Source organism: Azospirillum halopraeferens DSM 3675 (assembly GCF_000429625.1).
GTDB lineage: Bacteria > Pseudomonadota > Alphaproteobacteria > Azospirillales > Azospirillaceae > Azospirillum > Azospirillum halopraeferens.
Genome location: NZ_KE386927.1, coordinates 446,161 through 501,059, shown reverse-complemented (window position 1 = coordinate 501,059; position 54,899 = coordinate 446,161). Strand labels below are relative to the sequence as shown.

Genomic DNA, 54,899 nt, shown 5'->3' with positions numbered 1-54,899 from the left:
CGACGGCGCTGCTGATGGAGCGGCTGGCCGGGGCCGAGGGGGTGGTGACCGCCGTCCTGCCGGTGGAATACGACACCTGCGCCGCCGCCTTCGACGCGCTGCTGGAGCAGCACGACCCCATCGCCGCCCTGTCCTTCGGCCTGTCCTTCCGCACCGAGTCGGTGCTGGTGGAGCGGCTGGCCTGGAACCGCGACGAGAGCCCCAAGGCCGACAACGCCGGCGTGGTGCGCGAGGATGCGGAGATCGTGCCCGGCGGCCCCACCGCCTATGGCTGCGGCATTCCCGTGCCGCTGCTGGTGCGCACGCTGGCCCGGGCCGGACTGCCGGTGGCGATCAGCGACCACGCCGGCGGCTTCGTGTGCAACCAACTCTATTACCGCGCCCGCCACCGCATCGCGACGGTGGGTCCCGACGTGCCCATGGCGTTCCTGCACGTGCCGCCCCTGCCGGATCAGGTGGCCGGGCAGGCGGGCCGCAGCGGGCTGGCGCCCCATCGGCTGGAAGAGGGGGTGCGGGCCCTGCTGGGCGCGCTGCGCCGGGCGCTGGGGGAGGAGATCGCCGGGGCGTAACGGCCGCCACCCGGCAGCCACCCGGCCGGCGAAGCGTCAGGCGCTGCGGGCGCGGCGGATCTCGGCCTTCTTTTCCGGCGCCGGTGTGCTGACGATGCCGCGCAGATCGGCCACGAAGGCCTGCCCGCGGTCGGTCAGGGTGACGATCTTGCGGCGGCGTTCGCGCGGATCCTCCTGCGCCTGCACCAGGTCAAGGCCGGCCTTGCCGAAGGAATGCCAGCGGCTGAGCGCGGCGACGTTGCGCGAGGCGGAGGACTGGGCGATGCCCAGGCGTTCCGCAAGCTCCCCGATGGAAATGCCCTCGTTCTGCGCGATGGTGAGGAAGGACAGCGCGTACTGGATCGGCAGGTCGGGGTCGAGCGTGCGGAACGCCTCGAGCACGCGGACGACGGTCGCCACCTCGTCAGGGCGGGTGCGGGCCGGCATCAGGCAGCCCTCCGGCGCGGCGGCCGCACCCCGGCGACGGGGCCGGCGGCGCCCAGCGGGCGGGCGTGTAGATGATGTTCAGGCGTCCGAGCCATACGACGATTTCCCCGTTTTCCCGCCGGAGGTCGAAGCGACCGCCCGGTGTTGCCCAACGGGCATGTTCAACGAAGACCCGGTGACCGCACAAACCCAGAAAGACACTCATAGGATCCCCTCGATATCCGGAAGTCGCAGGACGGGCCGAAACAGCGCCAATGGCGATCGTTCATGCGGACGGCCGAAGCTCGGCCGCGTCGGCCGGTCGGAATCCGGTTGGCGGGGACGACGAGTTTCATGACGGTCTCCTTGGTCCTGTGCGGTGAGATCGAGGGTTTCAGGTATCGCCGCTCAGCGGGATTCGTGCAAGAGGAGAAGCATCCTGTCACCCGAAAGGATGCGCGGACGGATGGGTTCCGCGGGGCGTCGCACACCCGCGGCCGGGTCCGCGGGATCGACGTGGTCCAGGCCGATATCGCGCCGCAGGTGGTCGCACAGATCATCGACGCCGGGCCGGCCGCGGTCGCCGAGCCAGCGGTGCAGCGCGCTGCGCCAGAGGCTTTGCATGATGCTCTCCATGGATGCGTATGCGGGAAGCATCCGTGATCGGATGATTTGTGTCAACCGGCCGCGGCGCCGGCGCCGGATCTGTGTTGCAACGCGGCAACTGCTGCCGGGAGTCGGGGCGGGGCCCCTGGACTCCGCCCCCGACTCGCGCGACACAGGATCCACATTCCCCGGCCCGCGACCCGCCCGTGCAGCGCTCCGCCCCTTCCACTCCATCCCGGCCCGCCCCGCCCCGTCCTGCCGGCACCCTGCCCGGCGCGGCTCTGTTCGCCCTGCTCGCCCTCGGCGCGGCGGGCGACGCCCCGGCGGCGCCGCGGCTGACGCCGGCGCCCTGCCGCTTCACCGTGCCGGACGGCGAGCGGGCGGACTGCGCCGTCCTGGAGGTGCCGGAGCACCGGGCCCGGCCCGGCGGCCGCACCCTGGCGCTGCCCGTCGCCGTGCTGCGCAGCCGCGCCGCCCGCCCCGCCCGCGATCCCGTGGTGTTCGTGGAAGGCGGCCCCGGTGCCGCCGTGTTCGGCACCGGGGCCGGCATGGAGGAGCGGATGGAAGGCTGGTGGGACACCACCCTTCCCTTCCGCCGCCGCCGCGACGTGGTGCTGTTCGACGCGCGCGGCAGCGGCCTGGCCGAGCCCGACACCGACTGCCCGGAGCTGGACGGGCTGGCCGCCGCCGCCGGATCCGAGTCGCCGCCGACCGCCGAGCGGCGGGTGGCCATGGAGGCCGATGCGCTCGACCGCTGCGCCGCCCGGCTGCGCGACGCCGGGGTCGACCTCACCGCCTTCTCCACCGCCGCCCTGGCCGACGACCTCGCCGATCTCGCCGCCGCCCTGGGGGGCGAGCCGGTCAACCTGCTGGCCGTGTCCTACGGCACCCGGGTGGCGCTGGAGGCGTTGCGGCGCCACGGCGGCCGCTTCCGCGCGGTGGTGCTGGACGGGGTCTATCCGCCGGACGTGACGGTGCCGGAGGAACAGCCGGCCGCCGCCGCCGCGGCCTTCCGCCGCCTGTTCGACGACTGCACCGCCAGCCGGCGCTGCCGCGCCGCCTTCCCCGACCTGGAGCGGCGCGTCGCCGCCCTCGTCGCCCGTCTGGACGGGGCGCCGGTGACGGTGCGGCCGGAGGAGGGGATGCCGCCGGTGCGGCTGGACGGCGCCACCCTGCTGGCAGCGGCGCTGGAGGCCATGGCGGGGACCGAGGCGCTGGCGCGCCTGCCCGCCTTGCTGGATCGCGCCGCGCGCGGCCGGCCGGAGGAGCTGGCCTATTACGCCCCGGCCCCCTGGCTGGGCGATGTGGAAACCGCCGACGGCATGGCCTTCGCCATCGAATGCCGGGAAACCGTCAATCCCGCCGACCCCGCGCGGGTCGAGGCGGCCCGCCGGCGCGCCCTGCCCTTCGGCGCAGCGGCGGATACGGCGACGCCGATGCGGGTCTGCGCCCGCTGGCCGGCCGGAACGCAGGAGCCGGGGGAGCGCCTGCCCGTCGCCGGGACGGTGCCGGTGCTGCTGCTGTCAGGTGCCTACGACCCGTTCACCCCGCCGTCCTGGGGCGAGCGGGCCGCCGCCACCCTGCCCCGCAGCCGCCACCTGCTGTTCCGCAGCGCCGGCCACGTGGTCACCGCGGTGGATCGTTGCGCGCTCGATACGGTCGTGGCGTTCATCGACACAGCGGATCCGGTCGGGCTGCGTCCCTGCGCCTCGGCCGGGACGCCGCCCCGCTTCACCGCACCATAATCATTGCGGTCCCGGATCGTTCATCCCGGGCTTACAGGATGAACTTCGACAGGTCGGCGTTCTTCGCCAGGCTGCCGACCCGCTCGGTCACGCTGGCGGCGTCGATGGTGACGGTCTGGCCGGAACGGTCGCTGGCGGTGAAGCTGATCTCCTCCAGCAGGCGCTCCATCACCGTGTGCAGGCGCCGGGCGCCGATGTTCTCGACGCTGGTGTTGATCTCCGCGGCCAGGCGGGCCAGCTCGTCGATGGCGTCGTCGGTGAAGTCCAGGGTCAGCCCCTCGGTCGCCATCAGGGCCTTGTACTGCTTGATCAGGCTGGCTTCCGGCTCGGTCAGGATGCGCTTGAAGTCGTCGCGGGTCAGCGGCTTCAGCTCCACCCGGATGGGCAGGCGCCCCTGCAGCTCCGGCAGCAGGTCCGACGGTTTGGCGATGTGGAAGGCGCCGGACGCGATGAACAGGATGTGGTCGGTCTTCACCGGCCCGTGCTTGGTGTTGACCGTGGTGCCCTCGATGAGGGGCAGCAGGTCGCGCTGCACGCCCTCACGGCTGACGTCGGCGCCGCCCTTGTGGTCGGAGCGGGCGGAGATCTTGTCGATCTCGTCCAGGAAGACGATGCCGTTCTGCTGCACGGAGTCGATGGCCTCGCGCACCACCGTCTCCTGGTCCAGCAGCTTGTCCGCCTCCTCGGCGACCAGCACGTCGTAGCTTTCGGACACCGACATGCGCCGTGCCTTGGTGCGGCCGCCGAACGCCTTGCCGAAGATGTCGTTGAGGTTGAGCATGCCCATCTGGGCGCCGGGCATGCCCGGCACGTCGAAGGTGGGGAGCATGCCGCCCATGGTGGCGTCGGCCACCTGGATCTCGATCTCGCGGTCGTTGAGGGAGCCCTCGCGCAGCATCTTGCGGAACTTCTGCCGCGTCTCGGGGCTGGCCTGCTCGCCGCACAGCGCGTCGATGACCCGCTCCTCGGCGCGCACCTCGGCCTTGGCGGTGACCGCTTTGCGCAGCCGCTCCCTGGTCATGGAGATGGCGATCTCCACCAGGTCGCGCACGATCTGCTCCACGTCGCGGCCGACGTAGCCGACCTCGGTGAACTTGGTCGCCTCGATCTTCAGGAAGGGCGCCTGGGCCAGCTTGGCCAGGCGGCGGGCGATCTCCGTCTTGCCGACGCCGGTCGGACCGATCATCAGGATGTTCTTGGGCAGAACCTCCTCGCGCAGCCCTTCGGGAAGCTGCTGGCGGCGCCAGCGGTTGCGCAGAGCGATGGCGACGGCCCGCTTGGCGTCGTGCTGGCCGACGATGAAGCGGTCGAGTTCGGAGACGATCTCGCGGGGGCTGAAGGCGCTCATCACAGGGATTCCACGACGACGTTTTCGTTGGTGTAGACGCAAATGCCGGCGGCGATGCGCATGGCCTTGCGGGCGATCGCCTCGGCGTCCAGCCCGTCCACGTCGATCAGGGCGCGGGCCGCCGACAGGGCGAAGGCGCCGCCCGAGCCGATGCCGATCAGCCCGTCCTCGGGCTCCAGCACGTCGCCGTTGCCGGTCAGCACCAGGCTGACGTCGCGGTCGGCCACCGCCATCATCGCCTCCAGCCGGCGCAGGTAGCGGTCGGTGCGCCAGTCCTTGGCCATCTCCACACAGGCGCGGGTGAGCTGGCCGGGGTGCTGCTCCAACTTGGCTTCCAGGCGCTCGAACAGGGTGAAGGCGTCGGCGGTGGCCCCGGCGAAGCCGGCCATCACCGCGCCGCCGGCCAGCCGGCGCACCTTGCGGGCGTTGTGCTTGATGACCGTCTGGCCGAGCGAGACCTGGCCGTCGCCGGCCACCACCACCCGGCCGCCCTTGCGGACCGACAGGATGGTGGTGCCGTGCCACTGGATGGGATCGTGGGTCGTCATGGAATCCGGGCGCCGGAGAGAGGGAACGGTCCTCCGCACACCGTCGCGGCGCGGCGGAAGGTCGGGGCTGCATGTGGGGGAGTAACCCGGGCCGGTCAACCCCGTCTAGTCCGCGCGCATCGGGCTTACCCCCAGGAGGCGCAGCACCTCGCCGGCGGGAACGAAGGCGGCCAGCGGGTCGGCGCCCGGCAGCGCCGGCCCGCCCGGCAGGGCCAGCCCGGCCAGATTGCCGGCGTCGTCGAGCAGCGCGTCCCCGGCCCGCGGCGGCGGCCCGTCCAGGTCGGCCAGCAGCACGTCGCAGCCGCGCTCCGGATCCGGACGCAGGCCGCCGACGATCCCCGGCGCCGTCCGGCGCCGGCCGCCGGTGGCGAGGTGCACCGCCTCGCTGACCGCCGGCGGGGCACGGCGCACCGGCAGCGCCGTGAGGCGGGCCGGCACCCGCACCAGCGCCAGGCCGAGGCGGGCGTCCCGCCGCTCCACCGTGCCGTCCAGGGCGACGCCCGCGGCGGGACGGACCGTGACGGCGCTGCGCCCGTCCAGCGCCGCGTCCGGCACCAGCAGGACGGAGCCGCCGCCGTCATGGCGGTGGGCGCCGACCACGATGCCGTGTCCGCTGCCCACCGGCACCAGGGCCGCGGCCAGCCGGCCGGCCGCATCCTCGACGAAGCCGTCGAAAAGCGGCGGGCCATCCACCTCCAGCGGCGCCAAGCCGGCCGGAATCAGGGCGACCGGAGGCGCCGGCAAGCCGTCCATCGGGGGATCCATCGGACCGGCGACGGCCGGAACGTCGATGGGCGGCGCGTCGGGCAGCGGCGGCACGAAGCCCTTCGCCACCGCGGCGCGGAATCCGTCGTCGGCCGCCAGCCCCTCGGCGGCGGTGGAGAACGCCTCCTCGATCAGGAAGATGTCGCCCTCGGGCAGGCCGGTGTCGGTGGTGGCGCTGCCGGTGGTGGTGACGCGGTGGAGCAGGCGCTGCGCCTCGGGATCGTAGAGCGCCCAGTCCACCGTGACGGTGCCGTAGCCGCTGATCCCCCGGTCGGCGCCGGTGATCCAGTCCTCGCGCCGGCACAGCTCCAGCCGGATCGCCTTCAGTTCGGCCGAGACGGTGTAGCGGGCACGCCGGCCCTGCGCCTTGGCCTCGTAGAACCGGCCGGCCCCGCCGGTCACGGCGAAGCCGGCGTCGGCCATCACCGTGTAGAAGCGGTCCTCCCAGGTGGCGCCCTCGCGCAGGCGGCGGCCGCTGGTCCAGAACTCCCGCCCCACCGGCCCGGCGCAGTCGAGGCCCCAGAGATAGCGTCCGATCTCCGTCCCCCGCCGCATGGAGGCGAGGCCGAGCCCGCCGAAGCGCAGCGGTTCCGTCGATCCCGCCGCCACCGCCGGCGCCATCGCCGTGCGCGGCGGCGGATCCCACGTGGACAGCGCGCAGGCGGGCAGCAGCAGGACGAGGGCGAGCGCCGGTGTACGCATATGGAGATATGCACGCGGTGGGTGTGCATGGACCATAGCGCGGCACACGCAGGTGTGCAAACCCTTCCCACATCGCCGATGCCGCCGGCGTGAGGATCGAAGATCCGCTCCCCGCGGGGAGAGGCGGGACCTCCGCCGGCTACGCATATCGAGCGCCTCCGGCTTACGCATATCGAGCGCCTCCGGCTATGGATCATCGAGCGCCTCCGGCTATGGCATATGCGGTGCGTTGATGCTAAACCATCGGCCATGGACACGCCCCAGACCAGCGGCGCCCGGCGCGCCACCATCGAACGCAACACCACCGAGACGCGCATCCGCGTGGCGGTGAACCTGGACGGCACCGGCGTCTACGACGTGCGCACCGGCATCGGCTTCCTCGACCATATGCTGGAGCAGCTCTCGCGCCACAGCCTGATGGACCTGACGGTGGTGGCCGAGGGCGACCTGCACATCGATTTCCACCACACCACCGAGGACACCGGCATCGCCATCGGCCAGGCGGTGACCCGCGCGCTGGGCGAGCGCAAGGGCATCGCCCGCTACGGCCACGCCTATGTGCCGATGGACGAGACGCTGACCCGCGTCGCCCTGGACTTCTCCAACCGTCCCTACCTCGTGTGGAAGGTGGCCTTCAGCCGCGACAAGATCGGCGACATGGACACCGAGCTGTTCCGCGAATGGTTCCAGGCGTTCGCCGGCGCCGCCGGGCTGACGCTGCACGTGGAAACCCTGTACGGCGAGAACAACCACCACATCGTCGAGAGCTGTTACAAGGCGCTGGCGCGCGCCCTGCGCAGCGCGGTGGAGATCGACCGCCGCAAGGCCGACGCCGTGCCGTCCACCAAGGGCACGCTGGGCGGCTCCCTGTAAACCGATCGGGTTCCTGCATCCATGGCCACGGTTGCCCTCATCGACTACGGCTCCGGCAATCTGCGCTCCGCCGCCAAGGCGGTGGAGCGTGCGGCGGCCGAGGCCGGCCTCGCCTGCGAGGTCCTCGTCACCGCCGACGCCGACGCGGTGCGCCGCGCCGACCGCGTCGTGCTGCCCGGCGTGGGCGCCTTCGCCGACTGCAAGCGGGGCCTGGACGCCGTCCCCGGCATGCGCGACGCGCTGGAGGAGACGGTGATCCGCGGCGGCCGCCCCTTCCTGGGCATCTGCGTGGGCATGCAGCTCATGGCGACGCGCGGGCTGGAGCACGGCGTGCACGACGGGCTGGGCTGGATCGGCGGCGATGTGGTGCCGCTGGAGCCCGCCGATGCCGCCCTGAAGATCCCCCACATGGGGTGGAACGACCTGGTGCTGCTGCGCCCGGAGCATCCGGTGCTGCACCACCTGCCGGCCGACGCCCACGGCTATTTCGTCCATTCCTACCATTTCCGCTGCGCCGACCCGGCGCACGAGCTGGCGCGGGTCGACTACGGCGGGCCGGTGACCGCGGTCATCGGCCGCGACAACCTGGTGGGCACCCAGTTCCACCCGGAAAAGAGCCAGGCCGCCGGCCTGCGCCTGATCGCCGACTTCCTGACCTGGACGCCCTGAGCGATGCCGGGCCTGACGCCGACCGTCACCGTCGAACCGGTCCGCGACCGCCTGAGGGCCGCCGACCTCCACGATCTGTGCGACGCCGCTGACGAGGCGATCCGCGCCGGCGGCGGCTTCGGCTGGGTCGAACCGCCGCCGCGCGACGTCATGGAGCGCTATTGGAAGGGCGTTCTGGTGGTGCCGGAGCGCATGCTGTTCGTCGGCCGCCTGGACGGGGTGATTGCCGGATCCGCGCAGCTCCAGCGGCCGCCGCGCAACAACGAGGCGCAGGCCCACGCGGGGACGCTGACCACGTCCTTCGTCGCCCCGTGGGCGCGCGGCCACGGGCTGGCCCGCCGGCTGACCCTGGCGGTGGAGCGGGCGGCCCGCGAGGCGGGCTTGCGCATCCTGAACCTGGACGTGCGCGAGACTCAGGAAGCCGCCATCGTCCTGTACGAGCACCTGGGCTTCACCCGCTGGGGCACCCACCCCTATTATGCGCAGGTGGATGGCAAGCCGGTGGCCGGCCATTTCTACTTCAAAGACCTGACCTCCAACCCCCAACCGGACGACACGCCGCCATGATCCTCTACCCCGCCATCGATCTGAAGGACGGCGCCTGCGTGCGTCTGGTGCGCGGCGAGATGAACCACGCGACCGTCTTCAACACGGACCCGGCCGAACAGGCCGGCACCTTCAAGGCGCAGGGGTTCGAGTGGCTGCACCTGGTCGACCTGAACGGCGCCTTCGCCGGCCGGCCGGTCAACGCCGAGGCGGTGGAGCGCATCCTCGCCGCCGTGGGCGGCATGCCGGTCCAGCTCGGCGGCGGCATCCGCGACCTGAACACCATCGAGGCCTGGCTGACCAAGGGGGTGAGCCGCGTCATCCTGGGCACCGTCGCCCTGCGCAACCCGGACCTGGTGAAGGAGGCGTGCCGCCACTTCCCCGGCCGCGTCGCCGTCGGCATCGACGCGCGCGAGGGCTATGTGGCGGTCGCCGGCTGGGCCGAGACGTCGGAGATCAAGGCGCTGGACCTGGCGCTGAAGTTCGAGGACTCCGGCGTCTGCGCCATCATCTACACCGACATCAACCGCGACGGCGCCATGGCCGGCGTCAACGTAGAGGCCACCGCCGACCTGGCGTTCCACCTGACCACCCCGGTCATCGCCTCGGGCGGCGTGTCGTCCATCGAGGACCTGGCCGCCCTGAAGCGCGAGGAGCAGGCGGGAATCGAGGGCGTCATCTGCGGCCGCGCCCTGTACGACGGCCGCATCGACCCGCAGGCGGCGCTGGCGCTGCTGGCGGCCCCCGTCCGCGAGGACGCCGGCGAGGACCTGACGCGATGATGAAGATGCGCGTCATCCCCTGTCTGGACGTCAAGGACGGGCGGGTGGTCAAGGGGGTGAACTTCGTCGACCTGATCGACGCCGGCGATCCCGTGGAGCAGGCGCGCGTCTACGACCGCGAAGGGGCGGACGAGCTGACCTTCCTGGACATCACCGCCAGCCACGAGAACCGCGACACCATTTTCGACGTGGTGCGCCGCACGGCCGAGCAGGTGTTCATGCCCCTGACCGTCGGCGGCGGCGTGCGCACGGTGGACGACATCCGCAAGCTGCTGCTGGCCGGGGCGGACAAGGTGTCGATCAACACCGCCGCCGTCCACCGGCCGGAGTTCGTGCGCGAGGGGGCGGAGAAATTCGGCAGCCAGTGCATCGTCGTCGCCATCGACGCCAAGCGCACGGGCGAGAACACCTGGCAGGTCTTCACCCACGGCGGGCGCAAGGAAACCGGCCTGGACGCCGTCGACTGGGCCCGGCGCATGGCGGAGTACGGGGCGGGCGAGATCCTGCTGACCTCCATGGACCGCGACGGCACCAAGAGCGGCTTCGACCTGGCCCTCACCCGGGCGGTAGCCGACGCGGTGCGCGTCCCGGTCATCGCCTCGGGCGGGGTCGGCACCCTGGACCATCTGGTGGAAGGCATCCGCGACGGCCACGCCACCGCGGTGCTGGCCGCCTCCATCTTCCATTTCGGCACCTACACGGTGGGCCAGGCCAAGGCGGCGCTGGCCGCCGCCGGCATCCCGGTGCGCCCCCATGGCTGAGACCCCCGCGACGGCCGAGATCCTGGACCGGCTCTACCGCACCGTGGCGGCGCGCAAGGGGGCGGATCCGGCCACGTCCTACACCGCGAAGCTTTATTCCCGCGGCACCGCCAAGATCGCCCAGAAAGTGGGTGAGGAGGCGGTGGAGACGGTGATCGAGGCCATGCGCGGTGACCCCGCCAAGATCGCGGCGGAGTCCGCCGACCTGCTCTACCACCTGCTGGTGCTGTGGGCCGACGCCGGGCTGGAGCCCGCCACGGTGTGGGCGCAGCTCGCGGCCCGCGAGGGCATCGGCGGCATCGACGAGAAGAACGCCAGACCGAAGACCGGGTGAGGAACAGACGACGATGTACGATCCCAACAACGTGTTCGCCCGCATCCTGCGCGGCGAGATCCCGTGCAAGAAGGTCTATGAGAGCGACACCGCGCTGGCCTTCCACGACATCAACCCGCAGGCGCCGACCCACATCCTGGTGATCCCCAAGGGGGCGTACGTCAGCCTGGACGATTTCACCGCCACGGCGTCGGAGGCGGAGATCGCGGGGTTCTTTCGCGCCGTCGGCGAGGTCGCCCGCCAGGCCGGCGTGGTGGAGCCGGGCTATCGCATCCTCGCCAACATCGGCCGCGACGCCCACCAGGAGGTGCCGCACCTGCACGTCCACATCTTCGCCGGCCGCGACCTCGGTCGCATGCTCGCCAAAGCGCCGGAGTGATACGGCCGGACAATGATCACGTCCATCAGGGTCCGGCCGCCAAACCCGGCCGCCAAACCCGGCTGATCGATGCCGTGGCATCGGTCGATAAGGGAATACTGACGGAGCGGCGGCCATGGCGACCGTAGCCGAGGCCCTGGCCGTAGCCCTCGACCATCACCTCGCCGGCCGCCACGGCGAGGCGGGTATCCTCTACGGGCGCATCCTCGACGCCGATCCGCAGAACCCGGACGCCCTGCATCTGCTGGGCGTCCTCACCGCCCAGACCGGCCGGCCGGCCGACGCCGTCGGGCTGATCGCCCGGGCGGTGGCCGCCCGGCCCGGGGTGGCCGACTTCCGCATCAACCTCGCCGGCGCCCTCACCGCCGCCGGCCGGCCGGCCGAGGCCGAGGCCGCCATGGCCGGCGTGCTGTTGGCGGATCCGGCCCATGGCACGGCGCTGACGGAACGCGGACTGGCCGCCATGCGGCGGGGCGACGCCGCGGCCGCGGCGGTCTGGCTGGACCGCGCCGTTGCCGTGCGGCCGGACGATGCGGCCGCCCGCATCAACGGCGGCGTGGCACACCGGCAGGCGGGACGCCTGCGCACCGCGGTCGCCCGGGGGCACGCCGCCGCCGCCCTCGTCCCCGATGCCGGCCCCGCCCTGTACGTCAACCTCTCCGGCGCCCTGAAGGCGCTGGGCCGCCCGACGGACGCCGCGGACGCCGCGCGGCGCGCGGTCCGCCTCGCCCCGGCGGAGAGCGCCGGCTGGGTCAACCTGGCGCTGGCGCTGGAAGCGCTGGACCGGATGGACGCCGCCGATGCGGCCGGCCGGCGGGCGCTGGCGCTGGAGCCGGCAGCCCCCGACGCCTGGACCAACCACGCCCCGGTGCTGCGCCGGCGCGGGCGGATCGCCGCCGCCGTCACCGCCGCCGACCGGGCCCTGGCCATCGCACCCGGCACCGCGGACGCTCTGCTGAACCGGGCCGTGGCGTTGCAGGACGCCGGGCGCATCGCCGCGGCGGTCGCCGACTACCGGCACGCCCTGGCGCTGGCGCCGGGCCGGGCCGACATCCATTCCAACCTGCTGCTGGCCCTGCAGTACGACCCGGCGACCGACGGGGCGGCGCTGGTGGCGGAGCACCGCGCCTGGGACGCCCGCCATGGCCGGCGGATCCCGCCGCCGGCCCCCCACCCCAACCCCCCGGATGCGGACCGGCGGCTGCGCATCGGCTACGTCTCCGCCGATTTCGGCTTCCACCCCGTGGGTTATTTCCTGGCCCCGGTCCTGCCCGCCCACGACCGCGCGGCGGTGGAGGTGGTGTGCTACAGCGCCCGCGTGCGCGAAGACGCCATGACCGCCCGGCTGCGCGCCGCCGCCGATCTCTGGCGCCCGATCGCCGGGATGGACGACGGCGAGGCCGAGGCCCTGATCCGCAGCGACGGCATCGACATTCTGGTGGACTTGGCCGGGCACACCGCAGGCAACCGGCTGCCCCTGTTCGCGCGCCGGCCGGCGCCGGTGCAGGCGACCTGGGCCGGCTATGTCGGCACCACCGGCCTGGCCGCCATGGACTGGCTGATCGCCGACGCCCGCCACCTTCCGCCGGGGCGCGAGGCGGAGGTGGTGGAGCGGGTGGCCCGCCTGCCCGACGGCTATGTCTGCGTCCTGCCGCGCCCCGATGCCCCGCCGGTGGGGCCGCTGCCCCTGCGGGCCAACGGGTTCGTCACCTTCGGCTGCTTCAACAACCGGGCCAAGCTGTCGGAGCCCACCCTCGCCCTGTGGGCGCGGCTGCTGGAGCGGGTGCCCGGCGCACGGCTGCTGCTGAAGACGCACCAGTTCGACGATCCCGCCGTGGGCGATGCCCTGCGCGCCATCTTCGCCCGCCACGGCGGCGACGCCGGGCGGCTGGATCTGTCGGGCAGCGCCCCCCACGCGGCGATGCCCGGCTGGTACAATCGTGTGGACGTGGCGCTGGACCCCTTTCCCTATTCCGGCGGCCTGACCACGCTGGAAGCGCTGTGGATGGGTGTTCCCGTAGTGACCGCGGGCGGGGGTGAGCGCTTCTGCTCCCGCCATTCGGCCGGCCACCTGCACGCCGCCGGATTGCCGGAGCTGGTGGCCCGCGACGCCGAGGCCTATCTGGCGATCGCCGCCGGCCTGGCCGCCGACCCCGAGGGGCTGGCCGTCCTGCGCGCGAACCTGCGGCCGCGCCTCGCCGCCTCGCCTGTTTGCGACGGCGTGCGCTTCACCCGCAACCTGGAAGCGGCGTTGCGCATGATGTGGCGGGAATGGTGTGCGGACCGGGACGCGACGACGGCGGTGTGATACCGACGGGATCAGTCCGATGCCGCCGGTATGACGCCCCGCGGCAGCAGCAGGTAATAGGATCCGCGGCTTTTCATCCGGCCGGCCCGCAGCTCGGCGTCGGCGCCGTGGCCCCAGAACACGTCGCCGCGGACCGGGCCGCGGATGGCACCGCCGGTGTCCTGGGCCACCATCAGGCGTTGCACCCGGAGCGTGCCATCCACGGGATCCTCCGCGTCCAGCCACACCGGCGCCCCGTAGGGCAGATAGCGGCGGTCCACCGCCAGGCTGCGGCCGGGCGTGAGCACCACACCCTGGGCGCCCACCGGTCCCTCCTCCTCCAGCTCCCGGAAGAAGACGTAGGAGGGGTTGAGGTTCATCACCGCCCCCGCCTCGGAGGGGCGGGCAAGCAGCCAGTCGCGGATGGTCTGGAGCGACACCTCCTCCCGCGTCAATTCGCCGCGGTCGATGAGGGCCTTGCCGATCGCGAAGTAGCGGTGCCCGTTCTGGCCGGCGTAGCCGACGCGGACCTCCCCGCCATCGGCCAGGGTGATCCGTCCGGACCCCTGGATGTGCAGGAAGAAGGCGCCGATGGGGTCGTCCACCCACAGGAGTTCCAGCCCGCGGTCCTTCAGGGCGCCCGATTCGATGGCGGCGCGGTCCTCGTAGGGGCGCAGGCGCCCGTCCACCACGCGCCCGGCGATGCGGTCGCCCTTCCACCTGTCGCCGAAATCGGCCAGCTCGACGCTGACCAGATCGGCCGGGCGGCGGTAGAGGGGAACGGGGAAGTCCGGATGGGGCGTGCGGGATCCCCGCAGCTCGGCCTCGTAATAGCCGGTGAACAGGCCGTCGCGGTCGGTGCCGTTGGCGGCGGCGTAGGGGGTGAACCACTCCTCGAAGAAGGCGCGGGCGGTGGCATGGTCGTCGGGCGGCAGGGCGGCGAGACGGCTGCACGGGGCCTGCCAGTCCGCCACGGTGCCGGCGATCCCGTCGGGGCCGACCGGGCGGTCGGCGGCCCGGCCCCCCAGCGTCGCGCACGAGCGGATGAGCGCCGGCACGGCCTCCGCCACCCGGTCGGCGGACCAGCCGGGCAAAGCGTCGTAGGATACGGCGGTGAGGGTCAGCCGTTCCCCGGCCGGAGGCTCCGTCGTCGCCTGATCGCCGTCGCGCTCGCACGCGCCAAGCGCCAGAAGGGCCAGGACGGACACCGCCCCGGCCAGCCGGAAGGGCCGGCGGCCGGGGCGCCCGCGCCATGCGCGGGACGCAACGCGGGCGATCACGACGGGGTACGGGTCTCGACCAGCAGCCAGTTCGGATCCCGCGAACGCGTGTCGCGGGCGAAGGTCCAGATGTCCACCACCTCGATCGCCTCGTTCGGGTCCCCGTCGACCACGGCACCGGCGGCGTTGCGGGTGACATTCACCTGATGGGAAACGAACTTGATGGTCACCAGGGCGGTGCGGCCATCCATGCGCGCCTCGGCCAGGTCGGCGTCCTGGATCGTCTCGATGCGGGTTTCCAGCGTCTCGCCGGCGGCCTCGCGCTCCCGGATGGCGCGGGCGAAGTTCTCGTAGACCTCGTCCGACAGCAGGGGCCGCAGGGCGGCGGTGTCGCCGCGGGCGAAGGCATCGACGATCATCTCGAAGGCGGCGCGCGCACCCTGGAGGAAGTGCTTTTCCTCGAACGTGGGATCGGCGGCGCCGATCCGGGCGATGGCGGCGGCCAGCGACAGGGGTTCGTCCGGGGCGGCGCTCTCCGCCGGCTGCGGGCGAACGCGGCCCGGCATGGTCACCACGTTGTCGGGGCGCGCCTGGTCCGGACGCGACGCATAGGGGTTCGGCCGCTGGCGCTCCTCGCCGTTGCGGCGGCCGAGCACGCTGCGCAGCCTGTATACCAGGAACGCCGCGATCATCGCGAAGATGACAATCTCGATGAACACGAATCCATCACCCATCGGCGCGGTCCTTGTGGGTTTGCCCTGGACCCCCCGGCAGGCTGTGATTAAGTGTACCCAAGAGGGTGCCCACCAGTCGAGGTGCCCGGTTGCGATACGGGCGGTGTTACCTCCGGACTACATAGGGGCTAAAGCCTCAAAGAGCAAGGTTGGGCATGAATCCGCTTCTGCTGCTGCTGCTACTCCCGCTGGTGGAGATCGCCCTGTTCATCCAGGTCGGCTCGTGGATCGGCGTGCTGGCGACCATCGGGCTGATCGCCCTGTCCGCCGTGGCCGGGACGGTCCTGCTGCGCCTGCAGGGGCTGTCGGTGCTGCGCCGGGCGCAGGCCAGCGCCGACCGCGGCGAACTGCCGGTGGGGGCGGTGCTCCACGGCTTCTGCATGGTGGTGGCCGCCATCCTGCTGATCATCCCCGGCTTCCTCAGCGACGCGGTGGGGCTGCTGCTGTTCATCGCCCCGGTGCGCGCGGGCATGGGACGCTGGCTGCTGGAGCGCATGGGCGCACGCACCCGGGTGTGGACGTCCGGCCGACCGGGGGATGCGGGCTCCGCCCGACCGGGGGATGCGGGCGCACCGCCGCCGGGCGGCCGCGTCATCGACGTGGATTACGAGGAAGTGCAGCCCCGCACCACCGACGGCGCACCGCGCCGGGATGACGGAGACGCTCCGCGCCTCGAGGAGTCCCGCTGGCGCCCCGAGGGGCGGGAACCCGGCGGGCGCCCGTAACGGCCTTCGTTCAGGTTGTCCGTGACGGGGATCCGTGCTAGCCAGCCCGAAGGCTTCACCCCCAAAGACGGCCGGTTGCCGGCCGGGAGTTTCCAGCATGTCCGATCAGCCGACGACCGCCGGTGGCAACGGCCAGGCCGCCCCGCAGCAGAGCGGTCCCGCCGCCCTTCCCGTGCACATCCTCGCCCAGTACGTGAAGGATTTCTCGTTCGAGAACCCGAACGCGCCGCAGAGCCTGCTGCCGGGACAGCCGCAGCCGCAGGTGAACATCGGCGTCGACGTCCAGGCCCGCGCCGCGGCCGAGGACGTGTACGAGGTGGTCCTGCACCTGCGCTGCGAGGCCAAGCAGAACGAGAACACCGCCTTCCTGGTGGAGCTGGCCTACGGCGGCCTGTTCCAGCTTCCCGGCCTGGCGCAGGAGCATCACCGCCCGGTGCTGATGATCGAGGGGCCGCGCCTGCTGTTCCCCTTCGCCCGCGCCATCGTCGCCGAGGCGACCCGCGACGGCGGCTACCCGCCGCTGATGATCAACCCCATCGACTTCGCCGACCTTTACCGCCGCCAGCTCGCCGCCGGCCAGCCCGCCGGCAACCCGGCGCCCCAGCAGCCGCCGTTCTGATATCGAGCGGATACCCCTCCCCCGTCATCGGACGGGGGAGAGTCGAAAGGGGGCGCTTTGCGCCCCCTGTTGATTCCCGCTATTGATTCATCGACTCGAAGAAGTCGGCGTTGCTCTTGGTGTACTTGAGCTTGTCGACAAGGAAGTCGACCGCGTCGGTGACGCCCATGGGCATCAGGATGCGGCGCAGAATCCACATCTTGGACATGGTGGCGCGGTCGACCAGCAGCTCTTCCTTGCGGGTGCCCGACTTCGACACGTCGATGGCGGGGAAGGTGCGCTTGTCGGAGAGCTTGCGGTCCAGGACGATTTCCGAGTTGCCGGTGCCCTTGAACTCTTCGAAGATCACTTCGTCCATGCGGCTGCCGGTGTCGATCAGCGCCGTGGCGATGATGGTCAGCGATCCGCCCTCCTCGATGTTGCGGGCCGCGCCGAAGAAGCGCTTGGGCCGCTGCAGCGCGTTGGCGTCGACGCCGCCCGTCAGCACCTTGCCGGAGCTGGGCACCACCGTGTTGTAGGCGCGCGCCAGACGGGTGATGGAATCCAGCAGGATCACCACGTCGCGCTTGTGCTCCACCAGGCGCTTGGCCTTTTCGATCACCATCTCGGCCACCTGGACGTGGCGGGCCGCCGGCTCGTCAAAGGTGGAGGAGATGACCTCGCCGTGCACCGACCGGGCCATGTCGGTCACCTCTTCCGGCCGCTCGTCGATGAGCAGCACGATCAGGTAGGCCTCGGGGTGGTTGGTGGCGATGGAATGAGCGATGTTCTGCAGCATCACCGTCTTGCCGGTGCGCGGCGGCGCCACGATCAGGCCGCGCTGGCCCTTGCCCAGAGGGGCCACCAGGTCGATGATGCGGCCGGTGAAGTTCTTCTTGGTGGGATCCTCGACCTCCATGCGCAGACGCTCGTCAGGGTAGAGCGGCGTCAGGTTGTCGAAGTTGATGCGATGGCGCACCTTCTCCGGCGCGTCGAAGTTGATCGAGTTGACCTTCAGCAGCGCGAAGTACCGTTCGCCATCCTTGGGCGCGCGGATCTGCCCCTCCACCGTGTCGCCGGTGCGCAGCCCGAAGCGCCGCACCTGACTCGGACTGACATAGATGTCGTCGGGGCCGGGCAGGTAATTGGCCTCCGGCGAGCGCAGGAACCCGAACCCGTCCTGTAGAACCTCCAGCACACCGTCTCCGAAGATCGGGACGTCATTTTCCGCCAACTGCTTGAGGATGGCGAACATCATGTCCTGCTTGCGCAGGGTGCTGGCGTTCTCGATCTGAAGTTCTTCCGCGAACGCCAGTAGCTCCGCGGGGCTCTTGCACTTCAACTCTTGGAGATGCATCGGTGGCCTATGGACATGATCGGTCGGATTGATGCGGGAGGAGAGCCCCGGCCGGCGGCAATGCGCCGTGCGGGGACGCGGCGGCGGTCGACCGGACAGGGGTCGGTTGCCGTTGCCCGGCGAAAACGGAGGTGGGAGCCGGAACGCCGGTGGATCGGATGACGCCGGAGGTGTCGCCGGAGGTGCTTGTCGCCGGATATGCTGGTATGACCCGCGGGTCGCCGAGCCCCGCGGTACACATTGGGTAGCGGATCACGCACCGCAAGTCAAACGAAAGCGAAGGCGCCGGCGTTCCACATCGGGAAAATTGTCGCGGGTTCTGGAGAAACCGGACCGGGATCCCGACGTTTGGGAGGTAGCCCTCCCGCCTTTCGTCAAGGATCCCCCTTATGAGCCCGCTCGACACCGGTTCGCCCGACGCGCCGTGGCATGCCCGCTCCGCTGCGGAGACGATGCAAGGGCTGGACAGCCCCGACGGCGGCCTATCCCCCGCCGAGGCTCGCGCCCGCCTGGACCGTTACGGTCCCAACCGGTTGACCCCGCCCAAGCGCCGCTCCGCCCTGATGCGCTTTCTGGTGCAGTTCGACAACATCCTGATCTACGTCCTGATCGCCGCCGGCATCGTCAGCCTGCTGCTGGGCGAAGTGATCGACGCCGGTGTGATCGCCGGCGTGGTGCTGATCAACGCGGTGATCGGCTACATCCAGGAAGGCAAGGCCGAACAGGCGCTGGACGCCATCCGCTCCATGCTGTCGCCCAACGCCGTCGTGCTGCGCGGCGGTCACCAGGTCACCCTGCCCGCCGAGGAGCTGGTGCCCGGTGACCACGTCCTGCTGGCGTCCGGCGACCGCGTGCCGGCCGACCTGCGCCTGGTGCGGGTCAAGGGTCTTCATGTGCAGGAAGCGGCGCTGACCGGCGAGTCCCTGCCGGTGGCCAAGACCACCGACGGGGTGGCCGAGGACGCGGCGCTGGGCGACCGCACGGGCATGGCCTATTCGGGCACCCTGGTCGCCCAGGGCCAGGCGCTGGGCGTGGTGATCGCCACCGGCGACCGCACGGAACTGGGCCGCATCGGCGCCATGCTGGCGGAGGTGCAGACCCTGACCACGCCGCTGCTGGCGCAGATGGCGGTGTTCGGTCGCTGGCTGACCGCCGTGATCCTGGCCCTGGCGGCGGTGACCTTCTTCTACGGCACCTTCGTCGGCGGCCAGCCCTGGCCGGAGATGGTGATGGCCGCGGTCGGCCTGGCGGTAGCCGCCATCCCCGAAGGGTTGCCCGCCGTCATGACCATCACCCTGGCCATAGGCGTCACCCGCATGGCCCGGCGCAACGCCATCATCCGCCGCCTGCCGGCGGTCGAGACGCTGGGCTCGGTCGGCGTGGTCTGTTCGGACAAGACCGGCACGCTGACGCGCAACGAACTGACGGTGCAGTCCCTGGCCACGTTGGATGCCGGGTTCTCGGTCGGTGGCATCGGCTACGCCCCCGAAGGTGCCTTCACGCGCGACGGCCGTGAGATCACCGCCGACGGTGACCCCATCCTGGAATCCATCGCCCGCGCCTGCCTGCTGTGCAACGACGCCGAGCTGCACCGCGATGAGACCGGGGAATGGCAGCTTGCCGGCGACCCCACCGACGGTGCCCTGCTCGCGCTCGCCATGAAGGCCGGTCTCGATCCCGAGACGGAACGCCGGCACCACCCGCGCACCGACGTCATCCCCTTCGAATCCGAACACAAATTCATGGCGACCCTGCACCATGACCACGAGGGGCACGGCACCATCTATGTGAAGGGCGCGCCCGAGCGCATCGTCGCCATGTGCAGCCACGCCGCCGGCACAGACGGGCCGATGCCCATTGAGCCCGACGCCTGGCACGCCCGCATCGAGGCTCTGGCCGACCGGGGGCAGCGGGTCATCGCCGTGGCCCGCCGCACCACCATCCCCGGCTCCTCCGAACTGGAGATGGCCGACGTGCAGGAGGGGCTGACCCTGCTCGGCCTGTGCGGCCTGATCGATCCGCCGCGCGAGGAGGCGATCACCGCGGTGACGGTGTGCCGCGACGCGGGCATCCGCGTGAAGATGATCACCGGCGACCACGCCATCACCGCTCGCGCCATTGGCCGCAGTTTCGGCCTGGCCGCCGACGGCCGCGCCATGACCGGGCCCGAGCTGGACCGGGTCAGCGACGAGGATCTGGTCAAAGTTGCCCACGAGGTCGACGTCTTCGCCCGCACCACGCCGGAACACAAGCTGCGCCTGGTCAAGGCCCTGCAAAGCACCGGGCACACCGTGGCGATGACCGGCGACGGCGTCAACGACGCGCCGGCTCTCAAGCGGGCCGACGTGGGCGTCGCCATGGGCCACAAGGGTACCGAGGCAGCAAAGGAAGCTGCCGCTATGGTGCTGGCCGACGACAACTTCGCCTCCATCGCCCACGCGGTGGAGGAGGGCCGCACCGTCTACGACAACCTGCGCAAGACCATCCTGTTCATGCTGCCGACCAATGGCGGGCAGGCCCTGGTGATCCTGGTCGCGGTGCTGATCGGCTACACCCTGCCCATCACCCCGGTGCAGATCCTGTGGGTCAACATGGTCACCGCGGTCACCCTGGGCCTGGCCCTGGCTTTCGAGAAGCCGGAGCCGGATGTCATGCGCCGGCCGCCGCGGCCGCCGGCGGAAGGCATCCTGCCCCGCTTCCTGGTGATCCGCATGCTGATGGTGGCGGTGCTGCTGCTGATCGCCAGCTTCGGCTTCTTCCTCTACGAAGAGGCCAACGGATCATCGCTGGAGCGGGCCCGCACCATGGCGGTCAACGCCCTGGTGATCGGCGAGGTGTTCTTCCTGCTCAACGCCCGGGCCGTGCGCAACTCGGTGATGAACGCCGAAGGGCTGTTCGGCAGCCGGCCGGTGTGGATCTCCATCGGCCTGATCGTCGCCTTCCAGCTCGCCTTCACCTACGCCCCGCCCATGCAGACCCTGTTCGGCACCGCCCCGATCGGCCTGACGGACTGGCTGATGATGATCGCCGGCGGCGCCGTCATCTTCCTGATCGTGGAGGCCGAGAAGGCGGTCGGCCGGCGTCGCGTCAGAACGGCTTGACGATGACGAAGATGACGATGCCGATCATCAGCAGTGTCGGCCCCTCGTTCATGACACGGTAGAACCGCTGGGAGCGGGAGTTGCGGTCCTCCGCGAACTCCCGCCGCCAGCGGGCCATCAGACCGTGCATGACCGACAGCAGCACCACGAAGGTCAGCTTGGCGTGCAGCCAGCCCTGGCTGAACCATTCGGGGATCAGCACCAGCATCCAGATCCCGAACACCCACGAGGCGATCATCGCCGGGGTCATGATGGCGCGCAGCAGCCGGCGCTCCATCACCTTGAAGGTTTCCGACGCCTCCGATCCCGGCGCCACCGCGCAGTGGTAGACGAACAGCCGCGGCAAGTAGAGCATCGCCGCCATCCAGGCGATGATGCTGATCACGTGCAGTGCCTTGACCCACTCGTATGCCACGGCCGTTCCCCTTCCCTGTCCTGACGTCACCCGACGGAGCGGTAAACTGGAGCGCGGGCGTGGCCGCGTCCAGCCCCCGATTTACCGTTGCGGCCAGGCGCGCAGCCGACGGGCCAGCTCCGCCACATGTTCGGGCGGGGTCTTCTGGGTGATGCCGTGGCCGAGGTTGAAGATGAAGGGACCACCGGCCAACGCCTCCAGGATCTCCGTCACGGCCCCGCCAAGGGCCTCTCCGCCCGCCACCAGCATGATGGGGTCCAGGTTGCCCTGCACCGCCAGACGCGACTGCAGCGCCCGTGCGGCCCACTGCGGCGGCACCGTGGTGTCCAGACCGACGGCGTCGACGCCCGTGGCCGAGGCGTACTCCTCGTACAGCAGGCCGGCACCGCGCGGGAAGCCGATGATCGGCACTGCGGGATGGCGCTCCTTGACCCGTGCGACAATGCGCCGCGTCGGCTCGATGACCCAGCGGCGAAATTCCGCCACCGGCAGCACGCCGGCCCAACTGTCGAAGAGCTGCACCACCTCCGCCCCGGCATCGATCTGGGCGCAGAGATAGTCGGCGGTGACGTCGACCAGCAGATCCATCAGGGCCGCGAATCCCTGCGGATCCCGGTAGGCCCAGCCCTTGATGGCCGCGAACTCCTTGGTGCCGCCGCCTTCCACCATATAGCTGGCGACGGTCCAGGGGGCGCCGGCGAAGCCGATCAGGGTCACCTCCGGCGGCAGGGAGCGGGACAGCCGCCGTACCGTCTCGTAGACCGGTTCCAGCACGGTGTGGAAGCGGTCGCGCGACAACCGGCCGAGGTCGGCGGCGCTGCGCACCGGATCCAGCTTGGGCCCCTCGCCTTCCAGATAGTCCAGCGGCTGGCCCAGCGCGTGCGGCACCACCAGGATGTCGGAGAACAGGATGGCCGCGTCCATGCCGTACCGGCGGATCGGCTGAAGGGTCACCTCCTCCGCCAGTTCGGGATTGTAGCAGAGATCGAGGAAGCTGCCGGCGCGGGTGCGCACCTCCCGATACTCCGGCAGGTAGCGGCCGGCCTGGCGCATCAGCCAGAACGGGGGGCTTTGGCAGGTCTCGCCGGCCAGGGCGGCGAGGATCGGCTTGCGGGTTTCCGTCACCGGCGGATCCTTCGGCAAAGGGTCGGGTGTTTCTCTCCCCTTCTCACTATTCTTTTTAAGAGAGGATTGAAAGAGGATGAGGATCCCTGTGGATAACGGTGATCCCGGCTTGCCCCGGATCCGTCCACAGGCGGCACCGCGGATCCGGAGATGGCGGCCTGCCTGTGGACGGATCCCCGGCAAACCGTTGCCGGGTCAGGAATCACGGGGGCTGGAACGGCGGGAGTCGTGGGGATAAACTGATCCGCGGATCCGATCGTTCCCGGGTTCCGGACCGGGCGGGGGATCCGTCCCGGTGGGTGCCGGATGGGGGACGGTGAGTCCCGCGGTTGGGGACGCAAGCGTCCGGTCTCCGGTTGTCCACAGGTTGGCGCCGGTTTCTCCACAGCATGTTGGGGACGATGAAAGATTTTCACCTACATCTTGTATCGGATGCCACCGGCGAGACGATCAACAGCGTGGCGCGTGCGTGCGTCATCCAGTTCGATCAGGTCCGCCCGATCGAGCATTTCTGGAACCTGGTGCGCACCGACCGGCAGCTCGACATGGTGATCGACGGGATCAAGACGCATCCCGGCCTCGTCATGTTCACTTTGGTTGACGAGCCGTTGCGCCGCCGGCTGCAGGACGTGTGCCGCGAGATCCAGGTCCCCTGCATTCCCGTGCTGGACCCGCTGATCAACGCGCTGGCCGCGCACCTGGGGCTGGAATCCCAGCGCCAGCCCGGCCGCCAGCACGCGCTGGACGCGGAGTATTTCGGGCGCATGGACGCCATGGAGTTCGCGCTGTCCCACGACGACGGTCAGTCCACCTGGGATCTGCACGAGGCGGACGTGCTGCTGATGGGGGTGTCGCGCACCTCCAAGACGCCGACATGCATCTATCTGGCCAACCGCGGGATCAAGGCGGCAAACATTCCCATCGTCCCCGGCTGCCCGTTGCCGCCGGAGCTGGAGAAGCTGACCCGGCCGCTGATCGTCGGTCTGACCAAGGACCCCGACCGGCTGATCCAGATCCGGCGCAACCGGCTGAAGCTGCTGAACCAGGGGGAGACGTCCAGTTACGTGGATCCCGAGGTGGTGCGCCGCGAGGTGCAGGAGGCGCGGCGCATGTTCAGCCGGCACGGCTGGCCGGTGATCGACGTCACGCGCCGCTCCATCGAAGAGACGGCGGCGGAGATCATGATGCTGCTGACCCGCCGGCAAACGGGCCGGGCGGTACCGCCGCCGGGGTTGTGAGCCATGGCGGAACTGGTGCTGGCGTCGGGATCGCGGGCCCGGGCGGCGATGCTGGCGCAGGCCGGTGTCGACGTGGAGTGCGATCCGGCCGACGTGGACGAATCGGTGGTCAAGCGGTCCTGCCGGGCCAACGGGGTGAGCGTCGAGGCGACGGCCGAGGCGCTGGCGGAGCTGAAGGCGCGCAGCGTCGCGCGTCGCCATCCCGGCCGGCCGGTGCTGGGGGCCGACCAGATGCTGGAGTGTGACGGGGTGTGGCTGGACAAGCCCGGCGACCGGGAGCAGGCGCGGGCGCAGCTCCGCACCCTGCGCGGGCGCACCCATCGCCTGATCAGCGCCGCGGTGGTGGTGCGCGACGACCGCCGGGTGTGGCACCATGTGGACGGGGCGCGGCTGACCGTGCGCCCCTTCAGCGACCGGTTCCTGGAAGACTATCTGGATGCGGCCGGCGACGGGGTGCTGCAGTCGGTCGGCGCCTATCACCTGGAAGGGTTGGGCGCCCAGCTCTTCGAGCGGGTCGAGGGCGATTTCTTCACCATCCTCGGGCTGCCGCTTCTGCCGGTGCTCGGGCATTTGCGCACGCAGAGGATTCTCGGGGAATGATGATCAGCGGCAAGGCGCGGGTGGCCGGCGTCATGGGGTGGCCGGTGTCCCACTCGCGTTCGCCCCGGCTGCACGGGCATTGGCTGGAGCGCTACGGCATCGACGGCGTCTACGTTCCCCTGGCGGTGCCGCCGGATCGGGCGGTTGAGGCCATTCGCGCCCTGCCCGCCCTTGGCTTTCGCGGCTGCAACGTCACCGTGCCCCACAAGGAAGCGGCGGCAGCGGCCGTCGACCGGCTGCACCCGGTGGCACGCCGCATGGGCGCGGTGAACACCATCGTGGTGCTTGAGGACGGGACGCTGGAAGGGAGCAACACCGACGGCTTCGGCTTCGTGGAGAACCTGCGGGCCGGCGCGCCGGGCTGGCGGGCGGCGGACGGTCCGGCGGTGGTGGTCGGTGCCGGCGGGGCGGCCCGTGGCGTGGTGGTCGCCCTGCTCGACGCCGGAGTGCCTCGGGTCGTGCTGGTCAACCGCACACGGGAGCGGGCGGAGGCACTGGCCTCCGACGTGGGCGGCCCCGTCGATGTGGTCGATTGGGTTTCACGTGAAACGGTGCTGCGGGAGACGGCGCTGCTGGTGAACACCACGACCCAGGGGATGGTCGGGCACCCGCCGCTCGACCTGTGCCCGGATGCCCTGCCCGACGGGGCGGTCGTCACCGACATCGTGTACACGCCCCTGATGACGCCGCTGCTGGCGGCGGCGGCGGCGCGGGGCCTGACCACCGTCGACGGGCTGGGCATGCTGCTGCACCAGGCGCGGCCCGGCTTTGCCGCCTGGTTCGGTGTCGAGCCGGCGGTGGACGAGGAGCTGCGCCGCGTGGTGCTGGAGGGATGAGCGGGCGATGGTGATCCTCGGCCTGACCGGTTCCATCGGCATGGGCAAGAGCACGGCCGCGCGCATGCTGGAGAGCATGGGGGTGCCGGTGTGCGACTCCGACGCGGTGGTCCACCGGCTGCTGGGGCGCGGGGGTGCCGCGGTGGGCGCCATCGACGCGGCCTTCCCCGGCGTCGTCCGCGATGGCGCGGTGGACCGGCGCGCCCTGGGGGCGGCGGTGTTCGCCAACCCGCCGGCCCTGAAGCGGCTGGAGGCGATCCTGCACCCCCGCGTGCGCGCGGCGCAGGAGGCGTTCCTGCGCCACGCAGCGCGCCGCGGCGTCGCCGTCGCCGCCCTCGACATCCCGCTGCTGTTCGAGACCGGCGGTGAACGCCGCGTCGACCGCACGGTGGTCGTGTCCGCCCCGCCCATGGTGCAGCGGGCCCGCGTCCTGGCGCGGCCGGGGATGACGGCGGAGAAGTACGCCGCTATCCTTGCCCGCCAGATGCCCGACGCGCAGAAGCGGCGGCGCGCCGACCACGTGGTGCCGACCGGAGCCGGACGCCGGCGCACGCGGATGGCGCTGCGGGACATCGTGGCGGAAGTGAAACGTTTGCGCGGCCGGCACTGGCCGCCGCGCGGTTACCAACCGGGGGCCCCGTCCCATGCGTGAGATCGTTCTGGACACCGAGACCACGGGCTTCAAGCCCGAGGAGGGGCACCGCATCGTCGAGATCGGCTGCGTGGAGCTGGTCAATCACGTCCAGACCGGCGAGCGGTTCCACGTCTACCTGAACCCCGGACGCGCCATGCCGGCGGAAGCGGCGGCGGTGCACGGGCTGACCGACGAGTTCCTGGCGGACAAGCCCGTGTTCACCGAGGTGGTCGAGGAGTTCCTGACCTTCATCGGCGACGCGCCGCTGGTCATCCACAACGCCGCCTTCGACATGGCCTTCCTCAACGCCGAACTGGGGTGGGCGGGGTTCCCGCGTCTGGGCGCGGATCGGGCGGTGGATACGCTGGCCATGGCGCGCCAGAGGTTCCCCGGATCGCCGGCCACCCTGGATGCCCTGTGCAAGCGCTTTGGCGTCGACAACTCCGGCCGGTCCTATCACGGCGCCCTGCTCGACGCCCAGCTTCTGGCCGAGGTGTATCTGGAGCTGCGCGGCGGCCGTCAGGCCGGATTGGCGCTGGCGTCGGGGCCGGTGACGCGGGGCGGCGGCCCCGTGCGCATCGAGCGGCCGCACCGCCCGCCGCGCCCCCACGCCCCGGGGGCCGAGGAGCTGGCGGCCCACACCGAACTCCTCAAGTCCCTCAAGAACCCGCTCTGGCTGGCGGAGTAACGTCCGGTCAGGGCAGCAGCACCGTGGAGCCGGTGGTGCGCCGGGCCTCCAGCGCCCGGTGCGCCTCGGCGGCGTCGCGCAGCGGGAAGGTCTGGCCGATGGCGATGGTGACGGCGCCGGCGTGCACCACCTCGAACAGGTCGGCGGCGCTGGCCATCAGCTCCTCCCGCTTGGCGGTGTACGAGAAGATGGTCGGACGGGTCACGTAGAGCGATCCCTTGGCGGCCAGCACCTGGAGGTCCAGCGGCGGCACCGGTCCCGACGCCGCCCCGAACAGCGCCATCAGCCCGCGCGGGCGCAGGCAGTCGAGGCTGGCCATGAAGGTGGTTTGTCCGACGCCGTCATAGACGACGGGCACGCCCGCCCCGCCCGTCAGATCGCGGACCCGCTCCACAAAATTCTCGCGGGTGTACACGATGGGGTGGTCGCAGCCGTGGGCGCGGGCGATCTCCGCCTTCTCCTCGGACCCGACGGTGCCGATCACCGTGACCCCCAGGTGCTTGGCCCATTGGCAGAGAATCAGCCCGACCCCGCCGGCGGCGGCGTGTACCAGGATCGTCTCCCCTGCCTGCACCCGGTAGACGGAGCGCAGCAGGGCCTGCACCGTCATGCCCTGGAGCAGCATGGCCGCGGCCTGCCGGTCGTCGATCCAGCTTGGCAGGGGGATCAGCCGGTCGGCGGCGATCAGCCGCGCCTCGGCGTAGGATCCCATGGGGCCGGGGGCGTAGCCGACGCGGTCGCCCGGTGCGAGGGCGCTGACCCCCTCCCCGACCGCCTCGACCACGCCGGCGCCTTCGACGCCGATGATCGCAGGAAGCTGCGGCAGCTTGTAGGCGCCGGAGCGATGGTACGTGTCGATGTAGTTGAGACCCACCGCGGTGTGGCGCAAGCGCACCTCACCGGGTCCGGGGTCGCCGACCTCCACCTCCTCCCACCTCAGAACCTCGGGTCCGCCGTGCTCATGGATGCGGATGGCGTGAACCATGCTGTTCGTTCCTCTCGTCCCTTCCGGTTACACGGTGACCGGCACCGTGGTGCGCTCATGGTTCAGCAACCACGCCTTGGTGTCGAGCCCGCCGAAGCCGGAGTAGCCGCCGGGGCCGGATCCGGCCACCACCCGGTGGCAGGGGATGATGATGGGCAGCGGGTTGCGCCCGCACGCCCCGCCCACCGCCCGCGCCGCGGTGCCCAGAGCCCGGGCAAGATCGCCGTAGCTGGCGACTCGCCCATAGGGGATCTCGGACATGGCCTCCCATACCCGTTTGCGGAACGGCGTGCCCCGGGGGGCCAGGGGCAGGCGGAAGACGGTGCGGCGTCCGGCGAAATAGTCGGCGAGCTGGGCCGCGGCTTCGTCCAGCAGCGGCTCGGGGTCCTCGGCGGGGCCGGTCGGTCCGGTGCCCCGGTCGAGGGACACCCAGTCGAGGGACACCAGGGCACCCCCCGCGCTCGTCAGGAGCAGGGGGCCGAGGGGGCTGGCGATGGTGAGGGATCCCATGGCTCACGCCCTCCGGTCCAGTTCGGCCGTCAGGGCCGCGGCGTCGGTGACCGGCGGGGAGCAGGCCATGCCGGCGCAGACATAGGCGGTGGGGCGCCCGTCGGCCATGCCCTTGCCGTGGGCGGGATGGCCGGCGGGGAGTTCGGACCCCGGTGGCATGGTCATCAGGACGCGGTTGGGCAGGGAGCGGTCGAGGACGGCGCGGCGCAGGGCCGCTGTCCCGGCCGCCTCGGGCTGGCCGACCAGCACCACCTGCAAGGGGTCGTTCAGCAGCTCGACGTTGTTCAGCAGGGTGGCCAGGGGGAAGAAGTTGCGCGCGAGCTCCCCGGCGAAGGCGGCGACCAGGGCCTCGGCCCGGGCGCGGTAGGCGTCGGCGCCGGTGATGTGGTGGAGCCGCGCCAGCACCCCGACCATCGCGCCGTTGCCGCCGGGCACGGCGGAGTCGTGGGCGTTCTTGGTCCGCACGATCAGGTTCTCGGCGTCGTCGGCGGTGAAGAAATAGCCGCCGGCCGTGGCGTCCCAGTAATGACGATCCAGGGTGGCGACCCAGGCGCGGGCGCGCTCCACGTAAGCGCCCTTCCCCGTGGCTTCGGCCAGGGCCAGGGCGGCGGCGGCCATGTGGGCATGGTCGTCCAGGGTGCCGGGATGTTTCAGCACCCCGGCCCGCCAACTGTGGCCGAGACGGCCGCCGTCGCCCATCGCCATGGTCCCGGCGACGAAAGCGAAGGCGCGTTCGGCGGCGGCCAGCCATGCGGGCTCGTCGAAGACCATAGCGGCTTCGGCCAGCGCGGCGATCATCAGCCCGTTCCAATCCGCCAGCACCTTGTCGTCCCACCCCGGACGCACGCGGCCGGCGCGCGCGTCGAACAGGATGCGGCGCTGCGCCGCCAGCCGCGCCTCCGCCGCGGCGTCGCCGGGGGCAGGAGTGTCGAGCCGGTTGAGGATGGTGTGCCCCTCGAAGTTGCCGTGGGGGGTGACGTCGTAAGCCGCCTTGAAGGCGGCGGACCCGGCGCCGAGCAGGGCGTCGACCTCCGCCTCGCTCCAGACGTAGAAACGACCCTCCTCCCCCTCGCTGTCGGCGTCCAGGGTGCTGGCGAAGCCGCCGCCCTCGGCGATCATCTCCCGCAGCAGCCAGTCGACGGTCTCGCGCACCCGCTGCTCGAACAGGGGCGTGCGGGTCTCCTGCCAGACCAGGGTGAGCAGGGCCACGAGCTGGGCGTTGTCGTAGAGCATCTTCTCGAAGTGCGGGACCAGCCAGCGCTCGTCTACGGAGTAGCGCGCGAAGCCGCCGCCGAGATGGTCGTAGATGCCGCCCTGCGCCATCCGGGTCAGGGTGGTCACCACCGCGTCACGGTACGGGGTGGCACCGGTCCGCCGCCAGGCCCGCCACAGCAGGGTGAAGATCGACACCTGCGGGAACTTGGGCGCGCCGCCGATGCCGCCGTGGACGGTGTCCACCTCCTGCAGCAGACGCTGCGCCACCTGGTCGAGCACGGCGGGGTCGATGCCGTCGCCCGGCCGGTTCTCGCCCAGGCGCGCCAGGGCCTCACCCAGGGCGGTGACGTTGCGCTGCACCTTGTCCGGTTCGGTGTGGTAGGTCGCGGCGATGCCCTGCAGCACCTCGACGAAGCCGGGACGGCCGTAGCGCGGTGCCGGGGGAAAGTAGGTGCCGCCCCAGAACGGCTCGCCCTCGGGGGTGAGGAACATGGTCAGGGGCCAGCCGCCGGACTGGCCCAGCAGGGCCAGGGCGCTCTGGTAGATGTGGTCGACGTCCGGCCGCTCCTCCCGATCGACCTTCACGTTCACGTAGAGGTCGTTCATCACCGCCGCGATCTCGGGGTTCTCGAAGCTCTCGTGGGCCATCACATGGCACCAGTGGCAGGCGGCATACCCCACGGACAGCAGCATCGGCTTGCCCTCGGCGCGGGCTCGGGCGAACGCCTCCGGCCCCCAGGGCATCCAGTGCACCGGGTTGTCCTTGTGCTGGAGGAGATAGGGGCTCGTCTCCCGGCCGAGCAGATTGGCGGTCATGGCGGTCCCTTTTCGTTGGATGAATGTCCCGGTTGCCGGCAATAAGGATGGCGCGGCGGGTGCCGTTGCGCCAGGGCTGCCTATCTGTATAGTGGGACGGCGCACCCACGACGCTGCATTCCTTTGACCGAACCCTGACATCGGGTTGCACCGGTCATCGTCCGGGCCGGTGCGGATCCGCCGCCCGGCGGGCGCGCTGCGGAGGGAAAACCCAATGAAGATCACCATCAACGTCGATTGCACGCCGGAGGAGGCGCGGGCCTTTCTCGGCCTGCCCGATGTGCAGCCCATGCAGCAGGCCCTGATGCAGGAGGTGCAGAACCGCATGCTCGGCAGCCTCAACGCCATGGACCCGGAAACCATGATGAAGACCTGGCTGCCCGCCGGCATCCAGGGTGTCGAGCAGATCCAGAAGATGTTCTGGTCCCAGATGGCGGCGGCCATGGGCAAGGAAGGCAAGAAGTGAACGATCCCAAGCCGTACTTCGAAGCGCACGTGTTCTGCTGCACCAACCGCCGTCCGGACGGACACCGCCGCGGCAGTTGCGCCGCCCACGGATCGGAAAAGCTGCGCGACTATATGAAGGCGCGTGCCCGTGAGCTGGGACTGGACGGCCGCGTGCGCATCAACGCCGCCGGCTGCCTGGACCGCTGCGAGCTGGGGCCGACCCTCGTCGTCTATCCCGAGGGTGTGTGGTACACCTACCGCTCCCCCGCCGACATCGACGCCATCCTGCAAACCCACCTGGTCGAGGGTGGCCGTGTCGACCGGCTGATGCTGATGCCCGAGCAGCGGGAGCTGCGCCCGGAACAGCTCGGCTGACCCCTGCCCCGTCCCGGTGATGACCGACACGATCTTCGCCCTTGCCACCGCCCCCGGCCGTGCCGGTGTGGCGGTGGTTCGCGTTTCGGGCCCCGCTGCCGGCGGGGCGCTGGAGGCTCTTGCCGGCACCCCGCGGCCATCGCCCCGCGTGGCCACGCTGCGCCGCCTGCGGGATCCCGCCTCGGCCGAGGTGCTGGACGACGCCCTGGTGCTGTGGTTTCCGGGGCCGCGCAGCTACACCGGGGAGGACGTCGCCGAACTGCATCTGCACGGCGGCCGCGCCGTGACCGCGGCCGTTCTGGACGCGCTGGGCCGCTGCCCCGGACTGCGCCCGGCGGAACCCGGAGACTTCACCCGCCGCGCCTTCGCCAACGGCAAGATGGACCTGACCGCGGCGGAGGGGCTGATCGACCTGATCGACGCGGAGACGTCGGCACAGCGGCGCCAAGCCCTGCGCCAGATGGAGGGCGAGTTGGGCCGCCTGTACGAAGGCTGGCGCACCCGCCTGATCCGTGCTTTGGCCCACATGGAAGCGGACATCGACTTTCCCGACGAGGACCTTCCCGCCGGCGTCGCCGACGCGGTGCGGCCGGAGATCACGGACCTGATCCGGGCCATCGGAGCGCACTTGAGCGACGGTCATCGCGGGGAGCGGCTGCGGGAGGGGTTGCACGTGGCCATCGTCGGCGCTCCCAATGCCGGCAAGTCGAGCCTGCTGAACGCCCTGGCGCGCCGGGACGCGGCCATCGTATCGGAGCGGGCGGGAACCACCCGCGACGTCATCGAGGTCCACCTGGACGTGGGAGGCTTCCCCGTCGTGCTGGCCGACACCGCGGGCCTGCGCGAGACGGCGGACACGATTGAAGAGGAAGGGGTGCGCCGCGCCCTGGCGCGGGCGGCGTCGGCGGATCTGAAGATCGCCGTGTTCGACGCCGCGGCCCTTCCCCACCTGGACGGGGGCACGCTGGCGTTGGTGGATGACGACTCCCTGGTGGTCGTCAACAAATGCGATCTCCCGGGGGTTGGGACGGCGGTCCGGGCGGCCGAATCCGCCTTGTCCGGATGCCCCCTGTTGGCGGTATCGGCACGGGTCGGCACCGGGCTTGGCGATCTGGAAGCGCGGTTGGCCGCGGCCGCGGGTGAGCGTCTCACCGGATCGGGTGCGCCGGCGTTGACGCGCACCCGGCACCGGGTGGCGCTGGAGGCGTGCCGTGCCGCCCTGGAGCGCGCGCTGACCGCCCCCCTGCCGGAACTGGCGGCAGAGGATGTCCGCCTCGCCGCTGCGGCGTTGGGCCGGATCACCGGTCGTGTGGACGTGGACGATCTGCTGGACGTGATCTTTCGGGATTTCTGCATCGGAAAATAGGGTGGTGCGCCGGGCCATGTTTCACGTGAAACACGGCCCTGCCCCAACGCAAGGGCGGCCTGGTGCCCGGACGCTTGGCTTTGGCCGCGCCCTCCCCTAAAGTGCCAGCCATGCGGACCTTCGATGTCATAGTTGTCGGCGGCGGACACGCCGGCTGTGAAGCGGCAGCGGCCGCAGCGCGCATGGGCGCGCGCACGCTGCTCCTCACCCACCGAATCGCCACCATCGGCGAGATGTCGTGCAATCCCGCCATCGGCGGCTTGGCCAAGGGCCATCTGGTGCGCGAGATCGACGCGCTGGACGGCGTCATGGCCCGGGTGATCGACCGCGCCGGCATCCAGTTCCGCATTCTCAACCGCAGCAAGGGGCCGGCCGTCCGCGGCCCGCGCGCCCAGGCGGACCGCAAGCTGTACCGGCAGGCCATGCAGGCGGTGCTGGGGGAACAGGAGAACCTGACGCTCCAGGGCGACGGCGTTGAGGACCTGATCCTCGACGCCGACGGCCGCGTGTCCGGAGTCGTCACCGCGGCCGGTGAGGCCATCGCCGCGGGCGCGGTGGTGCTGACCACCGGGACGTTCCTGCGCGGCGTCATTCACATCGGGAACGAGACCGTGTCCGCCGGGCGGGTCGGCGAAGCGCCGTCCGTGGGATTGGCCCTCACCCTCGGCCGCCTGGGGTTCGCCCTCGGCCGGCTGAAGACGGGGACGCCGCCACGGCTCGACGGCCGCACCATTGATTGGGACGCGCTGGAGAAGCAGCCGGGCGACCACCCGCCCCCGCCCTTTTCCTATCTGACGGAGCGCATCGACACGCCCCAGGTGGACTGCGCGATCACCTGGACGACGCCGGAGGCGCACGCGCTCATCCGCGCCAATCTGGACCGCGCGCCCATGTACTCCGGCCAGATTCAGAGCGTCGGCCCGCGCTACTGCCCGTCCATCGAGGACAAGGTGGTGCGGTTCGCCGACAAAGAGCGCCACCAGGTGTTCCTGGAACCGGAGGGGCTGGATGACGACACCGTCTACCCCAACGGCATTTCCACCTCCCTGCCCCGTGACGTGCAGCAGGCGTTGCTGGCGGGCATGCCCGGTCTGGAAAAGGTGGTGATGATCAGACCCGGCTACGCCATCGAGTACGACTACGTCGACCCGCGGGAGCTGCGCCCGACCCTGGAGACCCGGCGGGTGCCCGGCCTGTTCTTCGCCGGGCAGATCAACGGCACCACCGGGTATGAGGAGGCCGCGGCCCAGGGACTGATGGCCGGCATCAACGCGGCGCGCCGCGCCGGAGACAATGCAGAGGGATTCGTCCTGGATCGTGCGGACGCCTACATCGGCGTGATGATCGACGATCTCGTCACCCGCGGCACCAGCGAACCATACCGGATGTTCACGTCGCGGGCGGAGTACCGGCTGCTGTTGCGGGCCGACAACGCTGACCAGCGGCTGACCGCCAAAGGTATCACCGTCGGGTGTGTCGGCAGCGCGCGGGCAGTGGCGTTCGAGGGAAAGCTGGCGGCCTTGGAAGCCGGGCGCGCGCTGGTGGCGTCGCTCCGGGCCACGCCGGCGGACCTTCTGCGCCGGGGCGTCGCGGTCAACCAGGACGGGGTGCGCCGGTCGGCGGCGGACCTGCTCCGCTATCCCGACATGACCGTGGACTCCCTGGCCCGGGTGTGGCCGGAGCTGGCGGAGGTTCCGCCGGACGTTGCCGAGCAGTTGGAGATCGACGGGAAGTACGCCGGTTATCTCGATCGGCAGGAAGCCGACATCCGAGCGTTCCGCAAGGATGAATCCCTTGTCCTCCCGGCGGATCTGGATGTGGATTCCGTTGGCAGCCTTTCGGCGGAGATCCGCAGCAAACTGCGGCAGACACGCCCGGCGACACTGGGCGCAGCGGCGCGCATTCCCGGCATGACGCCGGCGGCGCTGGTCGCCCTGCTGCGTCATGTCAAGCGGGCGCCGCAGTCGGTGGCATCGTGACGACCCCGCTGACCGCCGACGCCTTCCGGGACGTGAGCGGTGTTTCACGTGAAACACTGGACCGGCTGGCCGCGTATGAAGCTCTGCTGCGCAAGTGGCAGGCGTCCATCAACCTCGTTGGTCGCTCCACCCTGGACGATGTGTGGCGCCGGCACATCCTCGATTCGGCGCAGCTTGTCCCTCTGCTGCCGGCGGGCACCCGCACGCTGGTCGACCTCGGCAGCGGCGCCGGCTTTCCCGGCCTGGTGCTCGCCCTGATGGGCGTTCCCGACGTCCATCTGGTGGAGAGCGACTCGCGCAAATGCGCTTTCCTCCGGGAGGCGGCGCGGGTCACCGCGACGCCGGTGACGGTGCACAACCGGCGCATCGAAGCGGTGAGCCCCTTCCCCGCCGATGCTGTCACGGCCAGGGCGCTGGCGCCGCTCGGCGATCTCCTCGCGTGGGCCGAGCCGTTCCTGGCGGCTCACACGGTTGCTTTGTTCCTCAAGGGCCAAAATCTGGAAGACGAATTGACCCTTGCCACCAAATCTTGGAAGATGTCCGCCGAACGCTTCCCCAGCGCCACCGATCCGAACGGGACCGTTCTGCGCGTGAGTGGTATCGCCCGTGTCTGACATCGCGAACCAGACTCTCCCCCGCTCCCCGGCTTTTCGAGAGGCCACCATGACCGCCGTCCGCGTCATCGCCGTTGCCAACCAGAAGGGCGGCGTGGGCAAGACCACGACCGCCATCAACCTTGCCACCGCCCTGGCGTCGGTCGGCAAGCGCGTGCTGATCGTCGACATGGATCCCCAGGGGAATGCGTCCACCGGCCTGGGCATCCCGCGCTCCAACCGCCGGACGGGAACCTACGACGTGCTGTTCGATGGACGGGCGCTGGAAAGTGCCGCGGTGCCGTCGGACGTTCCGAACCTGTCGATCGTCACCTCCACCGTGGACTTGTCCGGTGCCGAGATCGAACTGGTGGCGGCGCCGAACCGGGAGTTCCGGCTGCGTGAGGCCGTCCAGCGCAGCGCGCTCGAATACGACTACGTTCTCATCGACTGCCCGCCCGCGCTCGGCCTGCTGACGCTGAACGCGCTGGTCGCTGCCCACGCGGTCATGGTGCCGCTACAGTGCGAGTTCTATGCGCTGGAGGGGCTCAGCCACCTGGTGCGCACCATCGAGCGGGTGAAGCGCACCTTCAACCAGGATCTCGACATCCACGGCGTCGTGCTGACCATGTTCGACAAGCGCAACAACCTCTCCGACATGGTTGCCGCCGACGTCCGGGGCTTCTTCGGCGAAAAGGTGTTTGAAACGGTGATCCCCCGCAACGTGAAGGTTTCCGAGGCGCCGTCCCACGGCAAGCCGGTGCTGATCTACGACATGCGCTGTCCGGGCGCGCAGGCTTACATCAATCTGGCGGGCGAGGTCCTGCGCCGTGAGAAGAGGCTGGTGGCGTGATGGAGGACTCCAAGCGCAGCGCCGAAGCCGGCGGAGGCCGCCGCACCAACCTGGGCCGCGGCCTGTCGGCCCTGTTCGGTGAAGAGGCCGACGACATCCAGGCCCTGGACAAGGTGCGCCAGTCCAAGCAGGTGCCCATCGAGTTCCTGCACCCCGGCCGGTACCAGCCCCGCCGCACCTTCGACGAGGAAGCGATCCAGGGTCTGGTGGACTCCGTGCGCGAGAAGGGAATCCTGCAGCCGCTGCTGGTGCGCCGGGATCCGGGATCGAACACGGATTACGAGATCATCGCGGGCGAGCGGCGGTGGCGGGCGGCGCAGATCGCCGGCCTGCATGAGGTGCCGGTGATCATCCGCGATCTCAGCGACCGCGAGGCGCTGGAGATCGCCCTCATCGAGAACATCCAGCGCCAGGACCTGACGCCGCTCGAAGAGGCGGAAGGCTTCCGCCGCCTGATGGAGGAGTTCGAGCACACCCAGGAGGACCTGGCCCGCGTCGTCGGCAAGAGCCGCAGCCATGTGGCCAACATGATGCGGCTGCTCTCCCTCCCCGACCCCATCAAGCAGATGGTCCAGGCCGGTGAGATCACGGCCGGTCACGCCCGCGCGGTGCTCACCGCCGACGACCCCGTGGCCCTGGCACGGGAGGTGGTTAAACACGGTCTCAACGTCCGCCAAACGGAGGAGCTGGCGCGCCGCAGCGCCGAAGGCCCGCGCCGCGGCGGCCGTCCCGCGGCGCCGCGCGACGTCGACCTGACCAATCTGGAAGACGAGATCTCCGCCCGCATCGGCCTTAAGGTGGCGATCAAGCCCCAGGGCAAGCGGGGCAGCATCACCATCCACTACCAGACGCTGGACCAGCTTGACGACGTCCTGCGCCGCCTCGGCCAGGAAGAGAACCGGGAGGAGGCGGAGGCTGGCTGACGCCGGCCTTCAAAACGCATGCTGCTCTAACGGCGTGCCAGGGAGGCGACCTGGAAAAGGGCGCGGGCGCAGATGGTCTCGTCGGGCATGTGGGTGCGCTTGCACTCCGCCTCGGCTTCGACCAGACGCTCCAGGGCGTTGCGCACCGCGGCCGGTGACCAGCGGCGCGCCTGGTTGGTGAAGCGGCCGCGCATCTTGAAGAACACCGGCGGGCGCAGCGCCGCAATCGCCTGCTCCGGCGAGCGTCCCGCGGCCGACACCTGGTGCAGCCGCTGGAAATGGCGCTGGGCGGCGCGCAGGATGGCGACCGGTGACGTGCCTTCGGCGAACAGGCGGCCGAGCGACTTGTCGAGCGCGGCGAAATCCCCGTCACCGGCGGCCCACACGGGTTCGTCCATCTCCAGCGCCGCGCTGTCGCCGACGCACGCCTGCGCATCCTCCAGCCGGACGCGGGTCTCGCGGCCCATGTAGAGGGCGAGCTTCTCCACCTCGCCCCGCGCAACCAGCCGGTCACCCACCAGGTTGCCGGACAGGAAGGACAGGGCGTCGGCGTCGGCGGTGAGGCCGTGACCGCGCAGCAGATCGGCGATCACCTGACCCAGCGACGCCTCGTCGTCCACGTAGCAGGGGATGGCGGCGCCGGCGTCCGCCTCTTCGAACAGCAGCCGCAGCTTGGAACGGTTGGACAGATCGCCGGCCTCGACCACCACCAGGGTGTCGCCGGGGGGTGGTGCCGTCAGCAGGCCGGCAAAGGCACCGGTCGTGGCGTCGTCGGCCTCCCGGATGCGGACCAGCCGGCGCCCGCCGGTCAGCGCGATGGCCGCGGCCTCGTCAGCCAGGCGCGCCGGGTCGTCCACCAGGGCGCGGCCGTACAGTTCGGTGACGCGGAACGGATCGGACGGGTCCTCCACCACGGTGCGGCCCAGCGCCATGGCACGGTCGCGCACCAGCCCGGCGTCGGGACCGTACAGCAGCACGGCGCGGACCCCGGGGTCCGGCCGGCGCAGGAACGACTCGATGGATTTCGGCTGCAGCTTCACGCCGCCGCCCTCCCCGTCAGGAGGGGCGGACGAGGACCATGGCGGTCCGCGCGGTGATGTCGTCCGCGATCTGCCGCAGGCCGCGTTCGTAGGCGTCGTCGATGGTGGCGAGAGCGGCGTACTGCTCTTCCAGGATGTTGTAGGCGATCAGGGCGCGGGCGCCGGCGGACAGGACCACCTTGCCTGTTGCCGCTTCGACGAGTTGGTATGGAACGTCGAGGACGAGTTGGGCGCGCTCGGCCGACGCGTCCTTGCGGATGGCCAGCTTCTGTTCGTGGGCGCGGATGGAGGCGTTCAGCCGGTGGGTCGGCGCCGCCGCCTGATCCACCGCGTAGAAGCGGTCCATCAGGAAGTTGCGGAGCTGCTGGCCGCGGCGGTCGGGGATGTTGTCGATGGCCACGGCCGACAGTTGCGCCGCGGCCCCGCCGCCGGCACCCCGGTCGCCGTACATGGCCCGGAAGCCGCAGCCGGGCAGCAGGGCCGCGGACGCCAGGGCGCCCGCGGCGGTGAGGAGGCTTCGCCTAGACCACGACATTGATCACCCGGTTCGGGACGACGATGACCTTGCGCACCGGCTTTCCGTCCAGCGCCCGCACGACGGTCTCGTCGGCCAGGGCGGCCTGTTCGGCGGCCTCCCTGGCCATGTCGCGCGGCAGCGCCAGGGTGGCGCGCAGCTTTCCGTTGACCTGCACGGCGATGGTGACCGTGTCGTCCACCGCCAGGGCCGCATCCGCCCGGGGCCACGGCTGCTCCGCCAGCAGAGAGGTGTGGCCGAGTCGGCTCCACAGCTCTTCCGCCAGGTGCGGCATCATCGGGGCGATCAGGCGCACCACCGCCTCGTAGCCTTCGCGCAGCACCGCGGCCTCACCGGCCCCGCTGCCGTCGATTTCGGCAAGGGCGTTGGTCAGCTCGCGCACGCGGGCCACCGCCTTGTTGAAGCGGAACTTCTCCAGGTCGTCGCCGACGCCGGCAATGGTCTTGTGCACCAGCTTGCGGGTCGCTACCGCGCGCTCCGACAGCTCGCCCGGCAGCGCGGCGCCGGGAGCGGGCAGGGCGACCGGCGGCTCGTCCACCATGCGCCACAGGCGGTTGATGTAGCGCCAGGCGCCGTCGATTCCCGCCTCGGTCCATTCCAGATCCCGCTCGGGCGGGCTGTCGGACAGCATGAACAGCCGTGCCGCGTCCGCCCCGTAGGTGTCGATGATGTTGGCGGGGTCGACCACGTTCTTCTTGGACTTCGACATCTTCTCGACGCGGCCGACGGTCACAGCCGCACCGGTGTCGGCGCGCACCATCGCGCCCGCGTCGTTGCGCGTGATATCGGCCGGCGACAGCCAGGCGCCGGTCTCGGCGTCCTTGTAGGTCTCGTGGTTCACCATGCCCTGGGTGAACAGGCCGGCGAACGGCTCCTCCACCGACAGGTAGCCGCACTGCTTGAGCGCCCGCGTCCAGAATCGCGCGTAGAGCAGGTGCAGCACCGCATGCTCGATGCCGCCGATGTACTGGTCGACCGGCATCCAATAGTCCACCGCGCCGCGCTCGAACCCGGCCGACTCGGCGTGCGGGGAGCAGAAGCGGGCGAAATACCACGACGACTCGATGAAGGTGTCGAAGGTATCGGTCTCGCGCACCGCCGGCTTGCCGCAGGACGGGCAGGTCGTGTGCTTCCAGGTGGGATGGTGGTCCAGCGGGTTGCCGGGCCGGTCGAAGGTGACGTCCTCGGGCAGCACCACCGGCAGATCGGCCTCGGGCACCGGCACGGCGCCGCAGTCGGCGCAGTGGATGACCGGAATCGGGCAGCCCCAGTAGCGCTGGCGCGACACGCCCCAGTCGCGCAGGCGGAACTGGGTCGTGCGCTCGCCCTGCCCCGCCTCTTCCATGCGCCGGCCCACCTCCTGCTTGGCCGACTCGACGTCCATGCCGTCAAGGAAGCGGGAGTTGCGCAGGACGCCGGGGCCGGTGTAGGCCTCGGTCCCCACGGTGAAGGCCGCGGGATCCGCGTCGGCCGGGATCACCACGGGCGTGACGGGCAGCCCGTACTTGCGGGCGAAGTCGAGATCGCGCTGGTCGTGGGCCGGGCAGCCGAAGATGGCGCCGGTGCCATACTCCATCAGCACGAAGTTCGCGACGTAGACCGGCAGCGTCCATCCTGAATCGAAGGGATGGACCACCGTCAGCCCGGTGTCGAAGCCCCGCTTCTCGGCCGTCTCAATCGCCTCCTCGCTGGTGCCCAGGCGGTTGCACTCGGCGATGAACGCGGCCAGGTCCGGGTTGCCGGCGGCCAGCTCGGCGGCCAGCGGATGGTTGGGGGAAATGGCGGCGAACGAGGCGCCGAACAGCGTGTCGGGCCGGGTGGTGAAGACCTCCAGCGTGTCGGGGCGCCCCGCCAGGGCGAAGCGGAAGCGCACGCCGGTGGAGCGGCCGATCCAGTTCTCCTGCATCAGGCGCACCCGCTCGGGCCAGCGGTCCAGGGTGGCCAGGTCGTTCAGCAGCGAGTCGGCGAAGGCGGTGATCCTGAGGAACCACTGGGACAGCTTGCGCTTCTCCACCAGCGCCCCGGTGCGCCAGCCGCGGCCGTCGATCACCTGTTCGTTGGCCAGGACAGTGTTGTCCACCGGGTCCCAGTTCACCCACGATTCCTTGCGGTAGGCGAGGCCTGCCTTCAGGAAATCGAGGAACATCTTCTGCTCGTGGCGATAGTACTCCACGTCGCAGGTGGCGATCTCCCGCTCCCAGTCGACGGACAGGCCCATGGTCCGCAACTGGCCGCGCATGGTGGCGATGTTCTCGCGCGTCCATTTGGCGGGGTGGACCTTCTTCTCCAGCGCGGCGTTCTCCGCCGGCAGGCCGAAGGCGTCCCAGCCCATGGGATGCAGGACGTTGAAGCCGGTGGCCCGCTTGTAGCGGGCGATCACGTCGCCGATCGTGTAGTTGCGCACGTGCCCCATGTGGATGCGCCCCGACGGGTAGGGGAACATCTCCAGCACATAATACTTGGGGCGGGACGGATCCTCGACGGCCCGGAAGCAGGCGCGCCGCTCCCACGCCTCCTGCCACTTCGCCTCGGTTTCCTTCACATTGTAGCGCGACATCGCGATCGGTCCGGTGCTGTGCGTCTTAACGGTTGGCTGTGGCGGTGCGGCGCGTCACTGCGACGCCTGTGTCACACGGATCTGCCGGGCGCGGGTGAGGACGGCATCCTCCAGCGACTTGCCGGTCTCCGGGCCGACGGCGACGTCGCGCCAGTCCGCCCCGGTCCGCTGCTGGCGGAACACGCTCACCCGCACGCCGTCGGCGCGGAGCTGGCGGTCGAGGATGTAGAGGTTCACCTTGAAACGCTCGTTCGGCGTCTCCGGCGGCGAATACCAATCGGTGAGGATGACGCCGCCGAAGGGGTCGGCCGACACGATGGGCATGAAGGCCAGCGTGTCCAGCGAGGCGCGCCACAGGAAGCTGTTGACGCCGATGCCGGTGCCGTCGCCCTGCTGGCGCTGGCGGTTGTTGCCCAGCAGGTTGATGCCGCCATCGGTGCCGAGCACGCTGCCGAACCGGTACATGTCACGTCGGACCTGCTCGGAGTGGCTCTCCACCTGGCCTTCCGGCAGGCTCGAGCAGGCGCCCACGGCGATCGTCGCAAGAATCACGGGAGCGAAAAGGGCGGTTCGGGTACGGCGCATGGTGTGAGGACTTCGTCGAGCGTTGCGATGTCGCGCGCGGTCTGCCGCGAATGCCGGAGAACAGACCATAAAAGCCCGCCGTCACGCAACAGCCGAAGCGGCGCGCTTCCCGTGCCGGCCGGGCACCGCCGGCTCCGGCGACTGTGCTTCCATCGACACACTGTTCCATGAAAGCTGCATTTCTGCACATTGCGGCTTGCCCGCCCGATCGGAGGTGCGTACGACAGTCTCAGCCAGGAGGTTGACCCGGCTGTACATATTTCTGCCAGGATGGAGGCAACATCATGAATCGGTATCTGCTGGCGGGCTGCGCCGCCGTTGCTCTCGCGATGGGAAGCGGCGCGGCCAATGCTCAGGCCAAGTTCGAAGTGAAGATCGGTGGCGACGTCTTCTTTGAGGCCGGCTACGCCGAGGACGACATCAGCGGCAACCGTTCGGTCGAGTTCCGCAACCGCTTCCGCGTGAACATCACCCCGACCGCCAAGGCCGACAACGGCCTGGAGTACGGCGGCCGCGTCCGTCTCCGCGCCAACCGCTCCGACGCCACGGTCGACGGCGACCACGCCTATATCTTCGTGCAGGGCACCTTCGGCCAGGTCCGCCTGGGCGTGACCAACTCCTTCAACGACGACACCTACGTGTCGCGTCCGATCGGCTACATGTTCCTGGGCCAGACCACCCCCGGCGACGTGTACCTGAGCGGCCTGCCGTTCCACGACTACTCGCTGGTTCCGGAAGGCAGCGGCACGAAGATCCGCTACGCTTCGCCGGTGTTCGCGGGCTTCCAGGTCGGCGCCTCCTACACCCCGCGCGCGGGCGACTACAACAACAGCGTCGTGCTGACCCAGGACGACGCCTCCGTGCAGGATATGTTCGAGATCGGCGCCAACTACAAGGGCACCTTCGCGGGCGTTTCCGTGAATGCCAGCGCCGGCTACTTCTGGGGTGACGCCGAGCCGACCGCCACCGGCGTTCGTCGCGACGACCTCCGCGCCTGGCAGGTCGGTGGCCAGGTCGGCTACGCCGGCTTCCTGGTCGGCGCCGGCTACGTCGACTACGACGACTCGCTGCAGCCGTCGGGCGCCGTCGGCATCCGCGACGCCTACTCGTGGAACGCCGGTGTCCAGTACACCACGGGCCCGATCGTCGTCGGCGCCGGCTACACCTACGGTCAGGGCAGCCGCTCGACCTCGACCACTGCCGCCGCCGTGGCCGTGGCCAACAGCAAGCTCGACCTGTGGAGCGTCGGCCTGGCCTACACCGTCGCCCCGGGCCTGACCGTCGGCGCCGAGTACAACTACTTCGACCTGAACACCCCGACCGGCTTCGCCGATCGCGATGGCAGCGTCGTGATGCTCCGCTCGATCGTGGCGTTCTGATCGAACGATCCCGAACGGGTTGGAAAGCGGCGGCTTCGGCCGCCGCTTTCTTTTTGGGCATTCGGGACGGGAGCCGGCCGGTCTCACACCGCCCAAAATGCGGGCAAACCGCCTGAGTGGCCGGCAGGCGATGTGCCAATATTGCAGCAGAACTGATTTTCCGTTTAACATCAGTATGTTAATGGAGTGTCTATCAGGACACACTGTTTCGGTTTCATTGTGGCTGCTTTTTGGCCCGGCTTGCGGGGCGCCGACAACGGGCGCTTACTTCCTTCGATTTAGACAAAAGGGGCCCACCCGGTGGAAGCCCCGTCAGAAGGATCGACCTGCAATGAACCGTTCCCTCCTCCTCGGCTGCACCGCCGTCGTTGCAGCGGCCATCAGCGGCCCCGCCCTCGCCCAGGCGAAATTCGACGTCACCATCGGCGGCGACGCGTACTTCCAGGGCGGTTATGTCGACCATGATCTGGACGCCGGCGAGCGCAGCACCGAGTTCCGCAACCGCTTCCGCGTCAACATCATCCCGACCGCCAAGGCCGACAACGGCCTGGAGTACGGTGGCCACGTGCGCATCCGCGCCAACCGGGATGATGCGGCGGTGGACGGCGACCGCGCCTACCTGTTCGTCCAGGGTGCGTTCGGCACCGTGCAGGCCGGTGTCGTCAACGGCCTGTCGGACGAGTACGGCGTGATCGGTCCGAACGTGGAGGGCATCGCCGGCGGTCCCGACAACTCGACGCTGGACTTCGTGCCCAACGCCGCCCTGCCGGCCAACGCCATGAACTTCCGCAACCTGGCCAGCGGCGATGCCGGAACGAAGATCGTCTACCTGACGCCGTCGTTCAGCGGCTTCCAGGCCGGCGCCAGCTACATGCCGCGCACCGGCAACGTGAACAACAGCATCAACCTGTCGAAGACCGAGGCGTTCGGCGATCTGCGCGCCATGACCTACACCGACGTCTTCGAAGTGGGCGGCCTCTACCGCGGTGAGTTCGGCGCCGTGACCGTCGAGGCGTCCGCCTTCTACGAGTTCGGCCAGGCGATGGACCAGGTCGAACCCACCATGCGTTACGCCTACGACGACCTGTCGTCGTTCTCGGCCGGTGTCAACGTCGGCTACATGGGCTTCGCGGTCGGCGGCTTCTACGCCTACCACGGCGACAGCGGCTACTGCAAAACCACGGCCGGCTGCATCAGCCGCGAGGACCAGCACGTCTGGTCGCTCAACGCCCAGTACGGCTTCGGTGATGTCATCGTGGCCGGCAGCTACCTGAACGCCCGCGACGCCGGCGACATGACCGTGGCCGGCCGGTCGAAGCTCGACCTCTGGCAGGCCGGCGTCACCTACGCCGTCGCCCCCGGCCTGACGGTCGGCCTGGAGTACAGCTATTTCGATCTGGACGCCGACGTGGCGGCCAACAGCACCAACGGCAGCATCGTGATGCTGGACACCCGTCTGGCGTTCTGATCGGCACCGCCATCCCGGTGCCGGACCCGGCGGTGTGCCCCACCGCCGGGTCGAACATTCCTCACTTCGGGCGCGGGCCGCAGATCAGCAGCAGCGCCGAGTCGGACAGGGGCGCCCAGACCAGCAGCAGCGACCGCCGGTCCTTCTCGGCGGTATAGGCCACCATTTCCGGATCCGGCAGCGACACCGTCTTCACCTCCTTCACCGTGAAGCCCTTGACCGCGAAGCCCTGCATCGTTGTCTGGAAGATGCGGTCCATGGTCCGCTGCTGGTCGTTCAGGGTGTCGGCCGGGAACTCCCAGCCGAAGCTCTCCATCCCTTCGCAGGGCTTGCGGCCCAGCGACGACGCCACCTCGTTCATGAAAGCGGCGTAGGTTCCGTCGTCGGCCAGGGGAAAGGGCGGTTCGGTGAAGGCGACCCCGGCCAGATTTGACCCGATAATCCGCTCCGCCCGGGGGGCCGCCCCGGACGTTCCGGACTCCGCCGGCCGGGATGATCCCGGTTCCGCCCGCGTCTGAGCCGTTGCCGGCAGTGCCGCCAGTGCCACCGCCAGCGCCGCCGGAAGCATCCAACCACGCATGCGCTCGTCTCCTCGGACCCTTGCGTTTCAACGGCACCTCCGTTACCACGCCGGCCGGTCCGGTGTATACAGCACCCGAGACAACGGAGGTCCGCCCCATGCCCGTTCCGCCGCCGTCCGAGTCCCCCGATTCCATCGCCGCCCGCCTGGACGCGGTGCGCCGCACCATCGCCGAGGCCGCCGCCGCCGCGGGGCGGGACGCCGGATCGGTGACGCTGGTGGCGGTGTCGAAGACCCACGGGGCCGCGGCGGTGGCCGAGGCGCTGGCCGCCGGCCAGCGGGTGTTCGGCGAGAACCGGGTGCAGGAGGCCAGGGCCAAGTGGCCGGACCTGCGCGCCGGCCGGCCGGACATCGAGCTGCACCTGATCGGTCCCTTGCAGACCAACAAGGTGAAGGACGCGGTCGCCCTGTTCGACGTGATCGAGACCGTCGATCGCGACCGCCTGGCCGAGGCGCTGGCGGCGGAGATGGCGCGCAGCGGCCGCCGCCCGCGCTGCCTGGTGGAGGTCAACACCGGGGAGGAACCGCAGAAGGCCGGCATCGCCCCGGCCGACGTGGACGCCTTCGTCGCCGCCTGCCGGGAGCGCCACAACCTGCCCGTCACCGGGCTGATGTGCATCCCGCCCGCCGACGAGGAGCCGGCCATGCACTTCGCCCTGCTGGCCGACCTGGCGCGCCGCAACGGCCTGGCCGAGATCAGCATGGGCATGAGCGGCGACTACCCCACGGCGATCCGCTTCGGCGCCACCCACGTGCGGGTCGGCACCGCCATCTTCGGCGTCCGCCCGCCCCCGGGCTGACGGCGGCTCAGGGCGCCGGGACGCGCAGGACCGTGGCGGTGTCGCAGTCGGCCAGCAGGCGCAACAGGTCGGGCAGGGCCAGGGCGACGCAGCCGGCGGTGGTCTCCCGGTCCGGCCGGGCGACGTGCAGGAACACGGCACTGCCCAGCCCCGGCACCACCGGTTCGTCGTTGTGGCCCATCACCACGATCACGTCGTAGACGTTGTCGTCGCGCCACAGGGCCTCGTGGCCGGCCGGGTAGGGGCGGCGGACGGGGCGGTTGTAGGCCGGGTCGGCCGGGTCGTCGCACCAGCCGTCGTCGGGGGCGATGGGCCGGACGGGCAGGGCGGTGCGCGGCCGCTCCAGCCGGTCGGCCCGCCACAGCACGCGGCGCAGCGGGAATGCGCCCGCCGGGGTGGCGCCGTCCCCTTCCCGCTTGTCGGCGCGGATGCCGCCGCGCCCCAGCACGCAGGGCACCCGCCCGCCCGGCCACGCCAGGACCGCGTCGGGCGTCACCGTGATCTCCATGCCGCCGTCCTCCTTCAGCCCAGGGTGTAGTCGCGCAACGGCTCGTATACCGGGCCGCTGCGGCCGAGATGGCTGCGGAACAGGGTGAAGCGGTCGAACGCCACTGGTCCCGCACGGAACAGGCCACGCTCCTCGATGAAGCGGCCGATGCGCTCGCGCGGGGCGTCCTTCAGGCGGGCGAGAGTCACGTGGGGGGTGAAGCGGCGCTCGTCCCGCGGCTCGCCGCCGCGCACCAGGGCCGATTCGATCTTGCCCTGAAGGTGGTTCAGCGCCTCGCTGCGCTCCACCCCCGCCCACAGGATGCGGGCGTTGCGGGCGTTGCCGAACACGCCCACGCCATCGAACACCAGCGCGAATCCCGGCGACTCGACGCCGGCCAGGGCGGCGTCGATGTCCGCCAGCCGGTCGTCGGGCACGTCGCCGATGAAACGCAGCGTCAGATGCAGGTTCTCCGGTTCGGTCCAGCGTGCCCCCGGCACGCCGCCGCCGAGCCCGGCCAGGCGTTGCCGGAGATCCTCCGGCAGCGCCAGGGCGACGAACAGACGGATCATGGCCTTTCTCCCGCGTCCCGCCCGCTCAGGGGCAGGGATCCGGATTGGCGGCGTGGACCGCCTCGATCTCGGCGAGCACCGCGTCGTCGAGCCGGATGTCAAACGCGTCGATGTTGGAGTCGAGATGGGCCATGTCGGTCGCCCCGATCAGGGTCGAGGTGACGAAGGGCTGCTGCGCCACGAAGGCGATGGCCATCTGCGTCGGCTCCAGACCGTGGCGCCGGGCGATGGCGTGATAGGCGCGCACCGCCGCGTCGGCGTTGGGCGTGTCGTAGCGGGACTTGCGATGGTCGATGGCGCGCCGCGTTCCCGCCGGCACCGCCCCGTCCAGGTACTTGCCCGCCAGCGTCCCGGCGCCCAGCGGGGAATAGGCCAGCAGGCCCACGTCCTCGCGCAGGGCCACCTCGGCCAGCGACTTCTCGAAGGTGCGGTTCAGCAGGTTGTAGGCGTTCTGGATGCTGGCGACTCGCGGCAGGCCCGCCTCGGCGGCCAGGCGCAGGCAGGTCATCACGCCCCACGGCGTCTCGTTCGACAGGCCGACCGCGCGGATCTTGCCATCGCGCACCAGGTCGCCCAGGACCGCCAGCGTCTCCTCCAGCGGCACGCCGTCCTCTTCCGGCGCGTGACGGTAGGAGCGGGTGCCGAAGCGCACGGCCAGCCGGTCGGGCCAGTGGAGCTGGTAGAGATCGATCCGATCGGTTTGCAGGCGGCGCAGGCTGGCCTCCACCGCCGCCAGGATGTTGGCGCGGTCCAGCCGGGCGGTGCCGCCGCGGATCCACGGGAAGGCGCCGCGGCCGTTGCCGATGACCTTGCTGGCCAGCACGACCTTGTCGCGCATGCCCCGGCTGCGGAACCAGGTGCCGATGATCTCCTCAGTGCGGCCGTAGCTTTCGGCGGTGGGCGGCACGGCGTACATCTCGGCGGTGTCCCAGAAGGTGACCCCGCGCTCCAGCGCGCGGTCCATCTGGGCGTGGCCTTCGGCCTCGGTGTTCTGGCGGCCCCAGGTCATGGTGCCGAGGCCGATGGCGCTCACCGTCAGGCCGGTGCGGCCGAGCGGGCGGTATTCCATGAAAATGTCCTACTGTTTCGCTCAAACGAACAGGGTGAGGACGCCGGTATAGCCGTAAAGCCGGTTGTGGGAAATCTCTCCGTTGGCGAAGAAGCCGGCCAGAGGCACGTCCCCCAGCGCCCGGCGGATGGCCGCCAGCTCCCCGCCCGGTCCGAACAGCCCTGGGCCGCGGGCGACGCAGCTCACATAGACGGCACCGCGCGGCGGGCCGGACAGGCGCCGCGTCAGTCCGGTGAGCATGCGGTCCAGGTCGGCCGCGGCGGTGGCCGCGTCGCGGCGGGCGAACAGGACGGGCTGGCCGGTCTGCACCCGCTCCGCGACGGCGAGCCAGCCGTTGCGCGGGTCGATGGCGACCAGATTGCGCACGAGGTAATCGCCGGTGTCGGTCCCGGCGACCGGCAGGCCGGCGAAGATGGTGCCGCCGATCGACGCCAGGTCGCGCGCCAGCTCCTCGCCGATGTCCCGCTTGAAGACGCTCAGCGCCGGCTCCCCGTCGATCTCCAGGATGACGTTCTCCTCCGCCGCGGTGATCGTGCGCGTCGGGCCGATGGGCGAACAGCCCTGGGTCTTGCCCGTCGCCACGCCCGTGTCGGGGCCGAACAGCACGCCGGACAGGCCGCCCTCGCCGACCGGGCTTCCGGCGGTCACCGGGACGGCGGTGTCGCCGGGCACCGTGAACTGCGGGAAAGCGCCGCGCGACGCCGTCAGCCCGCCGACCAGGAACGCCCCGGTCGCCTCGGCCACCCGGCCGATCAGGTCGTTGAGCTGCGGGTGGCGCGGATCGACGTGCACCAGCCCCAGCGTCGCGCCGTGCCGGTCCAGCCAGCCGCCGGCGGCGCGGCGCAACGGCGTGAGGTCGCCGTCGACGACGGGGAAGAGGCGGAAACGCTCCGCCGGCAGGTCGGTGACCATGACGGCGACGGCGGGGGTATCGAAAAACTCCTCCCCGCCGCCCATGACGCCGATGCCCACCGTGCCAACCCAGTCGCGGATGCCGGTGACGCTGCGCAGGAAGGTGACAATGGCGGTGGCGCGCTCCGCCAGCGCGTCGCTGACGTAGAGAAAACCCAGCGTGCAGCCGCGCACGTCGCCCAGCCGGTCGACGCACACCCCGGCGGCGCGCGCCCAGTCGGCGTCCGCGGCGGCGGCGGAGCGGAAGCGGACGGCCGGCGTGGTATCGGTCATGGTTTATCCCCTCGTCGCCGGGCGTTCGCCGGCACCGGTCAGCGGTTCGATCAGCATCACCACGTGCGGCAGGATGCGCCGCACGATCTCGTCGACACCCGCGGCGTTGGGATGGATGCCGTCGCCCTGGTTCAGCGCGGGATCCGTCGCCACCCCCTCCAGGAAGAAGGGATAGAGCGGCACGCCGTGCTTCTCCGCCAGCTCCGGGTGGATGGCGTCGAAGCGGTCGGTGTAGGCGCGCCCCAGGCTGGGGTTGGCCAGCATGCCCGCCAGCAGCACGGGGATGCCGCGCGCCTTCAGCTCGCCCAGGATGGCGTCCAGGTTGGCCCGCGCCACCGCCGGGTCGATGCCGCGCAGCATGTCGTTGGCGCCCAGCGCCACGATGGCGGCGTCCGGCGCGTCGGCCAGCGCCCAGCCCAGCCGGGCGCGGCCGCCGGCGGTGGTGTCGCCCGACACGCCGGCGTTGATCACCTCCACCGGGTAGCCTTCGGCGCGCAGCGCCGCCTGCAGCCGGGCGGTGAAGCCCTGCCCCTCCGGCAGGCCGTAGCCGGCGGTGAGGCTGTCGCCCAGCGCCAGCAGGCGCACCGTCTCCGCCGCGGCGGCCCCGGCCGACGGCATCACCAGCGCCGCCACCAGAAGCGCTGCTGCGGCGCATGCGTTGAAAAGGCGGCGCGCCGTGCCATATGGCGAAAGTCCGTCCCGCTCGATCCCGAGAGCCATCGCAATGTCCCGACCTCAATCCCCGGTTCAACCGATCGTCGCCCTCGACGACGTGCATCTGACATTGGATAGCGGGGCGGGGCCCGTCAACATCCTGCGCGGCATCGACCTGTCGGTCGGCGGCGGCGAGCGGGTGGGCATCGTCGGCCCCTCCGGCTCCGGCAAATCGACGATGATGATGGTGATGGCGGGGCTGGAACGCCCGTCGTCGGGTCGCGTGCAGGTGGCCGGCTGCGACCTCGGCGCGCTCAACGAGGACGGGCTTGCGCGGTTTCGCCGCAACCACGTGGGCATCGTCTTCCAGGGCTTCCACCTCGTGCCGACCATGACGGCGCTGGAGAACGTGGCGATCCCCCTTGAGTTCGCCGGTGCGCGCGACGCCTTCGAGCGCGCCCGGGCGGGGCTGGAGGCGGTGGGGCTCGCCCACCGCGTCACCCATTATCCCGGCCAGCTCTCGGGCGGCGAGCAGCAGCGCGTCGCCATCGCCCGCGCCTTCGTGGCGGAGCCGTCGCTGCTGCTGGCCGACGAGCCCACCGGCAACCTCGACCTGGAAACCGGCGCCCACATCGTGGAACTGCTGTTCGGCCAGGCGCGGCGGCGCGGCACCACGCTGGTGCTGATCACCCACGACCCGGCGCTGGCCCGGCGCTGCGACCGCACGGTTACCCTGATGGACGGGCGCATCGCCGACGACGGCCTGGCCGGGCGGGTGCGCGCCGCCGGCCTGCCGGCGGCGGGGGAGTGACGATGCAGCGCCTCCTCCTCGCCCTGCGCTTCGCCCGGCGGGAGCTGCGCGGCGGTCTTCAGGGCTTCCGCATCTTCCTGGCCTGTCTGGCGCTGGGCGTGGCGGCGATCGCCGCGGTGCAGTCGGTGTCGTCCGGCATCCTGGAAGGGCTGCGCGCCGACGGCCGCGCCATCCTGGGCGGCGACGCCTCGGTGCGCCGGATCTACACCCCCGTGACCGACGAGCAGCGCGCGTTCCTGGAGGAATCGGGTCGCCTCACCACCATGGTGGAGGCGCGCGCCATGGTCCGCCGCCCCGATGAATCCGCCTCCTCCCTGGCGGAGCTGAAGGCGGTGGACGGCGCCTATCCCCTGTACGGCACGGTGGTGCTGCGCGACGCCGGCGCGGGTCCCGGTGCGATCGACGCGGCGCTGGCCCTGCGCGACGGCCGCTGGGGTGCCGTGGTGGAGGATACGGTGCTGGACCGGCTGGGTCTGGCGGTGGGGGACGAGGTGCACCTGGGCGAGACGGTCTACACCGTGCGCGACGTCCTGGTGCGCGAGCCCGACCGCGCCTCCTCCGGCGGCTTCAGCCTGGGGCCGCGGGTGATGGTGGCGCTCGGCTCCCTGCCCGACTCGGGCCTCATGCGGCCGGGCAGCCTGCTCTACTGGAACTACAAGGTGGCGCTGCCCCCCGGATCCGACCTCGACGCCTGGACGGCGGCGCTGGGCGAGCGCTTTCCCGACGCCGGCTGGCGGCTGCGCGACTACACCAACGCCTCGCCCCAGATCGCCCGCTTCATCGAGCGGATGACCCTGTTCCTCACCCTGGTGGGGCTGACGGCGCTGCTGGTGGGCGGTGTCGGCGTGGGCAACGCGGTGCGCGCCCATCTCGACGGCAAGGCCGAAACGGTGGCGACGCTGAAGTGCCTGGGCGCCCCCGGCGCCCTGGTGTTCGAGACCTATCTGGCGCAGATCCTCATCCTGGCGGCGCTGGGCATCGCCATCGGCCTGGTGGCGGGGGCGGTGGCGCCGCTGCTCCTGGGCTCGCTGCTGGAGGGGCTGCTGCCGGTGGCCCTGCACGTCGGCCTCTACCCCGGCGCCCTGGGCATCGCCGCCCTGTTCGGCCTGCTGACGGCGCTGACCTTCTCCCTGTGGCCGCTCGGCCGCGCCCGCGAGGTGCCGGCGGGCGCCCTGTTCCGCGACGTGGTGGCACCGGCCGGCGGCCGTCCCCGCGCCGCCTATGTGGCGGCCATCGCACTGTGCGGCCTGGCGCTGGCCGGGCTGGCGGTGGCGACGGCGCACCACAAGGGATTCGCCCTGTGGTTCGTGCTGGGTGCCGCGGCGACGCTGGCGGCCTTCCGCGCCGCCGCCTGGCTGGTCACCGCCGGGGCGGCGCGCGTCGGCCGGCCGCGCCGGCCGGGGCTGCGGCTGGCCCTGGCCAACCTGCACCGGCCCGGCAACCCGACGGGCAGCGTGGTGCTGTCGCTGGGCCTCGGCCTCACCGTGCTGGTGGCCATCGCGCTGATCGAGGGGAACTTCGCCCGCCGGGTGAACGAGACGATACCGCGCGACGCCCCTGCCTATTTCTTCGTGGACGTCCAGCCCGACCAGTTCGCCGCCGTGCGCGATACCGTCCTGGCGGTGCCCGGCGCCTATGATTTCGAGGCGGTGCCGTCCCTGCGCGGGCGCATCGAGACGGCCAACGGCATCCCCGCCGAACAGGCGGTGGTCGATCCCGGCGAAGCCTGGGTTCTGCAGGGCGACCGCGGCGTGACCTACGCCGCCACACTGCCGGAGGGCAGCACCGTGGTCGCCGGTTCCTGGTGGCCGGAGGATTACGGGGGGCCGCCGCTGGTCTCCATCCACACGGCGGTGGCACAGACCCTGGGGCTGGGCCCCGGCGACCGGCTGGGCGTCAACATCATGGGCCGCACCATCGAGGCGGAGGTCGCCAACGTGCGGTCGGCGGACTTCTCCACCTTGTCGATCAACTTCACCCTGGTGTTCGCCCCCGGCGTGCTGGAGGCGGCCCCGCAGACCTGGATCGCCACCGTGCGCGCCGGCTCCCCCGAATCGGAGGCGGCGGTGCAGCGCGCGGTGCTGGCCGCCTTCCCCAACGTCACCTCGGTGCGGGTGAAGGACGCGCTGGACACCGTCAACGTCATGCTGGGCCACATCGGCACGGCGGTGCGGGTGACCGCCGCCATCACCCTGGCCGCCGGCACGCTGGTGCTGGCCGGTGCGGTGGCGGCCGGTCACCGCCGGCGGGTCTACGACGCCGTGGTGCTGAAGGTGCTGGGCGCCACCCGCGGCGACGTGTTGCGCGCCTTTCTGCTGGAATACGGGCTGCTGGGCCTGATCACCGCGGTCATCGCCGGTCTGGTCGGCACCCTGACCGCCCGGCTGGTGCTGACGCAGATGATGGGCTTCCAGTGGTCGTTCCTGCCGTCGGCCGTGCTGGGCACGGCGGCCCTGTGCACCGCCATCACCCTGGCGTTCGGCTTCATCGGCACCTGGCGGGCGCTGGGACAGCCGGCGGCACCGCTGCTGCGCAATGAGTGACGGCACGGGGCCGGCGACCATGAACTCCGTGTCATGTGCCGGCCGGAACCGGCGATTGTCGTTGAACTCCTTCGCCATATGCCCAATATGAAAAGCCGACCGGACAAACGACCGAATCGAGGGACGAACCATGGCTGACCCGGCTTTCCATCGCTACGCTGGTGCGGGCCGCGCCGTCGATCAGGGCTACTTCGACGAGGGCCTGCGGCAGTTCATGCTGCGCATCTACAACTACATGGGTGCCGGCCTGGTGGTGACCGGTCTGGTGGCGTTCTTCGCCGCGTCCAGCCCGGCCCTGATGCAGACCCTGTTCGCCACCCCGCTGAAGTGGGTGGTGATGCTGGCCCCCCTCGCCTTCATCATGGTGCTGTCGTTCGGCATCAACCGTTTGTCGTTCGGCACCGCGCAGATCCTCTTCTGGGTCTACTGCGGCGTGATGGGGCTGTCGTTGTCGACCATCTTCCTGGTCTTCACCGGCGCCAGCATCGCCCTGACCTTCTTCGTGACCGCCGCCACATTCCTGGCGATGAGCCTGTACGGCTACACCACGAAGACCGATCTGTCCCGGATGGGGTCCTTCCTCATCATGGGCCTGATCGGCATCATCATCGCCAGCCTGGTCAACATCTTCATGGCGTCGAGCGCGCTGCAGTTCGCCATCTCGGTGATCGGCGTGCTGATCTTCACGGGCCTCACCGCCTATGACACGCAGCGCCTGAAGGAGGTCTATGCCGAGAACATGGACCACGAGACCATGGGCAAGACCGCCCTGATGGGCGCCCTGACCCTGTACCTCGACTTCGTGAACCTGTTCATGTTCCTGCTTCACTTCCTGGGTCAGCGCAACGACTGATACGGCCGGAAGCAGATCCGTTCCATGGGGGCCGTCCGGGGGAGACTCCGGGCGGCCCTTGTTCTGTGCAACCCGACCCGGCCGTTCGCCGTTTCATACGGTTTCCGCCTGAAGGCTTCAACCGTATGCCCCTTTCAATGAAGGTCTGCGGCCTTCATCTGTCGGGTTAGACGGCTTCCAACAGATCCTGCGGATCTGCCGGAAGCCGTATCATGGACACGCAGCAGCCAGGGAGAGCCCGCGCCATGCCCAAGCCTGTGATCGTCACCATTCCCCACCAGCTCGGCCGCGAGGCGGCGACGCAGCGCCTGCGCGACGGGCTGGACAAGGCGCGCGCCCAGCTCTCCGGCGTCAACGCGGTGGTGGAGGAGACGTGGACCGCCGACGGCATGGACCTGCGCATCGTCGCCGTCGGCCAGACGGTCAACGGCCGCATCATCGTCGCCGAGGAGCACGTGCGCGTCGAGGTGGACCTGCCCTGGGTGCTGGCCATGCTGGCGGAGAAGGTCGGCCACCGCATCCGTCACCACGGCGCGCTGTTGCTGACCAAGTCGTGAACGCCCGATAAACGCGGGCCAAACGCCGTTAAACCAGGACTCCGGCGCGCTCGCCGCCGGTGATCACGCAATCCTTGCCCGCTTCCTTGGCCAGGTACATGCGGTGGTCGGCCAGGTCGACCAGCTTTTCCCACGCGTCGGGACGGTCTTCCACACTCTCGGCGATGCCGATGCTGGCGGTCTGGCGCAAGCCGTCGGGACGGCGGCCGAGACCGTTGCGGCGCAGCCGCTCCACCGCCGCCGCCGCCCCCTCGCGGGTGGTGTTGGGCATGACGATGAGGAACTCCTCCCCGCCCCACCGCACCAGGAGATCGCTCTGGCGCAGGATGCCGCGGATCGCCTCGGCGGCGTTGCGCAGCACGCGGTCGCCCTCGTCATGGCCGTAGCGGTCGTTGACCGCCTTGAAGTCGTCCAGGTCGACGAACACCACGGCCAACGGCTGCCCCGCGCGCCGGCCGTGGGCGTATTGCAGGCGCAGCAGCTCCTCGCCGATGCGCCGACCGAAGGCGCCGGTCAGCCCGTCGTGGGAGGCCTGGGCCACCAGCGCCATCATGAAATGGAGCTGGCTCATG

At 70.9% G+C, this 54,899-nt stretch carries 56 protein-coding genes (2 of these 56 only partly in view); 32 read left to right on the top strand and 24 right to left on the bottom strand.

Annotated features, from left to right (window positions below):
* Positions 1-569 carry the 3' portion of a pyroglutamyl-peptidase I gene (locus G472_RS0126945; protein WP_029010869.1) on the top strand. It extends 58 nt beyond the left edge of the window, so only the last 569 of its 627 coding nucleotides appear in the window; its start codon lies off the left edge, out of view; it ends in the stop codon at positions 567-569.
* A gap of 36 nt (positions 570-605) precedes the next feature.
* Here the strand turns inward: G472_RS0126945 and G472_RS0126940 are convergent, their stop codons facing one another.
* A complete protein-coding gene (locus G472_RS0126940; protein ID WP_029010868.1) occupies positions 606-995 on the bottom strand; it encodes a MarR family transcriptional regulator in 390 nt (129 codons plus the stop codon).
* Positions 996-1,382: 387 nt separating this feature from the next.
* On the bottom strand, positions 1,383-1,610 hold the full coding sequence (locus G472_RS0126935; RefSeq protein WP_029010867.1) for a hypothetical protein: 228 nt from the start codon (positions 1,608-1,610) through the stop codon (positions 1,383-1,385).
* Between the two features lie 176 nt (positions 1,611-1,786).
* Between G472_RS0126935 and G472_RS0126930 the strand changes: the two genes are divergently transcribed.
* Positions 1,787-3,325 (top strand): alpha/beta fold hydrolase, encoded by a 1,539-nt coding sequence (locus tag G472_RS0126930; RefSeq protein ID WP_084536921.1) that lies wholly within the window; start codon positions 1,787-1,789, stop codon positions 3,323-3,325.
* 31 nt (positions 3,326-3,356) lie between these two features.
* On the opposite strand, the gene hslU is transcribed toward G472_RS0126930, so the two are convergent.
* The 3 genes from hslU to G472_RS35900 all read right to left on the bottom strand — a co-directional run bounded on the left by hslU (position 3,357) and on the right by G472_RS35900 (position 6,688).
* Positions 3,357-4,673 (bottom strand): ATP-dependent protease ATPase subunit HslU, encoded by a 1,317-nt coding sequence (gene hslU, locus G472_RS0126925; protein ID WP_029010865.1) that lies wholly within the window; start codon positions 4,671-4,673, stop codon positions 3,357-3,359.
* Positions 4,673-5,221 carry an ATP-dependent protease subunit HslV gene (hslV, locus tag G472_RS0126920; protein WP_029010864.1) on the bottom strand — a complete coding sequence of 183 codons (549 nt, stop codon included), beginning with the start codon at positions 5,219-5,221 and terminating at the stop codon, positions 4,673-4,675. The genes hslU and hslV overlap by 1 nt, the downstream gene beginning before the upstream one ends.
* Positions 5,222-5,326: 105 nt before the next feature.
* Positions 5,327-6,688 (bottom strand): trypsin-like peptidase domain-containing protein, encoded by a 1,362-nt coding sequence (locus G472_RS35900; protein ID WP_051341375.1) that lies wholly within the window; start codon positions 6,686-6,688, stop codon positions 5,327-5,329.
* A gap of 249 nt (positions 6,689-6,937) precedes the next feature.
* On the opposite strand from G472_RS35900, the gene hisB reads away from it, so the two are divergent.
* The 8 genes from hisB to G472_RS35895 all read left to right on the top strand — a co-directional run bounded on the left by hisB (position 6,938) and on the right by G472_RS35895 (position 13,340).
* A complete protein-coding gene (hisB, locus tag G472_RS0126910) occupies positions 6,938-7,561 on the top strand; it encodes an imidazoleglycerol-phosphate dehydratase HisB (protein WP_029010863.1) in 624 nt (207 codons plus the stop codon).
* A 21-nt stretch (positions 7,562-7,582) separates the two neighbouring features.
* The gene (hisH, locus tag G472_RS0126905) at positions 7,583-8,230 is read left to right on the top strand and encodes an imidazole glycerol phosphate synthase subunit HisH (RefSeq protein ID WP_029010862.1); all 648 of its coding nucleotides are present in this window, start codon (positions 7,583-7,585) and stop codon (positions 8,228-8,230) included.
* Between the two features lie 3 nt (positions 8,231-8,233).
* Complete coding sequence (locus tag G472_RS0126900; RefSeq protein WP_029010861.1) at positions 8,234-8,797, top strand: GNAT family N-acetyltransferase; 564 nt, start codon at positions 8,234-8,236, stop codon at positions 8,795-8,797.
* On the top strand, positions 8,794-9,558 hold the full coding sequence (gene hisA, locus G472_RS0126895; protein ID WP_029010860.1) for a 1-(5-phosphoribosyl)-5-[(5-phosphoribosylamino)methylideneamino]imidazole-4-carboxamide isomerase: 765 nt from the start codon (positions 8,794-8,796) through the stop codon (positions 9,556-9,558). Before G472_RS0126900 ends, hisA begins: the two co-directional genes overlap by 4 nt.
* Entirely contained in the window at positions 9,555-10,319 is a 765-nt protein-coding gene (gene hisF / locus G472_RS0126890) for an imidazole glycerol phosphate synthase subunit HisF (RefSeq protein ID WP_029010859.1), read from the top strand. The genes hisA and hisF overlap by 4 nt, the downstream gene beginning before the upstream one ends.
* Entirely contained in the window at positions 10,312-10,653 is a 342-nt protein-coding gene (locus G472_RS0126885) for a phosphoribosyl-ATP diphosphatase (protein ID WP_029010858.1), read from the top strand. The genes hisF and G472_RS0126885 overlap by 8 nt, the downstream gene beginning before the upstream one ends.
* A 13-nt stretch (positions 10,654-10,666) precedes the next feature.
* Positions 10,667-11,032, top strand: coding sequence for a histidine triad nucleotide-binding protein (locus tag G472_RS0126880; RefSeq protein WP_029010857.1), 366 nt, complete (start codon positions 10,667-10,669; stop codon positions 11,030-11,032).
* Between the two features lie 115 nt (positions 11,033-11,147).
* On the top strand, positions 11,148-13,340 hold the full coding sequence (locus tag G472_RS35895) for a tetratricopeptide repeat protein (RefSeq protein ID WP_084536920.1): 2,193 nt from the start codon (positions 11,148-11,150) through the stop codon (positions 13,338-13,340).
* An 11-nt stretch (positions 13,341-13,351) separates the two neighbouring features.
* Here G472_RS35895 and mltA read toward each other — a convergent pair whose 3' ends face one another.
* Both mltA and G472_RS0126865 read right to left on the bottom strand, forming a co-directional pair.
* Entirely contained in the window at positions 13,352-14,599 is a 1,248-nt protein-coding gene (gene mltA / locus G472_RS0126870) for a murein transglycosylase A (protein WP_342667966.1), read from the bottom strand.
* A complete protein-coding gene (locus G472_RS0126865; RefSeq protein ID WP_029010855.1) occupies positions 14,596-15,273 on the bottom strand; it encodes a Tim44/TimA family putative adaptor protein in 678 nt (225 codons plus the stop codon). The genes mltA and G472_RS0126865 overlap by 4 nt, the downstream gene beginning before the upstream one ends.
* A 155-nt stretch (positions 15,274-15,428) precedes the next feature.
* On the opposite strand from G472_RS0126865, the gene G472_RS35890 reads away from it, so the two are divergent.
* Positions 15,429-15,998: an FxsA family protein gene (locus tag G472_RS35890; protein ID WP_029010854.1), complete on the top strand. Its 570-nt coding sequence runs from the start codon at positions 15,429-15,431 to the stop codon at positions 15,996-15,998.
* Positions 15,999-16,095: 97 nt separating this feature from the next.
* Positions 16,096-16,617, top strand: a complete 522-nt coding sequence (gene secB, locus G472_RS0126855; RefSeq protein WP_029010853.1) for a protein-export chaperone SecB — start codon at positions 16,096-16,098, stop codon at positions 16,615-16,617.
* Positions 16,618-16,696: 79 nt separating this feature from the next.
* On the opposite strand, the gene rho is transcribed toward secB, so the two are convergent.
* Positions 16,697-17,953: a transcription termination factor Rho gene (gene rho / locus G472_RS0126850; RefSeq protein WP_029010852.1), complete on the bottom strand. Its 1,257-nt coding sequence runs from the start codon at positions 17,951-17,953 to the stop codon at positions 16,697-16,699.
* Positions 17,954-18,342: 389 nt separating this feature from the next.
* Here rho and G472_RS0126845 point away from each other — a divergent pair, with 389 nt between their 5' ends.
* Positions 18,343-21,054, top strand: coding sequence for a cation-transporting P-type ATPase (locus G472_RS0126845; protein WP_029010851.1), 2,712 nt, complete (start codon positions 18,343-18,345; stop codon positions 21,052-21,054).
* Here the strand turns inward: G472_RS0126845 and hemJ are convergent.
* Both hemJ and hemE read right to left on the bottom strand, forming a co-directional pair.
* A complete protein-coding gene (hemJ, locus tag G472_RS0126840; RefSeq protein ID WP_029010850.1) occupies positions 21,041-21,469 on the bottom strand; it encodes a protoporphyrinogen oxidase HemJ in 429 nt (142 codons plus the stop codon). The genes G472_RS0126845 and hemJ overlap by 14 nt on opposite strands.
* Before the next feature lie 81 nt (positions 21,470-21,550).
* Positions 21,551-22,594, bottom strand: a complete 1,044-nt coding sequence (gene hemE, locus G472_RS0126835) for a uroporphyrinogen decarboxylase (RefSeq protein WP_029010849.1) — start codon at positions 22,592-22,594, stop codon at positions 21,551-21,553.
* 401 nt (positions 22,595-22,995) lie between these two features.
* Between hemE and G472_RS0126830 the strand changes: the two genes are divergently transcribed.
* Genes G472_RS0126830 through dnaQ form a run of 5 tightly spaced genes read left to right on the top strand, consistent with a single transcriptional unit; the run spans position 22,996 to position 26,590 of the window.
* Positions 22,996-23,832, top strand: coding sequence for a pyruvate, water dikinase regulatory protein (locus G472_RS0126830; protein ID WP_029010848.1), 837 nt, complete (start codon positions 22,996-22,998; stop codon positions 23,830-23,832).
* A 3-nt stretch (positions 23,833-23,835) separates the two neighbouring features.
* Entirely contained in the window at positions 23,836-24,432 is a 597-nt protein-coding gene (locus G472_RS0126825) for a Maf family protein (RefSeq protein ID WP_029010847.1), read from the top strand.
* Complete coding sequence (locus tag G472_RS0126820; RefSeq protein WP_029010846.1) at positions 24,429-25,268, top strand: shikimate dehydrogenase; 840 nt, start codon at positions 24,429-24,431, stop codon at positions 25,266-25,268. The genes G472_RS0126825 and G472_RS0126820 overlap by 4 nt, the downstream gene beginning before the upstream one ends.
* A gap of 7 nt (positions 25,269-25,275) precedes the next feature.
* A complete protein-coding gene (gene coaE, locus G472_RS0126815) occupies positions 25,276-25,920 on the top strand; it encodes a dephospho-CoA kinase (RefSeq protein WP_029010845.1) in 645 nt (214 codons plus the stop codon).
* Complete coding sequence (gene dnaQ / locus G472_RS0126810; RefSeq protein WP_029010844.1) at positions 25,913-26,590, top strand: DNA polymerase III subunit epsilon; 678 nt, start codon at positions 25,913-25,915, stop codon at positions 26,588-26,590. The genes coaE and dnaQ overlap by 8 nt, the downstream gene beginning before the upstream one ends.
* A gap of 7 nt (positions 26,591-26,597) precedes the next feature.
* Here dnaQ and G472_RS0126805 read toward each other — a convergent pair whose 3' ends face one another.
* The 3 genes from G472_RS0126805 to G472_RS0126795 are packed head-to-tail and all read right to left on the bottom strand — an operon-like array spanning position 26,598 to position 30,116.
* Positions 26,598-27,575 (bottom strand): quinone oxidoreductase family protein, encoded by a 978-nt coding sequence (locus tag G472_RS0126805; protein ID WP_029010843.1) that lies wholly within the window; start codon positions 27,573-27,575, stop codon positions 26,598-26,600.
* Positions 27,576-27,602: 27 nt separating this feature from the next.
* On the bottom strand, positions 27,603-28,085 hold the full coding sequence (locus tag G472_RS0126800) for a methylated-DNA--[protein]-cysteine S-methyltransferase (protein WP_029010842.1): 483 nt from the start codon (positions 28,083-28,085) through the stop codon (positions 27,603-27,605).
* A 3-nt stretch (positions 28,086-28,088) separates the two neighbouring features.
* Positions 28,089-30,116 carry a thioredoxin domain-containing protein gene (locus tag G472_RS0126795; protein ID WP_029010841.1) on the bottom strand — a complete coding sequence of 676 codons (2,028 nt, stop codon included), beginning with the start codon at positions 30,114-30,116 and terminating at the stop codon, positions 28,089-28,091.
* Positions 30,117-30,330: 214 nt separating this feature from the next.
* Here G472_RS0126795 and G472_RS0126790 point away from each other — a divergent pair, with 214 nt between their 5' ends.
* The 7 genes from G472_RS0126790 (at position 30,331) to G472_RS0126760 (ending at position 36,652) form a co-directional block, all read left to right on the top strand.
* A complete protein-coding gene (locus G472_RS0126790; RefSeq protein WP_029010840.1) occupies positions 30,331-30,582 on the top strand; it encodes a DUF6489 family protein in 252 nt (83 codons plus the stop codon).
* A complete protein-coding gene (locus G472_RS0126785; RefSeq protein ID WP_029010839.1) occupies positions 30,579-30,938 on the top strand; it encodes a (2Fe-2S) ferredoxin domain-containing protein in 360 nt (119 codons plus the stop codon). The genes G472_RS0126790 and G472_RS0126785 overlap by 4 nt, the downstream gene beginning before the upstream one ends.
* Before the next feature lie 19 nt (positions 30,939-30,957).
* Positions 30,958-32,304 (top strand): tRNA uridine-5-carboxymethylaminomethyl(34) synthesis GTPase MnmE, encoded by a 1,347-nt coding sequence (mnmE, locus tag G472_RS0126780; protein ID WP_029010838.1) that lies wholly within the window; start codon positions 30,958-30,960, stop codon positions 32,302-32,304.
* Between the two features lie 101 nt (positions 32,305-32,405).
* Complete coding sequence (mnmG, locus tag G472_RS0126775) at positions 32,406-34,283, top strand: tRNA uridine-5-carboxymethylaminomethyl(34) synthesis enzyme MnmG (protein ID WP_342667965.1); 1,878 nt, start codon at positions 32,406-32,408, stop codon at positions 34,281-34,283.
* 8 nt (positions 34,284-34,291) lie between these two features.
* Entirely contained in the window at positions 34,292-34,897 is a 606-nt protein-coding gene (gene rsmG / locus G472_RS0126770; protein ID WP_029010836.1) for a 16S rRNA (guanine(527)-N(7))-methyltransferase RsmG, read from the top strand.
* 49 nt (positions 34,898-34,946) lie between these two features.
* Positions 34,947-35,729, top strand: coding sequence for a ParA family protein (locus tag G472_RS0126765; protein WP_029010835.1), 783 nt, complete (start codon positions 34,947-34,949; stop codon positions 35,727-35,729).
* Complete coding sequence (locus G472_RS0126760) at positions 35,729-36,652, top strand: ParB/RepB/Spo0J family partition protein (protein ID WP_051341373.1); 924 nt, start codon at positions 35,729-35,731, stop codon at positions 36,650-36,652. The genes G472_RS0126765 and G472_RS0126760 overlap by 1 nt, the downstream gene beginning before the upstream one ends.
* A 26-nt stretch (positions 36,653-36,678) precedes the next feature.
* Here G472_RS0126760 and holA read toward each other — a convergent pair whose 3' ends face one another.
* From holA to G472_RS0126740, 4 genes are read right to left on the bottom strand one after another with little or no spacing between them, the layout of a single operon-like run.
* Entirely contained in the window at positions 36,679-37,692 is a 1,014-nt protein-coding gene (gene holA, locus G472_RS0126755) for a DNA polymerase III subunit delta (RefSeq protein ID WP_029010833.1), read from the bottom strand.
* A 16-nt stretch (positions 37,693-37,708) separates the two neighbouring features.
* Positions 37,709-38,227: an LPS assembly lipoprotein LptE gene (locus tag G472_RS35885; RefSeq protein ID WP_035693772.1), complete on the bottom strand. Its 519-nt coding sequence runs from the start codon at positions 38,225-38,227 to the stop codon at positions 37,709-37,711.
* On the bottom strand, positions 38,214-40,784 hold the full coding sequence (leuS, locus tag G472_RS0126745) for a leucine--tRNA ligase (protein WP_029010832.1): 2,571 nt from the start codon (positions 40,782-40,784) through the stop codon (positions 38,214-38,216). The genes G472_RS35885 and leuS overlap by 14 nt, the downstream gene beginning before the upstream one ends.
* Positions 40,785-40,838: 54 nt before the next feature.
* Positions 40,839-41,369, bottom strand: coding sequence for a DUF3576 domain-containing protein (locus G472_RS0126740; RefSeq protein ID WP_029010831.1), 531 nt, complete (start codon positions 41,367-41,369; stop codon positions 40,839-40,841).
* A 284-nt stretch (positions 41,370-41,653) separates the two neighbouring features.
* On the opposite strand from G472_RS0126740, the gene G472_RS0126735 reads away from it, so the two are divergent.
* Complete coding sequence (locus G472_RS0126735; RefSeq protein WP_029010830.1) at positions 41,654-42,748, top strand: porin; 1,095 nt, start codon at positions 41,654-41,656, stop codon at positions 42,746-42,748.
* A gap of 331 nt (positions 42,749-43,079) precedes the next feature.
* Positions 43,080-44,216 carry a porin gene (locus G472_RS0126730; RefSeq protein WP_029010829.1) on the top strand — a complete coding sequence of 379 codons (1,137 nt, stop codon included), beginning with the start codon at positions 43,080-43,082 and terminating at the stop codon, positions 44,214-44,216.
* A 61-nt stretch (positions 44,217-44,277) separates the two neighbouring features.
* On the opposite strand, the gene G472_RS0126725 is transcribed toward G472_RS0126730, so the two are convergent.
* Positions 44,278-44,796 carry a hypothetical protein gene (locus G472_RS0126725; protein WP_156927264.1) on the bottom strand — a complete coding sequence of 173 codons (519 nt, stop codon included), beginning with the start codon at positions 44,794-44,796 and terminating at the stop codon, positions 44,278-44,280.
* Positions 44,797-44,894: 98 nt separating this feature from the next.
* Here G472_RS0126725 and G472_RS0126720 point away from each other — a divergent pair, with 98 nt between their 5' ends.
* On the top strand, positions 44,895-45,596 hold the full coding sequence (locus tag G472_RS0126720) for a YggS family pyridoxal phosphate-dependent enzyme (protein WP_035693769.1): 702 nt from the start codon (positions 44,895-44,897) through the stop codon (positions 45,594-45,596).
* 7 nt (positions 45,597-45,603) lie between these two features.
* Here G472_RS0126720 and G472_RS0126715 read toward each other — a convergent pair whose 3' ends face one another.
* Genes G472_RS0126715 through G472_RS35880 form a run of 5 tightly spaced genes read right to left on the bottom strand, consistent with a single transcriptional unit; the run spans position 45,604 to position 49,629 of the window.
* Positions 45,604-46,104 (bottom strand): L,D-transpeptidase family protein, encoded by a 501-nt coding sequence (locus G472_RS0126715; RefSeq protein WP_029010826.1) that lies wholly within the window; start codon positions 46,102-46,104, stop codon positions 45,604-45,606.
* A gap of 14 nt (positions 46,105-46,118) precedes the next feature.
* Complete coding sequence (thpR, locus tag G472_RS0126710; protein WP_029010825.1) at positions 46,119-46,655, bottom strand: RNA 2',3'-cyclic phosphodiesterase; 537 nt, start codon at positions 46,653-46,655, stop codon at positions 46,119-46,121.
* A 25-nt stretch (positions 46,656-46,680) separates the two neighbouring features.
* Positions 46,681-47,724 carry an NADP(H)-dependent aldo-keto reductase gene (locus G472_RS0126705; protein ID WP_029010824.1) on the bottom strand — a complete coding sequence of 348 codons (1,044 nt, stop codon included), beginning with the start codon at positions 47,722-47,724 and terminating at the stop codon, positions 46,681-46,683.
* Between the two features lie 21 nt (positions 47,725-47,745).
* Complete coding sequence (locus G472_RS0126700; protein ID WP_029010823.1) at positions 47,746-48,909, bottom strand: FIST signal transduction protein; 1,164 nt, start codon at positions 48,907-48,909, stop codon at positions 47,746-47,748.
* Positions 48,910-48,912: 3 nt separating this feature from the next.
* Positions 48,913-49,629 (bottom strand): arylesterase, encoded by a 717-nt coding sequence (locus G472_RS35880; protein WP_084536919.1) that lies wholly within the window; start codon positions 49,627-49,629, stop codon positions 48,913-48,915.
* 4 nt (positions 49,630-49,633) lie between these two features.
* Between G472_RS35880 and G472_RS0126690 the strand changes: the two genes are divergently transcribed.
* The 4 genes from G472_RS0126690 to G472_RS0126675 all read left to right on the top strand — a co-directional run bounded on the left by G472_RS0126690 (position 49,634) and on the right by G472_RS0126675 (position 54,327).
* Positions 49,634-50,374 carry an ABC transporter ATP-binding protein gene (locus G472_RS0126690; protein ID WP_029010822.1) on the top strand — a complete coding sequence of 247 codons (741 nt, stop codon included), beginning with the start codon at positions 49,634-49,636 and terminating at the stop codon, positions 50,372-50,374.
* A gap of 2 nt (positions 50,375-50,376) precedes the next feature.
* Positions 50,377-52,917 carry an ABC transporter permease gene (locus G472_RS0126685; RefSeq protein ID WP_029010821.1) on the top strand — a complete coding sequence of 847 codons (2,541 nt, stop codon included), beginning with the start codon at positions 50,377-50,379 and terminating at the stop codon, positions 52,915-52,917.
* Positions 52,918-53,047: 130 nt separating this feature from the next.
* Positions 53,048-53,770 carry a Bax inhibitor-1/YccA family protein gene (locus G472_RS0126680; protein ID WP_035693767.1) on the top strand — a complete coding sequence of 241 codons (723 nt, stop codon included), beginning with the start codon at positions 53,048-53,050 and terminating at the stop codon, positions 53,768-53,770.
* 245 nt (positions 53,771-54,015) lie between these two features.
* Positions 54,016-54,327, top strand: coding sequence for a polyhydroxyalkanoic acid system family protein (locus G472_RS0126675; RefSeq protein WP_029010819.1), 312 nt, complete (start codon positions 54,016-54,018; stop codon positions 54,325-54,327).
* Positions 54,328-54,355: 28 nt separating this feature from the next.
* Here the strand turns inward: G472_RS0126675 and G472_RS0126670 are convergent, their stop codons facing one another.
* Positions 54,356-54,899, bottom strand: the 3' portion of a protein-coding gene (locus G472_RS0126670) for a GGDEF domain-containing protein (RefSeq protein WP_245593590.1). It continues 587 nt past the right edge of the window; the window shows 544 of its 1,131 coding nt (coding positions 588-1,131); the start codon falls outside the window, past its right edge — the gene reads right to left on this strand; it ends in the stop codon at positions 54,356-54,358.

What these genes read in the sequence shown, in the direction of transcription:
- G472_RS0126940 (WP_029010868.1), bottom strand. Translation starts at nt 995, where the DNA reads ATGCCGGCCCGCACCCGCCCTGACGAGGTGGCGACCGTCGTCCGCGTG.
- G472_RS0126935 (WP_029010867.1), bottom strand. Translation starts at nt 1,610, where the DNA reads ATGGAGAGCATCATGCAAAGCCTCTGGCGCAGCGCGCTGCACCGCTGG.
- hslU (WP_029010865.1), bottom strand. Translation starts at nt 4,673, where the DNA reads ATGAGCGCCTTCAGCCCCCGCGAGATCGTCTCCGAACTCGACCGCTTC.
- hslV (WP_029010864.1), bottom strand. Translation starts at nt 5,221, where the DNA reads ATGACGACCCACGATCCCATCCAGTGGCACGGCACCACCATCCTGTCG.
- G472_RS35900 (WP_051341375.1), bottom strand. Translation starts at nt 6,688, where the DNA reads ATGCGTACACCGGCGCTCGCCCTCGTCCTGCTGCTGCCCGCCTGCGCG.
- hisB (WP_029010863.1), top strand. Translation starts at nt 6,938, where the DNA reads ATGGACACGCCCCAGACCAGCGGCGCCCGGCGCGCCACCATCGAACGC.
- hisH (WP_029010862.1), top strand. Translation starts at nt 7,583, where the DNA reads ATGGCCACGGTTGCCCTCATCGACTACGGCTCCGGCAATCTGCGCTCC.
- G472_RS0126900 (WP_029010861.1), top strand. Translation starts at nt 8,234, where the DNA reads ATGCCGGGCCTGACGCCGACCGTCACCGTCGAACCGGTCCGCGACCGC.
- hisA (WP_029010860.1), top strand. Translation starts at nt 8,794, where the DNA reads ATGATCCTCTACCCCGCCATCGATCTGAAGGACGGCGCCTGCGTGCGT.
- hisF (WP_029010859.1), top strand. Translation starts at nt 9,555, where the DNA reads ATGATGAAGATGCGCGTCATCCCCTGTCTGGACGTCAAGGACGGGCGG.
- G472_RS0126885 (WP_029010858.1), top strand. Translation starts at nt 10,312, where the DNA reads ATGGCTGAGACCCCCGCGACGGCCGAGATCCTGGACCGGCTCTACCGC.
- G472_RS0126880 (WP_029010857.1), top strand. Translation starts at nt 10,667, where the DNA reads ATGTACGATCCCAACAACGTGTTCGCCCGCATCCTGCGCGGCGAGATC.
- G472_RS35895 (WP_084536920.1), top strand. Translation starts at nt 11,148, where the DNA reads ATGGCGACCGTAGCCGAGGCCCTGGCCGTAGCCCTCGACCATCACCTC.
- G472_RS0126865 (WP_029010855.1), bottom strand. Translation starts at nt 15,273, where the DNA reads ATGGGTGATGGATTCGTGTTCATCGAGATTGTCATCTTCGCGATGATC.
- G472_RS35890 (WP_029010854.1), top strand. Translation starts at nt 15,429, where the DNA reads ATGAATCCGCTTCTGCTGCTGCTGCTACTCCCGCTGGTGGAGATCGCC.
- secB (WP_029010853.1), top strand. Translation starts at nt 16,096, where the DNA reads ATGTCCGATCAGCCGACGACCGCCGGTGGCAACGGCCAGGCCGCCCCG.
- rho (WP_029010852.1), bottom strand. Translation starts at nt 17,953, where the DNA reads ATGCATCTCCAAGAGTTGAAGTGCAAGAGCCCCGCGGAGCTACTGGCG.
- G472_RS0126845 (WP_029010851.1), top strand. Translation starts at nt 18,343, where the DNA reads ATGAGCCCGCTCGACACCGGTTCGCCCGACGCGCCGTGGCATGCCCGC.
- G472_RS0126830 (WP_029010848.1), top strand. Translation starts at nt 22,996, where the DNA reads ATGAAAGATTTTCACCTACATCTTGTATCGGATGCCACCGGCGAGACG.
- G472_RS0126825 (WP_029010847.1), top strand. Translation starts at nt 23,836, where the DNA reads ATGGCGGAACTGGTGCTGGCGTCGGGATCGCGGGCCCGGGCGGCGATG.
- G472_RS0126820 (WP_029010846.1), top strand. Translation starts at nt 24,429, where the DNA reads ATGATGATCAGCGGCAAGGCGCGGGTGGCCGGCGTCATGGGGTGGCCG.
- coaE (WP_029010845.1), top strand. Translation starts at nt 25,276, where the DNA reads ATGGTGATCCTCGGCCTGACCGGTTCCATCGGCATGGGCAAGAGCACG.
- dnaQ (WP_029010844.1), top strand. Translation starts at nt 25,913, where the DNA reads ATGCGTGAGATCGTTCTGGACACCGAGACCACGGGCTTCAAGCCCGAG.
- G472_RS0126805 (WP_029010843.1), bottom strand. Translation starts at nt 27,575, where the DNA reads ATGGTTCACGCCATCCGCATCCATGAGCACGGCGGACCCGAGGTTCTG.
- G472_RS0126800 (WP_029010842.1), bottom strand. Translation starts at nt 28,085, where the DNA reads ATGGGATCCCTCACCATCGCCAGCCCCCTCGGCCCCCTGCTCCTGACG.
- G472_RS0126795 (WP_029010841.1), bottom strand. Translation starts at nt 30,116, where the DNA reads ATGACCGCCAATCTGCTCGGCCGGGAGACGAGCCCCTATCTCCTCCAG.
- G472_RS0126790 (WP_029010840.1), top strand. Translation starts at nt 30,331, where the DNA reads ATGAAGATCACCATCAACGTCGATTGCACGCCGGAGGAGGCGCGGGCC.
- mnmE (WP_029010838.1), top strand. Translation starts at nt 30,958, where the DNA reads ATGACCGACACGATCTTCGCCCTTGCCACCGCCCCCGGCCGTGCCGGT.
- G472_RS0126765 (WP_029010835.1), top strand. Translation starts at nt 34,947, where the DNA reads ATGACCGCCGTCCGCGTCATCGCCGTTGCCAACCAGAAGGGCGGCGTG.
- G472_RS0126760 (WP_051341373.1), top strand. Translation starts at nt 35,729, where the DNA reads ATGGAGGACTCCAAGCGCAGCGCCGAAGCCGGCGGAGGCCGCCGCACC.
- G472_RS35885 (WP_035693772.1), bottom strand. Translation starts at nt 38,227, where the DNA reads ATGTCGTGGTCTAGGCGAAGCCTCCTCACCGCCGCGGGCGCCCTGGCG.
- leuS (WP_029010832.1), bottom strand. Translation starts at nt 40,784, where the DNA reads ATGTCGCGCTACAATGTGAAGGAAACCGAGGCGAAGTGGCAGGAGGCG.
- G472_RS0126740 (WP_029010831.1), bottom strand. Translation starts at nt 41,369, where the DNA reads ATGCGCCGTACCCGAACCGCCCTTTTCGCTCCCGTGATTCTTGCGACG.
- G472_RS0126735 (WP_029010830.1), top strand. Translation starts at nt 41,654, where the DNA reads ATGAATCGGTATCTGCTGGCGGGCTGCGCCGCCGTTGCTCTCGCGATG.
- G472_RS0126730 (WP_029010829.1), top strand. Translation starts at nt 43,080, where the DNA reads ATGAACCGTTCCCTCCTCCTCGGCTGCACCGCCGTCGTTGCAGCGGCC.
- G472_RS0126725 (WP_156927264.1), bottom strand. Translation starts at nt 44,796, where the DNA reads ATGCGTGGTTGGATGCTTCCGGCGGCGCTGGCGGTGGCACTGGCGGCA.
- G472_RS0126720 (WP_035693769.1), top strand. Translation starts at nt 44,895, where the DNA reads ATGCCCGTTCCGCCGCCGTCCGAGTCCCCCGATTCCATCGCCGCCCGC.
- G472_RS0126715 (WP_029010826.1), bottom strand. Translation starts at nt 46,104, where the DNA reads ATGGAGATCACGGTGACGCCCGACGCGGTCCTGGCGTGGCCGGGCGGG.
- thpR (WP_029010825.1), bottom strand. Translation starts at nt 46,655, where the DNA reads ATGATCCGTCTGTTCGTCGCCCTGGCGCTGCCGGAGGATCTCCGGCAA.
- G472_RS0126705 (WP_029010824.1), bottom strand. Translation starts at nt 47,724, where the DNA reads ATGGAATACCGCCCGCTCGGCCGCACCGGCCTGACGGTGAGCGCCATC.
- G472_RS0126700 (WP_029010823.1), bottom strand. Translation starts at nt 48,909, where the DNA reads ATGACCGATACCACGCCGGCCGTCCGCTTCCGCTCCGCCGCCGCCGCG.
- G472_RS35880 (WP_084536919.1), bottom strand. Translation starts at nt 49,629, where the DNA reads ATGGCTCTCGGGATCGAGCGGGACGGACTTTCGCCATATGGCACGGCG.
- G472_RS0126690 (WP_029010822.1), top strand. Translation starts at nt 49,634, where the DNA reads ATGTCCCGACCTCAATCCCCGGTTCAACCGATCGTCGCCCTCGACGAC.
- G472_RS0126685 (WP_029010821.1), top strand. Translation starts at nt 50,377, where the DNA reads ATGCAGCGCCTCCTCCTCGCCCTGCGCTTCGCCCGGCGGGAGCTGCGC.
- G472_RS0126680 (WP_035693767.1), top strand. Translation starts at nt 53,048, where the DNA reads ATGGCTGACCCGGCTTTCCATCGCTACGCTGGTGCGGGCCGCGCCGTC.
- G472_RS0126675 (WP_029010819.1), top strand. Translation starts at nt 54,016, where the DNA reads ATGCCCAAGCCTGTGATCGTCACCATTCCCCACCAGCTCGGCCGCGAG.